Here is a 57,671-nt window from a genome sequence, read left to right as displayed (position 1 = left end):
GTCAAAGAGATGCCGGATCCGGTCGAGCGCATCCGGCGGCAACTGCCCTCCCTCGCGGGGTACACGCGCAGTGCCACGACCCAGGTGGCCGCGGGCGTGGAGCCGGAGGCGGCCGCCGAACCGGAGCTGGTCGACGAGGTCGAGGCTGAACCGGTGGCGGAGGTCGAGGTCGAGGCGGAGCTTCCGCCGCCGCTGCCGCCCGCGGCGCGCAATGGCAAGCGCAACGGTGCGCCGGGGCCGAACGGTGGGCCGGCAGCCGCTGAGCCGCGTCCGGCGCCGGAGAAGCGCCGTGCGCCAGTCGATTCCGGCAAGGTCCTCGCGGCCCTCGATACCGACCAGCCGGTTCCGGTAAAGGTGAACGGGCGGCCCGCGGCCGCGGCGTCCGCCGAAAAGCGGGTCGCGCCAGCGGTTGTCGAGACCCGGCCGGTCGTGGCCGAACCCCGTCCGGCCGCCGAGCCCCGTCCGGCCGCTGAGCCGCGTCCGGCTGCTGCTGAGGCGCGTCCGGCTGCCGCGGAGACGCGTCCGGTTGTCGCGCAACCTCGTCCGGTTGTCGCGCAGGCGCGTCCGGCCGTCGCCGAGACTCGTCCGGTCGCCGCCGAGCCGCGTCCGGCTGTCGCTGAATCCCGCCCGGCCGCGCGCGCTAGCGCACCGAAGCCGGTCGCTCCGGTGCAGGCCGCCAAGGAGCCCGCGGCGGCGAAGACCCGCAAGGTCGAAGCGCCCGCCAAGCCGGAGGTCACCGTGGTGGCCGAACGCAAGCCGGTGAGCAAGCCGAGCCCGGCCGAAAAGGCAAGCGCCACAGAGCCGGATCCGCTGTACGACACCGGTCAGTTCCGGGTTGCCGACATCCTCGAACAGGAGCTCGCCGAGCTCCAGGCCGAGCGTCGCAAGGCCCGCACGAGCAAGCAGCGGACGGCCACCCGCTGAAGTATTCCGGCACCGTGACCCCCCTTCCCCCGCGCCTGGACGAGGTGGCGGGGGAGGGGCGTTATCGCGCACCCGGGGCGCTGTCTCTATAGTTGCCCGCAGATCGCTTGTGGCGCTTGGCGCTACGGCGTGCGCATGTTCGAGATGTACCGCACGACTTTGATTTACCGCAGACCCCCTTTTCGGATGGTCGATCAGAGCTGAGGCCCCTACATGACGAACTCGACAACCACCTCGCTGTCGCACCGGCAGATCCTGACCATCCTGTCCGGTTTGTTGCTGGGTATCTTCCTGGCCGCCCTGGACCAGAACATCGTCAGCGTGGCGATCGTGCCGATCGCCAACGACCTGCACGGATTCGATGAACAGGCCTGGGCCACAACGGCTTACCTGATCACCGCGACGGTCAGCACGCCGCTGTACGGCAAGCTCGCCGACATCTACGGCCGGAAACCGTGCTACCTCATCGCGATTGGCTTGTTCGTCGCCGGCTCGATCGCCTGCACCTTCGCCACCTCCATGTACGAGCTCGCGGCCTACCGCGCCTTCCAGGGCCTGGGCGCGGGCGGCCTGATGTCGCTGGCGTTCACCATCCTCAGCGATATCGTCCCGGCTCGCGAAAGAGTGCGCTACCAGGGCTATTTCATGGTGGTCTTCGGCTCGTCGACGGTGCTGGGGCCGGTGCTGGGCGGCTTCTTCTCCGGCTACGACGAGCTCGCGCGGCTGGACGGCTGGCGCTGGGTGTTCCTGGTCAACGTGCCGATCGGCCTGCTCGCTTTCGTGGTGGTCGCGAAATTCCTGAATGTCCCGCATCAGCGGCAGAAACAGCGGATCGACTGGCTCGGCGCGGTGATGCTGACCGTCGGCGTGGTGCCGCTGCTGATCATCGCCGAGCAGGGCCGGGTGTGGGGCTGGGAATCCGAGCGGGCGCTCATCTGTTATGGCGTGGCGGCCTCGGGCATTCTGCTGTTCATCATCGTGGAATTGCTGATGAAGGACGCCGCGCTCATTCCGATGCGGCTGTTCGACAATTCCACTTTCAGCGTGTCCATTCTGGGTGGCTTCATCGTCGGCGTCGCGATGTTCGGCGCCATCGTGCTGGTGCCGCTGTATTTCCAAGTGGTGCGGGGATATTCGCCGACGAAGTCGGGTTTGCTGATGCTGCCGCTGGTGGTCGGCATCATGATCGGCGCGCAGGTCTCCGGGATGGTCACCCAGCGCACCGGCAGGTACAAGATGCTGCCCGTGGGGGGTTGTTTCCTCATCGCGATCGGCGCGGTGCTGCACGCCCAGGTGAAATTCGACAGCCCGCTGTGGCAGCCGCTGGTCTGCGGCGGCGTGATCGGCGCCGGGCTCGGCTTCTGCATGCAGACGCTGATCATCGCCGCGCAGAACGCCGGGCCGCGCCAGGACATGGGCGTCTCCACCGCCGCGGCGACCTTCTTCCGGCAGATGGGCGGCACGCTCGGCGTCGCGATATTCCTGACGATTCTGTTCAACCTGTTGCCGCACAAGATCATCGACGCGTTCGGCGGGCAGCTGCCCGCAGGCTTCGACGCCACCCAGCTCGGCGGCATCACCAGCGACGCCAGCGGCATCGCCGCCATGCCCGAGGAGCTGAGAACCCCGGTCCTGGTCGGCTTCACCGATGCCATGAACGGCGTGTTCTACACCGCGGCGGGCGTGGCCCTGGCCGCCGGCCTGATCTTGCTGCTCATGAGAGAGCTTCCGCTGCAAGATGATCCGATCGATCTGCTGATCGCGTCGGAGGCCGTGCGGGAGTCCAGACTCGACGACGAGCACGACTGGGACGGTGCGGCCCAGGCGCTGTTGTCCGAGCCCGAGCCGATGCTCGAGGTCACCGCGCCGGTGCAGGTCGACGACGTAGCGGACGAGGACGAGGCGGACGTGGCCGAACTCGAGCAAGGGCATCCGTCGCTCACCGGCCGCATCCACCACGAAGACGGCAGACCGGTCCCCGATGCCGCCCTCACCCTGATCGACAAGCGCGGACATCAAGTCACCCGCGCTACCGGCGACGGATACGGCGACTACGCCATCTACGCCCCCGAGCCCGGCACCTATGTGCTCATCGTTTCCGCGGCCGGGCATCAGCCGACCGCCATCAGCGTGGTCGCCGGCCCCTGGCCGCAGCAGCTGGATCTCACCCTCATGGGCTCGAGCGAGGTATCGGGCGTGGTCCGCTCGGCCATCAGCGGCAATCCCCTCGACGGCGCGACCGTCACCCTCACCGACCGGCACGGCGAGGTGGTCGGGGCCGCCATCAGCACCGAGGACGGTCATTTCGTCTGCCACGACGTGGTTTCCGGCAGCTACACCCTGGTCGTGATCGCCGAGCACATGCGTCCGTACGCGGCCGCGCTCACCGTGCCGCACACCGGTTTGCTGCGGCACGACATCGATATGGACCCGATGGCGGTGCTCGCCGGGATCGCGATCGCCGATGGGCGAGCCGTGCCGGACGTGCAGATCATGGTGCTGGATGTGGCGGGCGATCTGACCGCGACGGTGCGCACCGACGACGAGGGACAGTACGTTGTCCCGGATCTGCCCGAAGGCGAATACACCGTGGTGGCACGCGGATATCCACCGGTCACCAGCCGCGTCTCCGTGTCCGGCGGGGAAGTCGAGCACGATGTGCGGCTGGGCTACGGCCGCGAGATCGATGACGAACTGCTCGATCGCGCCGACGTCAACGGGTGACCGCCGCCCGGCCGTCGATCCGGACTGACGCATCGGCGGCAATGGCGCGTGGACGCCATTGTGGCGCAATGAATTCGGCTCTACCAGCGGCTCGGCCGTGCCATAGTGGGGCGATGTCGTGGCTACGCAGTATTGGTGCCATCGCGATCGCTCTGACCGCTGCCGTGGCGGTGGCCTGTGGTGATTCCGGCGAAGCGCCACCCGCAGACAAACCCGGACCGGGTGACCAGACCATCACCTTCGAACACGGCGGTGAAACCAGGGCCTATACGGTGCACGCGCCGCCGGGCTACAACGGCAAGGACATGCTGCCGCTGGTCGTCGTAATGCACTTCCGCCCTGGAACTTCCGCCGCCATCGCCCGGACCTCCGGCATGAACGCGAAAGCCGATAAGGAGAATTTCCTCGTCGTCTATCCGCAGGGCCTCGGTGACGCCTACAACGCCCTGGTGTGCTGCGGCTCCGAAGACGACGTCGGGTTCATCGAGGAGGTCGTCGACCGGATGACCGACCTGTGGAAAGCCGATCCGAAACGTGTTTACGCCACCGGTATTTCGAACGGCGCGGACATGTCGTTCAAACTCGCCGTGGAAACCGAGGGCATTTTCGCGGCCATCGCGCCGGTGAGCGGCGGATTCATCGGCGACACCGCACTCCGGGACGCGGCCTACAAACCGAAGACGCCGGTCTCGGTGATCACCTTCCTCGGCGGCGAGGACCGGGTTGCCGCGCAGCTGGGTCAGGGCATCGACACCTGGGGGCAGCGCCTTGGGTGCGCGAGCCAGCCGGTGGCGCAGACCTTGCCCAAGGGCATCACGCTGACTGCCGGGAAATGCGGTGACGGCAGCGATCTTCAGGTCTACCGGCTGCCGGAGATGAGCCACGCCTGGCCTGGCGGCGGGCCCGCGGCGATGGTCGACAGCAACGCCGGGATCAGCGCCACCGATCTGATGTGGGAATTTTTCAAGACGCACACCAGGTGAACTGGCACTCCGGCCGGGCGCACGGCAAACTCGATGGGGTGTTTCGCAAACTCCATGGAGTGGCTGAAGACAGCGGAGCGAACCGGTGACCGCGCTGGCTCGCGGTGAGAACCGGCCCGCACCCGGCGACCGGCTGACGGTCACTGTTGCCTGCACCGATCCCGTCGATGTCTCCGCGCTGCTGCTCGGTGCGAACGGCAAGGTGCGCTCCGACTCCGATTTCGTGTTCTTCAACCAGCCGGTCGGACCGGGCGTCACCTACCGGCACGGTGCGGGCGGGCCCGACGTGGTCGAGGTGCAGACCTCCGCGCTGCCCGGCGATGTCGACAAGGTCGTGGTCACCGCGAGCCTGGACCGGCCCGGCACCTTCGCCAGCGCGGGCTCGCTGCTGGCGACCATCGGATCACCCGCCGGCACACTGACGTTCCCGATGACGGGCCTCAGCACCGAGACGGCCGTGGTGTGCGTCGAGATCTACCGGCGCGGCGGGGCGTGGAAGGTGCGCGCGGTCGGGCAGGGGTACGACAACGGATTGGCCGGCATCGCAACGGCATTCGGCGTCAATATCGACGACGAACCCGCGCCTGCCGCGCAGCAACCGCCGCCTCCGGCCTACCAGCCGCCGCCCGCACCGGCGTATCAACCGCCGCCCGCACCCGCCTACCAGCCGCCGCAACCCGCCTACTCGGCCCCGCCGCAATTCCAGCAAGGAGCACTGCCGATGCAGAGCGATCTGTTCAACCCGAGTTTCGCCGAAGCCACCGGCCCCGGCATCCAGAAGCAGGGCGGCAAGATGATCAAGGTCGCCGTCTCCGGCGAGGTGATGGCGCGCACCGGCTCGATGGTCGCCTACCAGGGCGACCTGCAATTCAAGGCGCTCGGCTCGGGCGGCATCGGCCGCGCCATCCAGCAGCGCCTCACCGGTGAGGGCGTGCCGCTGATGAAGGTCACCGGCCGCGGCGACCTGTTCCTGGCCAACGCCGCCGCCGACGTGCACACCGTCGACCTGGACGGCACCGACGGGCTCACCATCAACGGCTCCAACGTGCTCGCCTTCGACTCCAGCCTGCGCTACGACGTGAAGATGGTCTCCGGCGCCGCCGGAATCGCCAGCAACGCGGGCCTTTTCAACTGTGTCTTCACCGGCCGCGGGCGGATCGCCATCACCACGCACGGTTCGCCGGTGGTGTTGCAGGTCGACCAGCCCACCTTCGCCGATCCGCAGGCCGCCGTCGCCTGGTCCTCCAGCCTGAACACCGGCATCAAACGCAACGATTCCTTCGGGCTGAGCCGCCTGATCGGCCGCAGCACCGGCGAGGGTTTGACGCTGTCGTTCTCCGGACGCGGTTTTGTCATCGTGCAGCCGTCGGAGTTGCCGCCCGGCGGCTTGCTCGGCGGCACCGGTGGTGGACAGCAGGCCGGTCAATCCGGCGGCGCGCTCGGCGGATTGTTCAGCTGACGTCGAAATAGGCTGGCTGCCACGCCGTTCCCGCTGGCATGCTGGCGAGATGAGCGCTGGGGGTATGAGGGACGTGGGGATCACCATTCGGTTCGCGCCGGAGCTGCACGTCTTCGTCGGGTCGGCCTTGCGCAACGGCGGCGCGCCGGTGCGAACCGATGGGACCTCGACCCTCGGCCATGTGGTGGAGTCCCTGGGCGTCCCCTTGACCGAGGTGGGCGAACTCCTGATCGACGGTCGCCCCGTCCCGCCCGCACATGTCCCCGCCGCCGGCGAATCCATCGAGGTCCGCGCGTTCCCACGCCCCCAACCTCAGCCCGAGCCTTTACGTTTCCTGCTCGACATCCACCTGGGCACCCTGGCCCGCCGCCTGCGCCTGCTCGGCCTGGACGCCGCCTACGAGAACCCGGACATCGGCGACGCCGCCCTCGCCACGCGCTCCGCCGCCGAACACCGCATCCTGCTCTCCCGCGACCGCGGCCTGCTCCGCCGCCGCGAAATCTTCGCGGGCGCCTACATCTACAGCCACCGCCCACCCGAACAACTCGACGACGTCCTCACCCGCTTCGCCCCACCCCTCTCCCCCTGGACCCGCTGCACCACCTGCAACGGCCTGCTCCGCCCCGCCCCCCACGCCGCCCCCGAAACCTCCCCCTCCGCAACCACTTTCGCCGAATGCACCGACTGCGGCCAAACCTACTGGAAGGGCGCCCACCACCCCCGCCTCGACGCCATCGTCACCCACGCCCTAGCCCAGGTGGCCCAAACCCCCTGAACTGACTACACCCGTCTCACCCGACACGCAGAGTGCCAGGAAGTGTCCTGTGCTCGTGAGCTCATACGGCCGGGGCGCATGGACGACGAAGTAGGACCCGAACTCGAAGGAGATCTGGCGTCGAGCAGGCGCTTCTCGGCTGGGAGCAGGTAGTGCAGGTCCGGATAACACCTTACGTAGGCAGAACCTCGACACGCCCGGCGATCTTCCGGGCTCGGAAGTTTGTGTAACGGAGCCGGGGTCGCGGACGAGTAGGGGGCAACTCATGCGGAATGGGTATGAGTTCCCGTGGTGTTGGTGCTCGGTTTCGGGGCCGGGCTCGAGGATGGGGAGATGGCGTGAGTGAAGCTCGTAGGTATGTGCGGCCGGCTCCGAATTATGAGCCGCCCCTGCGGAGCTGCGGGTGCGGGCCGCGGCGCCGGGTGGAGGTGGAGCCTGCCTGGGTGGATCCGCCGGTGGTGCGGGAGGCGCCGTGCTCGGTCGATCGCCGCGCCCTTTCGCCGCGGATGCGCAGATTGGCGGCGAGGGAGCCGTCGCCGGTGGTGGGGGAGGCGCGTTCCACCGCAAGGAAGTTCGCTGATCGAGTGTTACGGGCGGCGTTGGAGGTGCTGGATCATCGTCGGCCGGTGGCTCAGCTCCGGGGCATGGTGAGTACACAAGTGCTGGAGGCGTTGCGGACCGTGCTGGCCTGCGATTCGGCGCCGAGCCGGGAGCTCGGCGCGGCCGTGCTGGGCAATGTCGACGTGGTCATGGTCGACGCCGAGAACGCCGAGATCTGCGCGCGGTATGTGCGCGGGCAGCGCACGCTCGCCATCGCGGCGCGGGCACGGTGGGTGCGCGGGATCGGCTGGCAGCTGGCGGCCTTCCGGTTATTGGGGGTATAGGGCATGCGAGACAACGGAATTCAGTGCTCTGCCTGCCAGGACGCGCCTACTCTTGATGAGGTGCGCGGGATGATTGTGTTGCTGGCGTTGCCGCTCGTGGCTTGCGGAAGCCCCGGCGATCCGGCGCCGGCGCCGGCTCCCACGACAACCGCGTTCGCGCGCACCCCCGAGGATTGCACCGAGCTGACGGTCACCGCGCTCGAGGTGCAGCCGGGAGTCGCCAACCTCTTCGGCACCCACGCCGAGTTGCTGCCGAAGGGGCAGTTCGTACGGGTGCGGATCGCGATCGGCAATACCGGCAGCCGGGTGCACGACACTCGTTCGGAGGATTATCAGCTGGTCGATACCGCGGCGGCAGGCCATCGGCTCGGCATCGATCCGATGCGGGTCGAACGGCAACTGTTCGAGCTCCAGATCGGCGCGGGTAACCGGCTCGAGATGGATCTCTGGTACGACATTCCGGTCGGCGCGGTCCCGCATGAGCTACGAGATACGGTGTGCGCCAGCACAATTCCATTGCCGGGGCGGTGAACGGATGCCGAAGCGCTACTCGCCGCAGGTGCGCGCGGAGGCCGTGCGCTTGGCGCTCGAGCATGTCGAGGCGCACGGCTCGGCCTATGCCGCGGCGCGCGCGATCGGCCCGATGGTCGGGGTGCACTACGAGACGCTGTGGATGTGGACCAAGCAGGCGCTGTCCGAACGAGCGTGGCGCGCCCAGCGCGGGCAGTCCGGCGTGGCAACCCCGCCAGCTGGTTAACTAATGGTTTGCTCAAATTCGCATGATGGATGCGGAAGGAGCAAATCCTATGTTCCGGATTGTTTTACCGACGATTGCTGCCTTCAGCGCAGTGGTGCTGAGCGCGGCCCCCTCGGCCGCCGAGCCCGGGCGGGGCGGCCCGACTGCCGCGGAATACGCCGCCGCTCAGATTCCGCACTGCGACACCCCGGAGTGCGCCGCCGCCGTCCGGCAGGCCGGCATGACGATGGCCCTGGTCCGCGCGACGAACCGGCTGATCGCCCTGTCGATCGTGCCCGTCCATCAGTTCCCCGCCTTCGACATGGTCATCACCCGCGAGAGCGGCTGGAACCATCTGGCGCGCAATCCCAGCAGCGGCGCCTACGGCCTCGGCCAGGCTCTGCCGCCGGAGAAGATGTTCACCCACGGCCTGGACTGGATGGTCAATCCGGTCACCCAGATCCGCTGGACCTACGACTACATGAACAAGCGCTACGGCGGGCCGGACGGCGCCTGGGCCTTCTGGCAGGCCAATCACTGGTACTGACGATCAGGCCTCGACCGGACGGCGGATGCTGTCGATCGGCATCTGGTCGACCGGGGCGTAGGTGACGTCCTGGCCGGAGGCCGGGGCGTGCACGACCTGGCCGCCGCCGGCGTAGATGGCCGCGTGCGAGCCGCCGTTGTAGATCACGAGGTCGCCGGGCTGGGCGTCTTCCAGGGCGACGGGCGTGCCGACGTTCTGCTGCTGTTCGCTGGTGCGCGGCAGGTCGACGCCTTCCTGCTCGTAGGACCACTGCAACAGGCCGGAGCAGTCGAAACCGCCGGGCTGGCTGCCGCCCCACACATAGGGGGTGCCGATCTGGGATTCGGCGGCCTGGAGCGCGCGCAGGCCGATGGCGGCCGAGGGCGGCGGGGCGATCTGGTTCGCCAGATCGCGAGCCTGGTCCTGGTAGGGCTGCGGCACCTGGTTCAGCAGATCCTGCGTCTGCGGCGCGGCGATCTGGTCCTTGATGGGCTGCGGCACGTCGGGGATCTCGACGGCGCCGACGCCGGGGACCTGGATGGTCTGGGCGAGCGCCGGAACGGCGGGGAGCGCGGCGGAGCCGACGATGGCGCCCGCGATGACGGCGATACGAGCGGATCCGCGCAGCCGGGAGCCGCGGACATGATGTTTGGCCATGAGTTTCAGCAATCTCCGTACTCGTCGTGCACCCGCCGGCCTGCGCTCGGAACGCGCGAACGGCTGCCGTATCGGACCGGAGATCGGTCGGCGCCGTGGTCCTGGCCCGGTATTCAGTGCCGGGCAGGGCGGGTGACTTGCTTGATCGCAAGATTGCTTCGAGATTACTACGATTCGGTAACGGGATTCAAACCGGAGTCGTTTCAGAATCGTATAACGCCAGGTAGCAGCCGATAAATTGATCATTGCGAAGTGGACTCGCCGCAGGGCGCTGGGTGATTGCCAATCCGGACAATCTGCCCTATAAGCCGCACATGTCGGTGCCGGCTCGTAGCCTCGGGATATGTGCCGAAACATCACCGCGTTGCGCGGGCTCGAGCCTGCGGCAACTCCCGAGGAAATTCAGGCAGCGGCCCTGCAATATGTGCGCAAGGTCGGTGGCCTCTCCAGCATTTCTGCAGCAACTAAGCCAGCAGTAGAGGAGGCGGTCGCGGAGATTGCTGCGGCAACGGCTCGGCTACTGGCGCAGCTGCCGGATCGCAGGGTACCGCCGAAGACGGTCCCGCCGCTGCGTCGCCCGGAGGTCCAGGCGCGTATCCACGCGCACGGCTGAGGTGTCAGGCCATCTCTTCGAGATCGGCCAGCTGGGTATGCACATAGGCCGCTATTCGGTGTCGTGCGGCCGCTGGTAGTCGTGCGATATCGGCGGCCGTCAGCACCGGCTCGCTGGGTACCTGCACCTGATACTCGTCGGGTTCTGGCGTTTCTGTGACCACCGATAGGTGGTCCGGCCGGGGCGCCGACACGGGACGTTCAGGTTCGTCCGGGTCGGCTCCGGCTAATGCCGTGCGCACCATGTGAATCAGAATATTGCTAACACGTTGGTATTGCGGCAAGTTCGCCATCGATGCAGGAAAGTGGGGTATCCAGCAAACCCGAGGTTTGCAAAAGGAGAATTCGTTACGAGGCAATACGAGTGGGTGCGAACCAGGTGCGGTAGAAGGTGATCGCCAGGATCGCGAACAGTCCGAGCATCGCGACTCCGGCCGGGATCGGATGGTTCGCCATGGTCATCGGCAGATAGCGGACGGCGAGCAGCACCGCCGTGAACGTCGCGGCGCCCAGCGCCACCACCCGCACGCGCGCGCCGTCCCAGCCGCGCTCCGGATCGCGCAGGACGGATTCGATGGTCAGGCACAAGGCCGCGCCCACAATGAGATCCACGCCGTAGTGCGCGCCCAGGCCCAGGGTGGCGATGAGCGTGCAGACCAGCCAGAACACCCCGCCCCAGCGCAACCAGGCCGGACCGCGCCGGGAGTGGATGAACAGCGACAGCGCCCACGCGGTGTGCAGCGACGGCATGCAGTTGCGCGGCGTGATCCCGTCGAACGGCATCGCCGACAGCGTGGCGGGCACGGGCGGAACGGTATCCGGCCAGACATTCGCGAGTTCCATGCCGTGGCCCCAGGATCCGAAGGCCAGGATCGGTCCGACGACGGGGAACAGCACATAGAACAGCGGCCCGACCAGGCCGATCGTCAGGAATGTGCGCACCAGGTGATGCCGCGGCCATCGACCCGCGGTGACCCCGCGCAACTGCCAGACGGCGACCACGATCGCCGCCACCGGCAGCTCGAAATACACCCAGCGCACCAGGCTCTCGAACCACGGCGCCGCCTCCAGCACCTGCCCGGCCAGCCAGGATGGATTGCCCAGCGCCCGATCCGCCACCTGAACATAGGGATCGAGCACCATGGGCCGGGCCCAGGCCGTGATGTCCAGCCAGATCTCGCCGACCTTCGTCGCGAGGATCAGCAGCGCGCCGAGCGCGATGGTGCGCAGCGCGGTCTCGCGCTGGGCGCCGTGCCAGCGCACGGCGGCCAGAATCGCCAGCACGGTCAGCACGATGGTCGGGCCGTTGCCGACGGTGAACTTCGCGCCCTCGATCGCCCGGATCGCCACGAAGACCAGATCGAGCGCGACCGCCGACGCCAGCGCGGTCACCCGCACCCGGTTGGTGACGCCGACCAGCGCGAGCAGGAACCCCGCCCACGAGGTGCTCGCCGACTTCGGGATGCCGACATAGTCCCGCACCAGGCTGGTCAGCGGACCGAGCGCGTTGATGTGCGCCGCCATCGCCTGCCCGGCGACCAGCACGACCACCGCGGCGGCGATACCACCCCAGATCGTGATCGGACGAAAATGCCCTTCCCGCCGAACTATCCCGGCAGCGGGGGTCGAACGTTCGTGCGGGTCGAGAATGAGCATTCGGACATCGTAAACACGATGGGAATACGGCACTAATTCGTGGTTAACGGCCGAAGCCTGGACGGACCCGGGCAGCTTCCCGGTGCGCTGTGCGCGGCCGCGTCCGCCGGTAGGGTACGACGCGATCAGATCCGCGCTGTGAACGGCGGAATTTCGGGAGGGAGAATCTGGTGGAGGCTGCTGTCGGTGGGATATTCGCCGGATATGTCATCGAAGGTGTGCTCGGCCGGGGCGGGATGGGCACCGTGTACCTGGCACAGCATCCGCGACTACCTCGTTCGGTGGCGCTGAAACTGCTGAACCAGGACGTCGCCGCGGACCCGGAGCTCCGAGCCCGATTCGAACGCGAGGCCACCCTCGTCGCGCGCCTGGATCATCCGGGCATCGTCGCGGTGCAAGACCGGGGCATCCAGGACGGGCAGCCGTGGCTGGCGATGCAATACATCCAGGGCACCGACGCGTCCCGCCTGGAGCCGGGGGCGCTGTCCGTGGAGCGGGCGATACGGATCGTCGGAGAGGTCGCGGCGGCCCTCGACTACGCGCACAGTCAGGGCGTCCTGCACCGGGATGTGAAGCCCGCCAATATTCTGCTGACGACAGCCGAGGCCGGCCGGGTGGAACGCGCGGTGCTCACCGACTTCGGCATCGGTCGCCTGCTGGGCTCCGACACCCAGCTCACCTCCACCGGAACCTTCATCGCGACGTTGGCTTACGGTGCGCCCGAGCAGCTTTCCGGTGACCGGGTCGATGCGCGCTCGGATCAGTATTCCCTCGCCTGTACCTTGTACGCCCTGCTCACTGGGCAAGCGCCGTTCCCGGGCACCGACCCGGGGCAGGTGGTGACCGGGCATCTGATCAAGCCGGTGCCGCTGATCACGCGGACCGACGTACCGCCGGGATTGAACGCGGTCATCGCCCGCGCGATGGCCAAGAATCCCGCCGAAAGATTCGCCAGCGCAGGGGAGTTCGCCGCGGCCGCGACAGCGGCGCTGGCGCGTCCGGTCGGCGCGGCGGTGCCGACCATGCAGAACCACCGCTCGCCCGGCTCCGGTCCCGCCACGCTGTACACCGGCGGTTACTCGCCGCCGCCCGTTCCCGCCTACGCGGGCGGGCCGAATCCCTGGGGTGCGGTGTGTGCTCTGGTGGCCGGGTTCTTCTTGATCGGACTGAGTGCGAGCAGCTTCACCACGGCGTACCCGATGATCATGCGCGACCTGGCGGCGACCAGCGCCATGATGAGCTGGTTGAGTGCCGGCGCCGCGGTGGCGCTCACCACGCCGCTGTTGGTGGCCGGCCGGCTCGGTGATCGATTCGGCCCCAAGAACATCTATCTCGCCGGACTCGTTGTCCTGATTCTGGCGTCGGCCGTGGGAGTCGTGTCCGCCAGTATCTGGATGCTGGCCCTGGCTCACCTCGCCCAGGGACTGGCCGCTGGGCTGATGTTGCCGCAGACGCTGGCGGTGATCATCCGGGTCTTCACGCCGGACCGCCGGGGCGCGGCGCTGGGTTTGTGGGTGGGCGCCGGGGGACTGGGGAGTCTGCTCGGTCCGGCGGTGGGCGCGATGGTGGTCGAGCGGTTGGGCTGGCGCTGTATCTTCCTGATCGACATCCCGATCGGCCTGCTCGCCCTGGTGCTGGCTGCCCTGCTGCTGCCGCGGCTGCCGGGGCAACGGCTTCGACCCGACCCGATCGGCCTCCTGCTGGCCGGAGTCGCGGTGCTGCTGGTGACCACGGGTATCGCTATGGGTACCACCGACCGGATCGCGGAGCCGGTCTGGATCGGCGTGCTGGCGGCAGGTGTCGTGGTCTTCGGACTGTTCGTGCTCAGTCAGACGCGTCCCGGCGCCGATCGGCTGGTTCCGGCGGGCATGCTGCGGGACCGCACTGTGGTGCTGTCGACTGTGGCGGCTGCGTCGGCCTGCGCCGTGCTCGGCTCGACGATGGTGCTGTTGAGCTTCCATCTCCCGATAGTGCACGGCTTCTCACCGTTCAAGACGGCCTTCGTCCTGGTGCCGGGGGCGGTCATCGCCGCCGTGTGCGCGCCGCTCGCCGGCTTGCTCGCCGACCGGACTCATCCCGCGTTGATTCCCGCGATCGGGTTCGCGTCCTTCGGTGCGGCCGTCCTCGGGTTCGCGGCGCTGATGAGCTCCGGCGCACCCCTTCTCGCGCTGCTGGCAATGAGCGTGCTGGCCGGGCTCGCGATGGCCTGCACCTGGGCGCCACTGGCCGCGACCGCGACTCGTTTCCTGCCCATCCCCTGGGCGGGCGTGGGTGCCGGCATTCACCTCACCGCCCGGCAAATCGGCACGCTGATCGGAACCCTGGTGGCGGCTACCGTTTTCGCCCAGGCGATGAACTCCGGGATGGGCCGCTCGGATGCCATCGACGCGGCGGTGTGGACGGTGAGCCTGGCGACCCTGGGGTTCGTGCTGCTCGGCGGGATCGCCGCGGTCTTGCTGACCCGCCGCCCATCCGTGTCGGCTGGCCCTCCCGAGCACCTCGCTGAAACCCTGCACGGCAGCAGTTTTCGGTAACCCGCGGTGATCAGAACTGATCGGTCCCTGAAATTGCGGAATAGGTAAGGCTTACCTTAGCATCGCGGGTGACGGACTCGATCGGAAGATGGGAACCACTCGTGCCGCTCACCGATGCCTATCGTCGACTGGGAGAACTCCTTCCGGTAGTGCGCGTCGCTGTCGGCCGGGCGGAGGCGGGCCGGTGGATCCACGGCGTCTCGCTCGCAACGGATTTCGCGGTTATCGAGCGTCTGATCGAAGCCGAGGAGGCGCGCGCCGTCGAGGCGTACGGAACGACGCCGCGGCGGGATGTCGCCGCCACCTGGGTGCTGCGCCGGTACGCCTTCACCGCGTGTCTGGCGATGAGTGCGCCGTGGTTTCTGGAACGGCGTGTGCCGCGAGTGGCGCTGGATCGTGTCGCCTACGCCTGGCAGGACCGGGAACTGGTCGTCGAGGTAGCCGAAATCAGCTGTCTGCCAGGCGATTCCCTCGAGGGGCAGGCCGGGGTCCGTACTGTCGCGGACGAGACGGCGCTGCGCGCCGAGTTGCGTGACGCCGTCGCCGCGCACCTCGCTCCGGTGCTGGAGGCTTTCGGTCCGGTCCTGCGCCGCAGGCCGCGGACGATGTGGGGGTTCGCCACCGATCAGCTGGCGAACGGGATCTGGCATCTCGGTACCGCTCTGGAACAGCCGATGGCCGCCGCCTTGGCTGCCAACGCGCTGCTGCCCGGTGCGACTCCGCCCTATCTGGGTGGCGCGGGATTCCGGCTCGGACCAGACTCGCCCCGGACGCAAACGACCTGCTGTCTTTTCTATACGGTCCGGCCGGACGAGCTCTGCGCTACCTGTCCCCGCCTTGCGCAAATTAGGCATGCCTAACCTATACTTCCGCTCCATGGCATCGGTAGACACGGCCCGCGGGCCCTCGATGCGGTACCGAATACCGGTGCTGCTGATGGCGTTTGCTGCGTTGCTGCTGGTCTGTCTGCTGAGCCTGGCTTTCGGCGCGCGCTCGGTGCCGCTGGGCACCGTGGTCGACGCACTGCTGGGCGACGCGCAGGGCCGCGACGCGATGGCCGTCACCGGCATGCGGTTGCCGCGCACCATCGTCGGTCTCGTGGTCGGCGCGGCCCTCGGGCTGGCCGGAGCGGTGCTGCAGGGTGTGACGCGCAATCCGCTGGCCGCGCCGACCACGATGGGGATCAACGCGGGCGCGAGTTTCGCGGTGGTCGTGGCGATCTACGCGTTGCACCTCGCGCACCCGGTCCAATTCGTGGGGTTCGCCTTCGCCGGGGCCGCCGGCGCCGCGTTGTTCACGCTGACGCTCGGTCGCCGGGCCGGCGACCTGGATCCGACCCGGCTGGTCCTGGGCGGCACGGTGCTGCACCTGGTGCTGGTCTCCTGGACCTCGGCGGTGCTGCTGTTCAGCGAGCGCACGCTCGACGAGGCCCGGTTCTGGATGGCCGGGTCGATCGCCGGCCGCGATCTCACGGTGCTGACGCCGATGCTGCCCATGTTCGCCCTCGGCGCGGTGGCTGGGCTGGCGATCGCGCCCGCGCTCAATACGCTCGCCCTCGGCGACGAGGCGGCAGTGGCGCTCGGCCTGCCGGTGGCCCGGATTCGCTTGGCGGGCATGGTGTCGGTGGTCTTGCTGGCCGGTTCGGCCGTCGCGGTGGCCGGGCCGATCGCGTTCATCGGCCTGGCCGCGCCGCACCTGGTGCGGCTGGTGCTGGGCAACGATCAGCGCCGAATCCTGGCGGGCTGCCTGATCGCCGGGCCGCTGCTGCTGCTCGGCGCCGATATCGCGGGCCGCCTGCTCGTCCGGCCCGCGGAGCTGGAGGTCGGCATCATCAGCGCGTTCCTCGGCGCGCCGCTGCTGGCGCTGCTCGCTCGCCGCCGGGAGATCCGATGAACGAGGTAAGGGCAAGGCGGACACTGCTGGTCGGAATTCTGTGCGCGGTCGCACTTGGCGTACTCGCGACGGTCGCGCTCACCGTCGGCGAAGTCCAGATGTCGGCGGCCACCGCGCTGCGCGCGGCGTTCGGCAGCGGAGACGCCGGTGAGGTGTACATCGTCCAGGAATTCCGGGCGCCCCGGCTGATCGCGGGCGTGCTCGCCGGTGCGGGCCTGGCGGCGTCGGGCGCGGTGCTGCAACGACTTTTCCGCAATCCGCTGGCCTCGCCGGATGTGATGGGCGTGACCGGGGGCGCGTCGCTGGGCGCGGTGCTGGTGCTCGCCGCCGGGGCGAGTCAGGCGCTGATCCCGGTCGGCGCGTTGGGCGGCGGATTCCTCGCCGTGCTGCTGCTCGCGGCGATCGGCTGGCGCGCCGGGTTCCCGGTGACCCGGCTGGTGCTGGTGGGTTTGGCCGTGCAGGCGGGTCTGGCGGCCGCCGTCAACTTGATCGTGGTGCGGTTCCCCCGGGAGCTGGCGGGTGCGGCCGAGCAGTGGACCGCGGGTTCGCTCTACGGGCGCACCTGGCCCGAGGTGCAGGGCGCCGCCGTGGCCTCGATGCTGGTGCTGGGCTTGCTGTTCCTGCAGTACCGGAAGCTGGCCGTGCTGGATCTGGGCGACGAATCGGCGGGCACGCTCGGCGTCTCGGTGTCCTCGGCGCGGCTGCAACTGCTGGTGACGACGGTCGCGCTGGCGGCTTTGGCGGCGGCGCTCACCGGGCCGATCGCCTTTGTGGCACTGGCCGTGCCGCAGCTGGTGCGGCTGCTGGTCGGACCGCCCACCGCGGCCACCCTCGCGGTCACCGGCCTGGCGGGTGCGGTGCTGCTGGTCGGCTGCGATCAGGTGGTGCAGCATCTGCTGCCGGTCGAGGGGCTGCCGGTCGGCGTGCTGACCGCCACCATCGGCGCACCGTGGTTGTTGTACTTGATGCTGCGGGAGAGCAGCCCGGTCAATCGGAGAACCGCTTGAGTACCAACGAATTGGCCGCGCGCGAGCTCGGCCTGCGCTACGGCGATCGCACCGTGATCGACGGCCTGGACCTGGCGCTGCCCGGCGACGCGGTGACCGCGATCGTCGGCCCGAACGCGTGCGGGAAGTCCACCTTGCTGCGCGGGCTGACCCGGTTGCTCCGGCCCGCGGGCGGGACGGTCACCCTGGACGGCGCCGACATTCATCGCATGTCCGCGCGGGCGCTGGCGTTGCGGCTGGGCCTGCTGCCGCAACAGCCGATCACGCCGGAGGCGATCACCGTCGAGGCATTGGTGCGGCTCGGCCGGTATCCACATCAGCGGTTGCTGCGCCCGTGGTCGGCCGCCGACCAGGCCGCGGTCGAAGACGCGCTGCGCCGCACCGGCACCGCCGAACTGCGCGATCAGCAAGTGGATCAGCTGTCCGGGGGCCAGCGGCAAAGAGCCTGGATCGCCCTGGCTTTGGCGCAGGACACCGAGGTGCTGCTGCTCGACGAGCCGACCACCTTCCTGGACCTGCGCCATCAGCTCGATGTGCTCGACCTGGTCGCCGATCTGCATGCCGAGGCCGGGCGCACCGTGGTCATGGTGCTGCACGACCTCGGCCAGGCCGCCCGCTACGCCGACCATCTGGTGGTGCTGCACGACGGCCGCCTGGCCGCGGCCGGGCCACCGGCGAAGGTGCTCGACGCGGACCTGGTGCGCACCGTCTTCGGCGTCGACGCCCTGGTGATACCCGACCCGGAAACCGGGACCCCGCTGGTCGTTCCGCGTAGCAGAGCCGCCCGGCACGCCACCGCTCGCGCCTGAGCGGCTGGTCCGAACCCCAACCAGAAATGAGGACGAATCATGTCCACCCGACGATTTCGCCTGCCCGGATTCGGCCGCCTCGGCGTCGCGCTGGTCGCGGCCGGGCTCGGCCTGTCGGTCCTGACCGCGTGCGGAAGCAGTTCCACCACAACCGATTCCGGAGCTCCCACGGTCGCGCAGGGTGCGTTCCCGCGCACCCTGGACACCGTGAAGGGGCAGGTGACGATTCCCAAGGCGCCCAAGCGCGTGGTGGTGCTCGACACCGCTGAACTCGACTCGGTCACCCTGCTCGGCATCAAGCCGGTCGGTGCGGTGGTGCCGCACACCAAGACTCGCGGCGGCTTCCCGGCGTATCTCGGCGACAAGGCCGACGGGGTGACCGATGTCGGTCCGCTGCTGGAACCGAACCTGGAACGCGTCGCCGCGCTGAAGCCGGATCTGATCCTGTCCTCGAAGGTGCGCCACGACAAGATCTACGACAAGCTCAGCGGCATCGCGCCGACGGTGTTCACCGAAACCACCGGCGGCCCTTGGAAAGCCAACCTGCTGGTGCACGGCAAGGCGCTGGGGCTGGACGAGCAGGCCGCCACGGCGTTGCGGAACTACGAGGATCGGGCCCGGGCGCTGGGCGCCGCGATCAAGGCCAAGAACAACGGTGCGCTGCCGGCGGTTTCGGTGATCCGCTTCCTGGCCGGACCCACCCGGCTGTACATGAGCAACTCCTACAGCGGTGTGGTGCTGGGCGATATCGGCCTGGCGCGTCCGCAGTCCCAGATCGCCGACGGCCCGGACGCGAAGATCATGAAGGAGATCAGCGCGGAGCAGATCGATCTGGCCGACGCCGAGTTGATCTTCATCGCCACCATCGACGATCCGGACAAGACCGAGAAGAAGTCGGTCACCGCCGGTCCGATCTGGCGTGATCTGCGCGCGGTGCGCAACGGGAAGGCCATCGAGGTCGACGACGAGATCTGGATGTCGGGCATCGGCGTGCAGGCGGCCGAGGGGATGTTCGCCGATATCGCGGCGGCGACGGGAGTCGAGGTGCCCGCCAAGTAGGCGCGTCCGGATCGTGCGCCGCGGACCGGCTGTGGGCAAGGTCTCCGTTTATGGCAGGGGCGAGCGCGGTATGGCACTATCAGCCGGTTCGTAGCTCTGTGCAGGAGGCGTTGGTTTGGATGCGCGTTTGGGACCCAACAGGTTTCGAGGGGTCCGGCGCGCCGCTTCGGCACTGGTGCTCGCGGTCGGCGTGCTCGGCCTGCCGGTTCCGGCCGCGGCGAACGACGCCGCTGACTCCTATGTAGATCCGCTGGCCTCCGCGGCCTACACCCCGGTATTGGACTGGTCGGCGTGCCAGGACGGGTTCGAATGCGCCTCGGCGCCGGTCCCGTTGGACTACAACCAGCCCAACGGACCGCAGATCGACCTGGCCGTGATCAAGCTGCCCGCCGCCGATCCGGGGCGGCGCATCGGCACGCTGTTCGTGAACTTCGGCGGCCCCGGCCCGTCCGGCGTGGATCGGTTGCGCGAGCGGGCGCAGTGGCCGTGGCTGTTCTCCGAGGAGCTACGCGCGCGGTTCGATCTGGTGTCGTGGGACCCGCGCTCGGTGGCGCGCAGTTCGGCGGCACGGTGCTTCTCCAGTGTCGAGCAGCAATTGACCTTCCTCGGGTCGGTACCCGAAATGCCCACGGCCTCCGGTGACGAGACCGCCTACTACCACTGGTCCCGGGAATTCGGCGAGCGCTGCAAGCAGCAGGCCGGACCGATCCTGGACCACGCCTCCACCGCCAACACCGCCCGCGACCTGGAACTGCTGCGCCGCGCGGTGGGCGACCCGAAACTGACCTATCACGGCATCTCCTACGGCACCCAGGTCGGCGCGGTCTACGCGAACATGTTCCCGAGCCGGGTGCGGGCCCTGGCCTTCGACGGGTCGATGGATTTCGAGGGCAATGTCAACGGGCACGCGGGCCAGGGCACAGTCGTCCCGCTCGACACCAGACAGGATGTGGCCCAAGGTATCTCGGACACCTTCGAGGAGTTCCTGCGGCAGTGCTCGGCGGCCGGCCCACGCTGCGCGTTCGCCGCTGGTGAGCCGAAGCTGAAGTGGATCGCGCTGGCCGAGCGGGCCCGGCTCTCGCCGATCCGGCTGGACGGCCAAGCCTGGACCTATTCGGCGATCATCAATGCGGCAGCGGAACTTTCGCAGTCCGCCACCTATCCGGAGTTGGCGAGCCTGCTACAGAAGCTGTTCGACGCCGGAACCACGCTGCCCGGCCTGCTGCCGATCGCCAAAGCCGCGTCCTACACCGGCAACCGCACCCAGGCCTTCCATGCGATCCAGTGCGCCGACAGCACCGTCCCCACCGACCCGGAGATCTACACCCGCGCAGCGGCTTCAGAAGATCTGCGCGTCCCCTACTTCGGTCGCATCCCGGTATTCGGCAGCGCCACTTGCGCTTTCTGGCAGGCCCGCGACGCCGACCGCTACACCGGCCCGTGGAACCGCCGCACTGCCGCACCAATCCTGGTGCTCAACAGCCGATTCGACCCCGCCACCCCCTTGCACGGCGCCTACTCCGGCGCCGACCAGCTGGCCCAGGCGCGCGTGGTGGTGATCGAAGGCGCGGGCCACAGCAGTATGTACGTGCCGAGCTCCTGCGCCGAACGAATCAAACGCGAGTACCTGTTCACCGGCGAGCTACCCCCGGACGGCACCCGCTGCGGCATCGACCGATCACCGTTCGACTGAGCCGTGTGGCGGTGCAGATCACGCGGACCACAGCCAGGCCAGTGAACGCGGGCTGTCCGGGCGCGGCAGACTGATCGGCAATGAATCTGCCCGAGCTTCCCGACCTACCCGTTCGGCCGCATCTGTCTCGGATCACCGAGACGCTGGCCGCCGCGGGTACCGCTGTGCTGGTCGCGCCGCCCGGCACCGGGAAAACCACGTTGGTGCCGCTGGCGTTGGCGGCGTCGACCGGCGGCCGGATCGTGGTCGCGGAGCCGCGCAGGCTGGCTGCCCGTGCGGCGGCCGCTCGGATGGCGGCATTGCTGGGGGAGCAGGTCGGCGGGAGCGTGGGTTACTCGGTGCGCGGCGATCGGCGGGTAGGGCCGAAGACGCGGATCGAGGTCGTCACCTCGGGGCTGCTGGTCCGTCGGTTGCAGAGCGATCCGGAGCTGTCCGGCGTGGACGTGGTGGTGCTCGACGAATGCCACGAGCGCCATCTCGATGCCGATCTGCTGCTTGCCCTGTTGCTCGACGCGCGTGCGGGTCTGCGCCCGGATCTGCGGGTGCTCGCCACTTCGGCCACCGTCGCCGCCGACCGGCTGGCCGCCCTGCTGGGGCGCGGTCCGGCTCCTGACGACAACCCGCAACCAGGTCGGGCCGCTCCCGTGCTCGAGGTGCACGGTCGAGCGTTCCCCGTCGAGTTCGCCTATGTGCCGCCACTACCGCGGGAGCGGATCGAGGCGCAGGTGGCGCGCGCGACGCGCACCGCACTCGCCGAAACCGACGGTGACATCCTGGTTTTCCTCCCGGGGGCCGCGGAGATCCGCCGTACCGCTGACCTGCTGTCGGGTGTGGCGGATGTCGATGTCGTCCCGCTGCACGGCCGCCTGTCCGCCGCGCATCAGGACACCGCGATGCGCCCTGGTGCGCGCCGCCGCGTCGTTCTGGCCACGGCGGTCGCCGAATCCAGCTTGACGGTGCCCGGCGTGCGGGCGGTGGTCGACTCGGGGGTGGCGCGGGTGCCGCGCATCGATCACCGGCGCGGCTTGTCCGGACTGGCGACGGTCCGGGTGTCGGCGGCGGTGGCCGAGCAGCGCGCCGGTCGCGCCGGGCGGGAGGCGCCGGGAAAGGCCTGGCGGTGCTGGCCCGAGCACGAGCATGGGACCTTGCCCGCCTATCCGGAACCGGAGATCCGCACCGCCGACCTGACCAGGCTCGCCTTGGAGCTGGCGTGCTGGGGTACGGCCGACGGGCAGGGACTGGCGTGGTGGGACGCACCGCCCGTGGGCGGCCTGACTGCCGGGCGTGCGGTGCTGAGCGCGCTGGGGGCGGTGGAATCCGATGGGGGAGTGACGGATCGAGGCCGACGGATGGCGGCGCTCGGGCTGCATCCACGACTGGCGCGGGCGCTGCTCGACGGTGCCCCGGTGGTGGGGGCGCGGGCGGCCGCCGAGGTCGTGGTTCTGCTGGATGACGACACCTTGTCGCCCGCCACCGATCTCGTCGCGGCGATCCGCACGCTGCGCCGCGACCAGCCGGCGCGCTGGAAACGGGAAGTCGAGCGGATCTCCCGGCTGGTGCCCGGCGCTGCACCAGGCGAGGACGATCCGGCTTACGTTGCGGCACTTGCCTATCCGGAACGCCTGGCCCGCCGCCGCGCTCCGGGCTCGACGAGCTATCTGATGGCGGGCGGCACCGCCGCGACCTTGCCGCCGGGTTCGGGTCTGGCCGATTCGGAGTGGCTCGCGATCGCGGGCGCGGCGCGGGACCCCGGTCGCTCCGAGGGCCGAATTCGCCTGGCCGCCACCGCCGATGCGGAGCTGGCCCGCCGGGCCGCGCCGAATCTGCTCGGCGCCGACGACGAGGTGGACTGGATCGACGGTGACGTGGTCGCCCGCCGGGTGACCCGCTTAGGTGCGATCGTGTTGTCGGAGAAGCCTTTACGCGACCCCGATCCGGCGCTGCTGGCCGCCGCCGTGCGCCGGGGCTTCACCCTCGACCTGCCGCGCTGGGACGCCGACGCGCTCGCGCTGCGGCAACGCCTGGACTTCCTGCACCGCACGCTCGGCGCACCCTGGCCCGCCGTCGACGACGCCGCGTTGCTCGCCGGCCTGGACAGCTGGCTCGGCCCGGAACTCGGCGCCGCCCGCCGCCGCGCCGATGTGACGCGCGTCGACGCGGGGCAGGCGCTGCGCCGGCTGCTGCCGTGGCCGGAGGCCGCCCACTTCGACGAGCTCGCGCCGGAACGCCTCGAGGTCCCCTCCGGCAGCCGGATCCGGGTCGATTATTCCGCCGATCCGCCGGTGCTGGCGGTCAAAGTGCAGGAGATCTTCGGCTGGGCGGACACCCCGCGACTGGCCGGCGGCCGGGTGCCGGTGGTGCTGCATCTGCTCTCGCCGGCGCAGCGCCCGGCCGCGGTGACCGCCGATCTCGCCTCCTTCTGGCGCACCGGATGGCCGCAGGTCCGGGCCGATCTGCGGGGCCGCTACCCCAAGCACGCCTGGCCCGAGGACCCCGCCACCGTCACCGCGCATCGGGGTACCGCCCGCAACGCGTCCAAGGGCTGACACTCGCACGCTGGCTATGATCTGGCTATCAAAGCGCGGTGTTGTCGCAGATCACAGAGCTGGCGCGCCAAGACTATGCGGACTGTGGTCTGATAGGGGGCCGATCTGCCCCGAAAGCTTCGGTCTTGCGTTGTTCGTTTCGGGGATTTCGGAACAAGATCGAGCTCGGCGTGAGAGGGATGTAGTACTCGAATGGATGGGGTTCGTCGCGCTGTTCGAGGTCGAAACCGTCGCCGGTCCAGCAGTCCGCTCTTGGTTCAGTTGCTCACCGCCGCCGTGGAATCCGCGGCCGATTCGATAGCCGTTCGCTACAACCCGACCGGTGCGCCACAGGATCAGCGCGAGCTGACCTACACCGAACTCGACGAGGCGTCGTCGCGGCTAGCGCGCGAGCTGATCGAGCGCGGGGTCGGCCCGGGCGACGTCGTCGCCGTCGGTTTCACCCGGTCCCTCGAGTCCGTGCTGGCCGTCTGGGCGGTCGCCAAAACCGGCGCGGCCTACGTGCCGGTCGATCCCACGCTGCCCGCCGATCGCATCGACTACCTGCTGGCCGATTCCCGCGCGGTGCTCGGCGTGACCGCCGCGGCCCATCGCGCGCGTCTGGACGAGGCGCAGCGGGAGAGCCTGGGGACCGAATGGCTCGCGATCGACGAGCCGGGGCTGCGGGAGCGGATCGCCGCGCAGCCCGGTCATCCGGTGTCCTACCTGGACCGGGTGCGTGTCCTCAGCGATCAGCATCCGGCGTACGTCATCTACACCTCCGGGTCCACCGGCCGCCCCAAGGGCGTGGTGGTAACCCACACCGGTGTGGCCGCGCTGGTCACCGCGCAGCGGGAGCAGTACGCGGTCGGCGCGGATTCCCGTGTGCTGCACGTCTGTTCGCCGAATTTCGATGTGTCGGTGCTGGAGCTGCTGCTGGCCTTCAGCTCCGGTGCGACGCTGGTTGTCGCACCGCCCTCGGTGTTCGGCGGTGCGGATCTCGCGGATCTGCTTCGAGCGGAACGGGTTACGCACCTGCTGATTACCCCGGCCGCGCTGGAGTCGGTGGAGCCGGCCGGGCTGGACGCGTTGCGGACCGTGGTCGTCGCGGGCGACGCGTTCGGGCCGGGTCTGGTCGAGCGCTGGGCGCCCGGTCGGTCCTTCTACAACGGCTACGGGCCGACCGAGGCCACGATTCTCGCCACCGGCACCGCCGAGCTGACGCCGGGCGAGCCGATCACCGTCGGCAGCGCGCTCGCCGGAGTCGGTGCGGTGGTGCTGGATTCGCGTTTGCGGCCGGTACCGGCGGAGGTGACCGGCGAGCTGTATCTCTCCGGGCCTGCGCTCGCGCAGGGGTACCTGGGCCGGGCCGACCTGACTTCCGAACGATTCGTGGCCAACCCCTATGGCGCGCCGGGCGCGCGGATGTACCGCACCGGTGATCTGGTACGCCGTCGAGGCGATGGCACGCTGGAATACCTGGGCCGCACGGATTTCCAGGTGAAGGTGCGTGGCTTCCGCATCGAACTCGGCGAGATCGACGCCGCGCTGACCGCACATCCGGACATCGACTATGCCGCGACGCTTGGCAAGGTCGCACCGTCGGGAGCGACACTGCTGGTCTCGTATGTGCTGCCGCGCAGTGGGTTCGAGCTGGACCAGGCCGAGCTCGCCCGATTCGCCGGAGCCGCGCTGCCCAGTCACATGGTTCCGTCGGCGTTCGTCGTTCTGGACGCGATCCCCTTGACCGCCAACGGGAAACTCGACCGGCAGGCGCTGCCGGAGCCGGTGTTCGAGGCGGCGTCCTCGCGCGCGCCCGAGGGCGCACTGGAAACCCGGATCGCCGAGTTGTTCGCTCAGGTCCTCGGAGTAGAACGGATCGGGGCCGAGGATTCGTTCTTCGCCGCCGGTGGGGACAGCATTCTGTCGATCCAGCTGGTGTCACGGGCCCGAGCGGCGGGAATCGCGTTCACACCGCAGGACGTATTCGAGCAGCGCACGGTCGCCGGATTGGCGCGGATCGCCGAGGCCGGCGTGGAGTCCATCCCGGTGCTCGTCGAGTTGCCCGGCGGGGGCGTCGGGGAGATCCCGCTGACGCCGGTGCTCGCGGCTTATCTGGACCACGGCGCGTTCGACCGGTTCACCCAGCAGATGGTGCTCGAGCTGCCTGCCGGGATCGAGCGAAAAGCGTTGGTGGACACCCTGACCGCGGTGATCGACCAGCACGACATCCTGCGAGCGCAACTGCGGTCCGAATCCGGGGAGTGGCGGCTGCGGACACTGCCGCGGGGCGCGCTGGACGTCGATGCCTTGCTCACCCGCGTCGAGGTGGCCGACGGGCTGGAGCCCGCAGAGCTGGCCGTAACTGCCGACGCCGCAATGGATTCCGCGCTGGACCGGCTGGACCCCGCGGCGGGCCGCATGCTCGCCTGCACCTGGCTGGCGCGGCCCGAGGGACCCGACGCGCTGATCCTCGCCGTGCATCACTATGTGATCGACGGCGTTTCGTGGCGGATCCTGATCTCGGACCTGGTTGCCGCCTGGGCGCGAGTGCGCGACGCGCAGCCGGGCACGCTGCCCGCCGTGGGCACGTCGTTCCGGCGCTGGGCGCACGGCCTGATCGCTACCGACCGCAGCGCCGAATTGCCTTACTGGCAGCAGGTTCTGGCGGTCGACGACCCGCTCCTGGGCAGCCGGGAGTTGGACCCGGTGCTCGACACCGCGGCCACGGTGCGCCGGTTCACCGTCACGGTGCCCGCCGCCGTCACACACGCGGTGCTGACCGAACTACCCAGCCGGTACCGGGGCGGGGTCAACGACGGACTGCTCGCCGCACTGGCCCTGGCGGTGCGGACCTGGCGGGCGGACCGCGGGGTCGACGTGGCGGCCACCAGGATCCGGCTCGAAGGCCACGGCCGCGAGGAAAACGCCGTCCCCGGTGCGGATTTGACGCGCACCATCGGCTGGTTCACCTCCATGTACCCGGTGGCGATCGACCTTTCCGGCCACCCGGCCGACCGGGCCGCCGAAGGCACGGCACTGGCCGCGATCCTCAAATCGGTCAAGGAGCAACTGCTGGCGGTGCCGGACAGAGGCATCGGCTTCGGCATCCTGCGGCGGTTCGATCGGGGCGTCCGGGACCAGCTGGACGGTTCGCTCGGCCAGATCGGATTCAATTACCTCGGCCGGATTTCCACCGGCGACGAGGGCTTGGCCGGGCACGGCTGGCTCCCGACCGCCGACTGGGGCGAACCTGAGGCCGCCCAGGATCCGGCGCTGCCCGCGGCCGCCGTGGTGGACATCAACGCGATCGTCACCGACGGTGCGGAGCTGACCGCCTCCTTCGCCTACGCGTCGGGCATCCTCGGCGAATCCGCGGTGCGGGAGCTGGCCGGGCACTGGGTGACCGCGTTGACCCGGCTCGCCGAGCATGTCCAGGATCCGGCCGCCGGTGGGCTGACGCCCTCCGATGTGCCGCTGGTACGGGTCGGCCAGGACGAGCTCGATGCCTGGCAGCGGCAGCGCCCGGGGCTGGTGGACGTGCTGCCCCCGTCGCCGCTGCAAGCCGGACTGCTCTATCTCTCCCAGATTTCCGAGTCCGACCCGTACCTGTTGCAGCTCGGGGTGGAGCTGTCCGGCCTCGTCGATCTGGATCGGCTGCGGCGGGCGGCACAGACCGTGCTGGATCGGCATGCCATCCTGCGCACCGCATTCGAGTCGACCGCCGACGGCATTCCGGTTCAGCTGGTCGCGGCGGGGATTTCGGTCTCGTGGCAGGTGCGGGACACCGCCGACGCCGATCCGGACTCGTTGCTGGCGGCCGAACAGCGGGTGGGTTTCGATCCGGGCGTCGCGCCGCTGCTGCGTTTCACGGTGTACCGCACCGGCTCTGGGCGCACGCATTTGATCCTGACGGCGCATCATCTGCTGCTGGACGGCTGGTCGATGCCGCTGCTGATGAAGGAGCTGCTGCTTTCGTATGCGGCAGACGGTGATTCGGCGGTGCTGCCGCGAGTCCGGCCGTACCGCGACTACCTGGCATGGCTGGCGCGTTACGACCGGGACGCCACGCTGGGCGCCTGGAAGTCGGCGCTGGCCGGGGCGCGTCCGACGCGGCTGACCGAAGCTCTTGCGCCGCCCGCTGTTCCGGCCGGCGGTCACGGAATACGCGCTGCCGACCTGACCGCCGGGGAAACCGCAGCGCTACAGGCCTTCGCCGCAACCGTCGAGGTCACGGTGAATACGGTGATCCAGGCGGCCTGGGGCCTGGTGCTGGCCTCGTGCACCGGCGTGGACGACATCGTCTTCGGCGCGGTGGTTTCCGGCCGCCCGCCGCAACTCGACGGCGTCGACGCGATGGTTGGCCTGTTCGCGAACACTATTCCGGTGCGGGTGCGTATCGACGTCGAAGCATCAGTAGCCGAGTTGGTGAGACAACTTCAGGCCGAACAGGTTTCGCTGCTGGAAGCGCATCATCTGGGCTTGGCCGAGATCCAGCGGGTCGCCGGCGCGGGTGAGCTGTTCGACTCGCTGCTGGCCTACGAGTCGTATCCGGTCGACGCCGACGGTCTGCGCGATGCCTACGGCTCGATCGACGGGCTGGAGATCGTGGGCCTGCACGGCGGCAACCTCACCCACTACCCGGTCGCGGTGCAGGTGGAGCTGGGCACCGAACTGCGGATCGGCGTGCAGCACCGCCACGACCTGGTCGACACCGCGACCGCGGAAGCGCTCGCGCACCGATTGCGCGCCGTGCTCGCCGAATTCGTCGCCGCTCCCGAGCGCACGCCCGCCGACCTGGAGCGGCACTTCTGTGAACGCAACGACCTGATCGCGCAGACGCGGTATTGGCGTGCCACGCTGGCGGACCTCCCGCGGGAACTGAACCTGCCGGTGGATCGTCCGAGAACAACGGCGGTAGTCGCCGCGGACGAGCGGGTGGTCGTCGACATCGCGGCGGATCTGCACCATCGCTTGCACCAGTTCGCGCGCGGCCGCGACACCACGGTCTTCACCGTCGTCCACGCGACCCTCGCACTGCTGCTCGCGCGACTATCGGGCGCCGACGACATCCCCATCGGAACCTCGGTTCGCTCCGTGGTCGCGGGCCGCGACGACTGGGCCGACGGCGTGATCCTCCGGACGCGGGTAGCCGGGCAGATGTCCTTCGATTATCTGCTGGCGGAGGCGAAAGAGGTCGCACTGCAAGCCCTTACGCGCACCGACCTGTCCTTCGGCGCGCTGGCCGCGCTGGTGGCCGCCGAGCGGTCCGCCACGGGCGAGGACGCGGGCGGCGCTCTCGTTCAGGTCATCTTGTCCGGCGGTGAATGCCCCCGCCCGGTCGAATCCGCGACCGCGCCGCACCATGAACTCGCCCTGCACATTCGGGAAGAACACAACGCGGCGGGAATCGTCGCGGACTTCGGGTTCGCCACCGAACTGTTCGACCGGCACACAGTCGAGGTCCTGGCCGAGCGATTCGTCCGCCTGCTGGCCGCCGTGGTGCGGCAGCCGGAGACGCCGGTGGGTGACCTGCCGCTGCTCGGCGCCGCTGAGCTGGCCCGGCTGACGCACGTGACCGCCGACGACGTGATGGCCACCGGTCTGCTGCCCGACCTGTTGACCAGGGGCGTGGCGCTGGGCCGGGACCGGGTCGCGGTGCGCGATCGCGGCCGGTCGATCACCTACGGCGAACTCGACGACCGCAGTTCGCGTTTGGCGCGGGTCCTGATCGAGCGTGGTGTGGGGCCCGAAACTCTGGTCGCGGTGAGCCTGCCGCGCTCCGCGGAGCTGGTGATCGCTGTGCTGGCGATCGCCAAGGCCGGCGGCGCGCACGTGCCCGTCGACCCGGGCTACCCGGCCGATCGAGTCCGGCACATGATCGCCGATTCCGCTGCGGTGCTGGGTATTACCAGTGCCGAGTACGTGGACCAACTACCCGGCGGAGTCGACTGGCTCGTGCTCGACCAGCCGGTGACCGCGGAGCTGTGCGCCGCGCGCTCGGGGGCCCCGGTCGCCGACGCGGATCGCCTTGCGCCGCTGCGCCTCCGGCATCCCGCCTACGTCATCTACACCTCCGGCTCCACCGGACTGCCCAAGGGCGTCACCGTCACCCACACCGGACTCGGCGGCCTGCTCGACGCGTCGGTCCGCGGGTATCAGCTGGAACCGCACCATCGGTTCCTGCACATCTGCTCGCCCAGCTTCGATCCCTCCGTGCTGGAATGGTTGTGCGCGCTGGCGGTCGGGGCGACGCTGGTCGTGGTACCGCCGTCGATCGCCGGCGGCGCGGAACTCGGCGAGCTGCTGCGGGCCGAGGCGGTCACGCACACGATCATCACCCCGGCGGTGCTGGGCACCGTAGATCCGGCCGGACTCGACCACTTCGAGGTGGCGTTCGTCGGCGGCGACGTGCTGACCCCCGAGCTGCTGGCGAAATGGCAGCCCGGCCGCCGCTTCCTCAACGCCTACGGTCCGACCGAGGCGACCATCATGTGCTCGTTCATGGAATTGGTCGCGGGACAGCGGATTACGATCGGCGCTCCGCTGCACGGCATGTCCGCCCTGGTACTCGACGCGCGGCTGAACCCGGTTCCGCCGGGGGTCACGGGTGAGCTGTATCTGGCGGGCGGCGGGCTGGCGCGCGGCTACCGCAACCGGGCCGGGCTGACCGCCGAGCGTTTCGTCCCGAATCCCTGGGGTGCGCCCGGTGCGCGCATGTATCGCACCGGTGACCTCGTTCGCTGGTACGCCGCGAACGACACCGACTGGCAGATGGAATATGCCGGGCGTTCCGACGCGCAGGTGAAGGTCCGTGGCTTCCGCGTCGAACTCGGCGAGATCGACGCGGTGCTGAGCGGGCGCCCGGAGGTCGAGTTCGCCGTCACGCTCGGGCGGACCATGCCCTCCGGCGCCACCGCGCTGGTGTCGTATCTGCTTGCGGCGCCAGGCGCTACGGTCGACACGGCGGCGCTCAGCGCCCATGCCGCGACGATTCTGCCCGCGCATATGGTGCCCGCCGCGCTCGTCGTTCTGGACGAGCTCCCGCTGACCGGCAACGGCAAGCTGGATCGAAAAGCGCTGCCGCAGCCGGTCTTCGAGACAGCGGCGGCGCGGGCCCCGCTGGGTCCCGTCGAAGCCCAACTGGCGCACCTGTTCACCCAGGTGCTCGGCGTGCCCGACGTGGGCGCGGACGATTCGTTCTTCGCGATCGGCGGCGACAGCATCATGTCGATCCAGCTGGTGTCGCGGGCCAAAGCGGCCGGGATCGTCTTCACCGCCCGGGATGTGTTCGAGCAGCGGACCGTCGCCGGGCTGGCCCGGATCGCGGCCGTGGGCGGCGCGGCGCCGGTCGTGCTGGCGGAGCTGCCCGGTGGCGGCATCGGCGACATTCCGCTGACGCCGATCCTCGCCGAGTATCTGTCCACCAGTTCCTCGGACCGGTTCGCGCAGACGATGGTGCTGGCGCTGCCCGCAGGGATCGACCGGGCGGGGCTGATCGCCACCCTCGGCGCGGTGTTCGACCGGCACGAGATCCTGCGTTCCCGGGTCTGGTTCGAGGACGAGCGCTGGCGGTTCGAGACCTTGCCTACCGCGGTGGACATCCCGGCACTGCTCTCCGAGGTCGTCGTGGACAGCGATGTCGATGGTGCGGAACTCACGCGAATCGGCAGCGCCGCCATGGCTTCCGCGCTGGACGCGCTGGCGCCCGCCGCCGCCCGGATGCTGGCCTGCACCTGGATCCGCCGCGCGGGCGCCGCGGACGTGCTGGCGATCGCGGCGCACCACTACGTGATCGACGGCGTCTCCTGGCGAATTCTGATCCCCGATCTGGCGCTGGCCTGGGCGCAGTACGCGGCCGGTCAGCAGATCACGCTGCCCGCGGTGGGCACCTCCGTGCGGCGCTGGGCGCACGGGCTGGCCGACGCGGCGGTCGCGCCCAGCCGCGTGTCCGAGGCCGGTTTCTGGCAGCGCGTGCTGGCCACTCCGGATCCCTTGCTGGGCGCGCGGGCCATCGACGGCGCCGTCGACACTTCGGCCACCATCCGGTCGTTCACGGTGCCGGTGCCGCCCGAGGTCACCGAGGCGGTGCTGACGACGCTGCCGGCGCTGTACCGCGCGGGCGTCAATGACGCGCTGCTCGCGGCGCTCGCGCTCGCGGTGCGGACCTGGCGCAGGCGGCGCGGTATCGACGCGCCGGTCACGCGGATTCGACTCGAAGGCCACGGTCGCGAGGAAACCGTCGTTCCCGGAGCCGATCTCACCCGAACCCTGGGCTGGTTCACCAGCCTCTACCCCGTGGCGATCGACCTGTCCGAAGTCGAAGACGCCGAGGGCGCGGGGCTCGCGGCAGTGCTCGGGTCGGTCAAGGAACAACTGATCGCGGTGCCGGACAAAGGCATCGGGTTCGGGCTGCTGCGGCACCTGAACCGGGAGACCGCGGAGCTGCTCGGCGGCGACCCCGGGCAGATCGGCTTCAACTATCTCGGCCGTGCGTCGGCGGGCGCGCCCGCGGACCTCGCCGACTGGATGCCGACCGGTGTGCTCGGCGAGCTGGATATCGAGCACGATCTGCCGGTCGGCGCGGTCGTCGACATCAACGCGATCGTCGCCGACACCGCGGACGGCCCGCGGATGGAGGCGAGCTTCCGATACGCCGCGCGGATTCTGGACGAGGCGGCGGTGCGGGAACTCGCCGACGAATGGTCGGACGCGCTCGCCGCGTTCGCCGAACACGCGAAACAGCCAGGGGCGGGCGGGCTTACACCGTCGGATGTGCCCCTGGTGCGAGTCTCCCAGCCCGAGCTGAACCGGTGGCGGGCCGACTACACCGGGCTGACCGACGTGCTGCCGCTCTCGCCGTTGCAGGGCGCGCTGCGGGTGCTGATGGAACTCCTGGACGATTCGGTCGAGGCGTACATCATCCAGTTGGCGGCGCAGCTGGGCGGCGAGCTGGATATGGGCCGGTTGCGGCGGTCCGCGCAGGCCATCCTGGATCGGCACGCGAACCTGCGGACGGCATTCGTCGCGGCGGCCGACGGGACGCCGGTGCAATTGGTGCTCGACGCCGTCGAGGTGCCGTGGCAGGTGGTCGACGGCGTCACGGCGGCGGAGCTGCCGGAGTTGCTGGCCGGCGAGCGCCGGCGCGGATTCGACCCCGCTACCGCGCCGTTGCTGCGATTCACCGTGTACCGCAACGACTCCGGGCCCAGCCACCTGGTCCTGACCGGGCACCACATCCTGCTCGACGGCTGGTCCATGCCGTTGTTGATGAAGGAACTTCTGGTGCTGTACGCCGCCGGCGGCGACGCGGACCTGCTGCCCACGGTCCGGCCCTACCGGGACTATCTGCGCTGGCTCGCCCAGCAGGATCGCGATGCGGCGGAACGTGCGTGGGCGGAAGTCCTGACGGACGTCACGCCGACCATGCTCGGTCCCGAGCTCCCCGCGTCCGCACGCCCGGGCAGCGGCTACGGTCTGTGCGAATTCACCTTGTCCGCCACGGAAACCGCGGCGCTCACCGCCTACGCGTCGGCTGCCGAGGTCACCGCGAACACGGTGCTCCAGGCCGCCTGGGGGCTGGTCGTCGCGGGCAGCACCGGGCGCGACGACATCGTCTTCGGCGCCACCATCTCGGGCCGCCCGGCGCAGCTCGACGGAATCGGCGACATGATCGGCCTTTTCGTCGACGCCATCCCGGTGCGGATCCGGTTCGCCACCGACACCACGGTGGATGCGCTGGTGGAATCCGTACAGGCCGAACAGGTCGCACTGCTGGACCACCATCACCTCGGGTTGAGCGCGATCCAGCGCATCGCCGGGCAGGGTGAATTGTTCGACACCATGCTGGTTTTCGAGTCCTACCCGGTCGATGTCGAGGGGCTGCGGAAAGCCGGCGGCGCGCTGGACGGGCTCCGGGTGGAAGGCTTGCAGGGCGCGGACTACACGCACTATCCGATCACCGTGCTGGTCTTCCTCGGCGCGCAGACGCTGGTGCAGGTGAAGTACCGGCGGGATATGATCGCCGACGCGACCGCCAAGGACGTGGCCGACCGGCTGCGCCGGGTACTCGCCGGCATGGTGGAGCGGCCCCGGGCGCGGGTGATCGATGTGCCGTTGCTGGCCGGGAACGAGTACCAGCGGCTCACCCGTATGGGTGGCGGCACTCCTGCCGACAGCGGGTCGCTGCCCGAAATCCTCACCCGTGGACTCAGTTTCGGCCGGGCCCGGGTCGCGGTACGCGAGGACGGGCGTTCCTATACCTACGGTGAGCTCGACGCGCGGTCGTCGCGTCTGGCGCGGGTGCTCATCGCGCGCGGCGTCGCACCGGAAACGGTTGTGGCGCTGGCATTGCGGCGCTCCTACGAGATGGTGGTCGCGGTGTGGGCGGTCGCGAAGACCGGTGGCGCGTACCTGCCGATCGATCCGGGCTACCCGGCTGACCGGGTTCGATACATGCTCGCCGATTCCGGTGCGGTCGTGGGGATCACGACCGGCGCGCTGCGGGCGGACCGGCCCGATGCCGTGGATTGGCTGCTGCTCGACGACGAGTCGACCGAGCGGTTGTGCGCGGTGCAGTCCGCCGCTCCGGTGGTGGACGCCGATCGTGCCGCGCCCCTGCGGCTTTCGAATCCGGCCTATGTGATCTACACATCGGGTTCGACGGGCCTGCCCAAGGGCGTCACCGTGACGCATGCCGGTCTCGGCGGACTGGTGGGCTACTCGACGAGTCTGCTGCGGCTCGGGCCGGACCATCGCATGCTGCACGTGTGCTCGCCGAGCTTCGACCAGTCGGTGGAAGAGCTGTGCACCGCCTTTTACAGCGGCGCGACGCTGGTCGTCTCGCCGCCGGACATCGTCGGCGGCGCGGAATTGCACGATCTGCTGCGCGATGAGCGGATCACGCACACCATCATCACACCGGCTCTGCTCGGCACCCTCGATCCGGCGGGTCTGGACGACCTCGAGGTCGTCTCCGCCGGTGGCGAGGCGACCACGCCGGAACTTCTCGCACGCTGGCAGCCCGGTCGCCGTTTCATCAACGGCTACGGGCCGACCGAGGCGACGATCGGGGCCGCCTACACCGGTCTGATCGCCGGACAGCGGGTTACGCTCGGACAGCCCGTGCCCGGAGTGCGGGCGGCCGTGCTCGACGCCCGGCTGCGGCCGGTGCCCGCCGGCGCCACCGGCGAGCTGTACCTGGCGGGTCCCGCGCTCGCACGCGGCTATCACGGGCGGGCGGGCGTGACATCCGAGCGTTTCGTGGCCGATCCCTGGGGTGTGCCCGGAGAGCGGATCTACCGCACCGGCGACCTGGTCCGCTGGGTCGGCACCGAAGCTGCGGGCTGGGAACTGGAGTTCGTGGGCCGCACCGACTTCCAGGTGAAGATCCGCGGTTTCCGGATCGAACTCGCCGAGATCGACGCGGTGCTCACCACGCATCCGGCCGTCGACTACGCGGTCACCGTCGGCTGCGAGAACACCTGCGGTGCCACCGTTCTCGTGGGTTATGTGACGGGCGAGGGGATCGACCCCGATGCTTTGCTGCGCTTCGCGGCCCGAACGCTGCCGCCGCACATGGTGCCCGCGGCGATCGTCGTGCTCGGCGAAGTGCCGCTGACAGCAGTCGGCAAACTGGACCGGAAAGCCCTGCCCGCACCGGAATTCGCGCCCAGCACCTACCGGGAGCCGGCGACGGCAGGGGAGCGGGCCGTCGCCGCGGTGTTCGCCGATGTGCTCGGCATCGAACGGGCCGGAGCCGACGACAACTTCTTCGCCCTCGGCGGCAACTCGCTGCTCGCCACCCGCGTGACCGCGCGACTCGGCGAAGCGGTGCACGCCCGAATCCCGGTGCGGCTGCTCTTCACCGCGCCCACCGTGGCCGAACTCGCGCGCAGGCTCGCGGACACCACCGGTACCCGCGACCGCCGCGCGCTGGTGGCACGCCCACGGCCACAACATATTCCGGTGTCCCCGGCGCAGCAGCGCATGTGGTTCCTCAACCGTTTCGATACCCAGTCGGCCGCCTACAACATCCCGCTCGCCCTGCGCCTCACCGGCGCCCTGAACGTCAGCGCGCTGCGCCAAGCCTTCACCGACCTCGTCGAACGCCACGAGATCCTGCGCACCGTCTACCCGCAGACCGCCGACGGACCCGTGCAGGTCATCCTGCCGCCCACCCATCCGGACGTCCCGCAGCTCGAACTACGCGCCGGCCCGGCCGATGCGGAATTGGCCGTAGCGGAGCTGCTCTCGACGGTCTTCGACGTCACCACCGAGGTGCCGCTGCGCGCCGTCCTGTTCGAGCTCGCTGATCAGGACTACGTCCTCGCCCTGGTCGTCCACCACATCAGCGGTGACGGCTTCTCCGGCGGCCCGCTCATCCGCGACCTGGTCACCGCCTACGCCGCGTGCGCGAAGGGCGAAGCCCCGCACTGGAACCCCCTTCCGGTCCAGTACGCCGACTACACCCTGTGGCAGCGCGAACTCCTCGGCAGCGAGGACCAGCCCGGCTCGATCGCCGCCGAACAGATCGCCTACTGGCGTGAAGCCCTCTCCGGACTCCCCGACCAGCTGGACCTACCCCGTGACCGCCCCCGCCCCGCAGTCCAGTCCTACGCAGGCGACCGCGTGGACCTGCGTATCGATGCCACTACACACGCCGCTCTGATGGACTTGGCCCGCGCTGAGGGCGCGACTCTGTTCATGGTTGTGCACACCGCGCTCGCGGTCCTGCTGGCTCGGCTGTCGGGCACCGACGACATCGCCATCGGCACCCCCATGGCGGGCCGCGGCGAAGCCGCCCTCGACGATCTCATCGGCATGTTCGTCAACACCCTCGTCTTCCGCACCCACTACGACGCGACCGCCGGCTTCACCAATCTGCTCGCCCGCCAACGCGACACCGACCTCCAGGCCTTCGCCAACGCGGACGTCCCCTTCGAGCGTCTGGTCGAAGTCCTCAACCCGCAACGCAGCACGGCCCGCCACCCGCTGTTCCAGGTCGGTTTGTCCTTCCAAAACCTCGCCCAATCAGCCTTGGAACTACCTGGATTGACCGTCTCGGGCCTGCCAGCCGACCGTCAACTCTCCCAGTTCGACCTGCACCTGATCGTCGCCGACACCTACGACGCCGATGGCGCACCAACAGGTCTCGGTGGTTTCCTCACCTACGCCACCGACCTGTTCGACCGTTCGACCGTGCAGAGTTTCGCGGACCGTTTCGTGCGGTTGCTGACCGAGATCGTGGCCGCCCCACGGACAGCGGTGAGTGACCTCGAACTGCTCGACGCGACCGAGCAGGCGGCGCTGCTGGCCCGAAATGCGACCGCGCAGCACCTGGATTCGTCGGCGACATTGGCGTCTTTGCTGGCGGCCACGGTCGCGACCGATCCGAAGGCGACCGCGCTGGTCACCGACGACGGCACCCAGCTGACCTACGCGGAGCTGGCTGCACGGGTGAATCGCCTTGCCCGGCACCTGATCTCGTTGGGTGTGGGCCCGGAGTCGCGGGTCGGCTTGGCGATCCGGCGTTCGGTCGATCTGGTTGTGGCGATGTATGCGGTCACGACCGCTGGTGGCGCCTATGTTCCGGTCGATCCGGACCAGGCCGCTGAGCGCACCGACTACATCCTCGAAACCGCGTCCCCGGTCTGCGTTCTGACCAACGCTGATACGGACTTCGCCACGGGTATCGCGCCGGTGGTGCGACTCGACGAGCTGGATCTGTCGGCCTACCCGACCACTGTGATCTCTGATCCCGCGCGGTTGCGTCCGTCCAACACGGCCTATGTCCTCTTCACGTCCGGTTCGACGGGTCGGCCGAAGGGTGTCGCGGTCTCACATGGTGCGATCGCGAATCAGTTGTTGTGGAAGACCGCGGAGTTCGGGCTCGATGCCGCGGATGCGGTGTTGTTGAAGACGGCGGCGACCTTCGATTTGTCGGTGTGGGAGTTCTGGTCGGCGGCGGTGTGTGGTGGTCGTTTGGTCATCGCTTCCCCGGACGGGCATCGTGATCCCGTCTATCTGAATGAGTTGATCGCCCAGGAGTGGGTGACCACCCTGCATGTGGTGCCCTCGACGCTGGATGCGCTGTTGGCTGCCGGTGATCTGCCGGATTCGCTGTGGCGGGTGCTGGCGATCGGTGAAGCCCTGCCGGGTGCGCTCGCGCAGCGGTTGCGGCGGGAGTTGCCGCGGGTGGAGTTGTTCAACCTTTACGGTCCGACAGAGGCTGCGGTGTCGATCACCACTCATCGGGTCACCGAGGCTGATGTGTTGTCGGTGCCGATCGGTGTGCCGCAGTGGAACAGTCAGGCCTATGTGCTGGACGGGCGGTTGCGTCCGGTCCCGGCAGGGGTGTCCGGCGAGTTGTATTTGGCGGGTGCGCAGCTGGCGCGCGGGTATCACGGGCGTGCGGATCTGACCGCGGATCGGTTCGTGGCCAACCCGTTCCAGCCTGGCGCACGCATGTACCGCACTGGTGACCTGGTCGCCTGGAACACCGGTGGTGAACTGGACTATCGGGGTCGTACCGATTTCCAGGTCAAGATCCGTGGTTTCCGTATCGAACTCGGTGAGATCGAATCGGCCCTGTTGGGGTTGCCGGAGGTCGCGCAGACGGCGGTGATCGCCAAGTCTGATGCGCGCACCGGCGACTGCCTCGTCGCCTACGTTGTGCCTCCGACCCCGTCCCGGCACGCGCTCGGTGCCGACCCAGGTGCCAACCACTATGTGGCGCAACTGAAGTCCGAGCTCGTCGCGGCCCTGCCCTCCTACATGGTCCCGTCGGCCTTCGTGGTCCTCGACGCTCTCCCACTCAATTCCAACGGCAAGCTCGATCGAAACGCCCTCCCGGACCCGGCTTTCGAACCCCGCACCTACCGCGCCCCCGCCAGCACCCTCGAGTCCACGATCTGCGAAACCTTCGCCGAGGTCCTCGCCCTGCCTCGAATCGGCCTGGACGACAATTTCTTCGAACTGGGCGGCAACTCCCTGCTGGCCACCGAGCTGACGGCCCGCCTGAGCGAAGCCGTAGCCACCTCCGTTCCGGTGCTCTGGATGTTCACCACCCCCACCCCGGCGGGCATCGCCACACAATTGCAGACTGCCGCCGAATCCCACAGCACCGAAGCGGCTTTCGACATCTTGCTGCCGATTCGCCCCACCGGTTCCGCGGATCCGCTCTTCTGCGTCCACCCGATCGGCGGCATCGCCTGGTCCTTCGCCGGTCTGGCCGCCCACCTGGACCCCGACCGCCCCATTTACGGCCTGCAATCCCCGGCCCTGAGTTCCGCTGCCCCCCTACCGGATTCGATCGAATCCTGGGCGGCCCGCTATGTCGACCAGATCCGCACCGTCCAGCCCGAGGGCCCCTACCACCTCCTCGGCTGGTCCCTCGGCGGCGTCCTCGCCCACGCCATGGCCGTCCAACTCCAGGAACAGGGCGAAAAAGTCGCCCTCCTCGCGATGCTCGACACCCACCACCCCCACGCCGCCCTCGCACCCACCGAGGTCTCCCTCCCCGACCTCCTCGGCGGCCTCCTCGGCACGGACCCCGCCGACCTCGAAACGCCCCTCGACCTACCCCACCTGGCCGACTACTTGAGCACCCTCCCCGAACCCTTCGCCTCGATCGGCGCTCCCCGAATCCAACGCGCCCTCACCGCCGCCGAATCCTCCGCAACCCTCCTGGCCGCCCACCACCCCGCCCGCTTCGACGGCGACCTCGTCTACTTCACCGCCACCGACAACGCCAATTCCACCGCCGCCACCTGGACCCCCGCCATAACCGGCTCGGTCCACAATCACCCTGTCCCCGCAACCCATTGGCGCATGACCACCGACCCGGCCCTCCGCCACATCGCCAAGGTCCTGGACGAGTGGTGGTAGCGCCACCGTCAAGCGGTAGGTCCCGGTGGTTTCGGGAGGCCGCGGACCGCGGCTGATTCGGGGCCGAGGGAGAGGTCGGGGATGTGGTCGACGATGGTGAGGATGTCGGCCAGGTGGTCGGCGGTGGCGCGGAGTTGGGATTCGGTGTGTTCGCTGGTGAGGAAGAACCGGAGGCGTTCGGTGCCGGCGGGGACGACGGGGGAGAGGATGGCGCCGGCGTTGTAGCCGCGTTGCAGCATCGCGGCGGCGGCGTAGCCGGCGCGGACCTCGCCGGGGACGATGACCGGGACGATGGGGGTCGATTGGGAGTCGGCGAGGTCGAGGCCGTGGGCGCGCAGGGCGTCGCAGAAGACGCGGGCGTTGGACCACAGGCGGGTCAGGCGGTCGGGTTCGCCGGCGAGGACGTCCAAGCCCGCGAGGACGGCGGCCACGTTCGAGGGGGAGGGGCCCGCGGTGTACAGGGCCATGCCGGGGGCGGCGTATTTGATCGCCCGGATCAGGTCGGCGTCGCCGGCGATGAAGCCGCCGGTGCTGCCCATCGCCTTGGACAGACTGCCGGCCCAGAGGTCGACGAGATCGCCGGGGATATCGAAGTGTTCGCGGCTGCCCAGCCCGTTCGGGCCCAGCACGCCGAGGGCGTGCGCCTCGTCGACCAGGACGGCGCAGTCGTATCGCCGTGCGATCTCCGCGATTTCGGCGACCGGACCGAGGTCGCCGTCCATGCTGTAGTGGCCTTCGATGATCACCAGGGCGCGGTCGAAGTGATGCCGGGAGGTGCGCAGCAGCGCGGCCAGCGCTTCGGGGTCGTTGTGCCGGAACGTGACCCTTCGACAGCCCGACCACTGGGCGCCCGCCACCAGGCTGGCGTGCGCGAGCGAATCGCACACCGCCACATCGCCTTCACCGAGCAGGAAGCCGATGACGGCGGCGTTGCTCAGGAAGCCACTGGAGGTGACCAGAGCGTCACCGACGTCGTAGATGCCGGCGAGCCGTCGCTCCAGCTGGGCGTAGAGCGGGATCTCGCCGGTGACGATGCGGGTCGCCGACGCGGACGTACCGTACTGTTCGGCGGCCGCGTTGGCGGCGGCGATCACGCGTGGATGCTGTGCCAGCTCGAGGTAGTTGTACGAGCTGTAGTTCACCAATTCCCTGCCACCGGAACGGATCACCGCACCATTGGGCCCGTCCGGGGAGAGGTACAGCGGATGCGGCAGCCCGGTGGTGTCGACCAGATGCTGGATGGCGGCCTGCTTTTGCAACGCCGCCAGCACGCCGGGATGATCCGCGAACTGCCGTCCGGCCCCGCGGCGCGGCCGCGCCGACCGCACCGGAACCGGTTGCCGCCGTGTCGTTCCCGAGGGCGTCGGGATGCTGCCATTGGTCAGCAGCCGGCGAGCGATCTCGCGTTCCGACTCGCTCATCCGAGCACCTCCTGCCGGTCCGCGCCGTCCACGACGAGGTCGGCGATCCGCGCGCCTGCCTGCGCCAGGCTGAACGAGCGCCCCAACTGCATGCTGTTGATCTCCACGCCGAGCGTCTTGGTCACCAGCGCACCCCATTCCACGGCCATCAGCGAATCCAGGCCGAGTTCGGGCAGCGGCACGTCCAGCGCGATCGAGTCGGCGGCCACCCCCATCACCTCGGCGAGTTGCTCGGCCAGCACGTAACCGACCACCCCGGCCCGCTGCCCCTCGTCCAAGGCACTGATCTGCGCCCGCAGTCGCGCCGACGCCGAATTGTCCTGCGCGGCAGCGGCGATCAGATCCGCTACCCGCGCGGTGTAGGCCGCTTGCGGTGCGGCGAGCACCACCTTGCTCCAATCGACCGGAATGATGGCGGCCTGGCGGATCCCGAGTCGCAAGGCCTCGCCGAGATATTCGGTGCCCTGATCCATATCGATGGCATCGAAGCCCGCGATGCGCAGATAACGCTGCACCGTCTCGTCGGCATCGACCATGCCGCCGCCCGACATCGCGCCCCACCCGATGCACAGCACGCGCTGCCCGCGCCGCGCCAGCTGCTCGGCGAAGGACTGCAACGCCAAATTGGCCGCAGTATAGGAGTATTGGCCGATCCCGCCCATGATCGCGCTTCCGGAGGAGAACAGCACGAACAGGTCGAGCCGAACGCCGGCGGTACTGAGCGCGTCCGACACCGTGCGCGCACCGTCGAGCTTGGGCCGGAACACTGTGCTGAGGCTGTCCCGATCCATCGTGGTGATGCGCTGATCGTCGAGCACACCGGCGGCATGGAAGACGCCGCGCAGCGGATTGGCGGTGGTATGAACCCGGTCTACCACGGCCCCAACGGATTCCGGATCGGTGATATCGGCACGCTCGGCGAGCACCTCGATCCCCTCGGCGCGCCACAACTCCAGTTGCCGCAGCGCCAGCTCGGTCCCGGCCCCACCCCGCCCGACCAGCACCAGATGTCGTGCGCCCCGGCCGATCAGCCAGCGCCCGGTCGCCAACCCGAACGCCCCGTACCCGCCGGTGATGAGATAGCGGCCGTCCGGATCGATCCGCACCTCGGCGGGTCGCGGTCGCACCGAAGGGTTTTCAGCGCCGAGGTGCAGGGCGATCCGGGCCAGCCGCGTCGAACGCAACGCCTCCTCGAAGGCGCTCACCACCTCGCCGGTACCGAAGGACTCGACCGCCACCGGCCGGTAGACCCCGCTCGCGAGCTTGCCGAACACCTCCGAGACCCGCGCCATCACCTCGGCGGTCCGCAGGCCGAGCATGCGGTCCAGATCGAAGGAGTAGTAGCGGACGTTCTTGTCGAAGTTGCGCAGATCCAGCACTCCGCCGGAATAGATGTCCGCCTTCCCGATCTCGACGATCCGCCCGAATTCGGCGACCGCTGCGAAGTTCTGGTGAATGACCTCTCCGGGCGCGGTACTGAGGACGATGTCCGCGCCCCGCCCGCCGGTGAGCCCGAGCACGTCGTCGACGAAATTCAGCGACCGCGAATCCAGCACCGCGTCCGCCCCCTGATCCAGCACCCAGGCCCGGCGTTCGTCGGTCCCCGCGGCGCCGATCACGGTGGCGCCGTGTAGTTTCGCGACCTGGATCGCGCAACTGCCCACGCCGCCGGCGGCGCCGTGCACGAGCACGACATCGCCCGCCCGCACCCGGGCCAGGTCGAGCAGCGCGTATTCGGCGGTCACCATGGACACCATCGAGGTGCACAGTTCGGGCCGGATGCTGTCGGCGACCGCGCCGATCAGCGCGGCATCGGCGACGTGATAACGCTCGACCATGCCCGGCGAGGCCAGCCCGACTCGGTCACCGACCTGAAAGCCCTCGACGTCCGCCCCGACTCGCACCACGGTGCCCGCGCCCTCCATGCCGGGTGCGACCCCGAAATGTGTCGCACCGAGCTCGTCCGCACCGAGCACGCCGAGGATCTTGAGCGGATCCTTGAATCCGAGACCGATGGCCTCCATCCGCACTTCCACCTCGCCGGATCCGGGGCTCCGGCGAGCGGCGCGCCGCCACCCGAGCTGGGACAGCAGCCGGGAGCGGGGGATGTCGAGCGCGAAGTTGGCTTCCGGGTCGTCCAGCGGCTCGGGTTCGTCCAGGGCCGCCAGCCGGTCCGCCAAGGCCCGCGTGACGACGATGGACCAGCGTAATCCGTTGCGCAGGAACACTTCATCGGTCTCACCGGGAGCGAAGGCCCCCGGCACCGCCAGCTCATCGAGCAGTTCGGTGACGGTGGTGCCGGGATCGATGTCCACCAAGCGCCAGCGCACGGGCGGCTGTTCGTTGAGCAGCACGCGCCGGGCTCCGGCGAGCGCGGCGTGCTCGGGGTCGGGTTCGGCCGGGTCCTCCGGGTGCACGATGGCGCGCTCGGTCACCAGCGTGGCGTAGAGCGAGCCGTCGCCGGTCAGGGGTAGCGGTTCCGGGTTGACGCTGTCGACGAATTCTTCGACGGCCAAGGCGAGCCGGCAGAGCGTCCACAGCCGCCCGACGATGTCGCCGGCGCCCGCCACCACGCACAGGTGGACCCGGTCGACGCCGGGCGCGGCGTGTGCCGCACGCAACGCCTCGAGCACCCGGATCTGGAAACCCGGAGCGCCGGAATCGATCTCGACGAGTTCGGCGTGCGGCAGCATCCGGGTGATCTGCTCGGCGCGGCCCCCGTGCGCCGCGCCGAGCTCGACCACAACCGTCGCCGTCGTCTCGACCGGCGCCGTCGCGGCCCGGTCGAACGGCGCCCGGAGGATCCATTTCTCCTCGTAGTAGATCTGTTCGAGCCGGCGCTGTAACCCGCCGCCGAACGGCACCGCCTGGAAACGCGCGTCCACGATCCGCAGCACCGGATTGTGATCGGTGTCGAGGATGTCGATATCGGCGTGCAGTGCCTGGGTCAGCCGCGCCACGACCAGCACCTCACCGGGCAAGGCGGCGAAGCGCCGCACCGATTCCGCCCCGATGGGGATGATCGCACCGTCGCGGGCGGGACCGCCCGCGGCGCCGAGCGAGACGACCTGCCAGGCCGCGTCGAGCACACAGGGGTGCGCCAGATGCCCGGAGCCCGCGGCGATGCTCGCGTCGATCCGCGCGACCACTGTCTCGCCGTCCACCCACGCCTGCCGCACCAGCTGGAACGACGGACCGTGCGCGACCCCGGTGCCCGCGAGCTCCGCGTACAGCACGGCCGGCGACACCTCGGTCATCGCATCGATGGCGGGCACCTCGGTCTTGCCGGGGTGATAACTGCCGTCGACCAGCCGCCCGGTGGCGTGCACGGTCCAGCTGCTGCCGGTGGCGGTGCGGGACCGGATCGTGAACCGCCGGGTGGACTCCTCGACGCTCAGCTCCATGACAGGCACGTCGCCGGACTCGATGACCAGCGGCGCGACGAAACGCACGTGTTCCACGGAAGTGCCGGGCCGCGAGGCGAATTCGAGGGAGGCGGCGCTGAGCGCGGCGTCCAGATAGGCGGCGCCGGGCAGGACGCGGGCGCCGTCGACCACGTGATCCTCGATCCAGGGCAGAGTGCCCGTCGCGATCTCGACGGTCCACCGGCGCGGCTGCTCCAGATCCGGATCGCCGAGCATGGCGGGGACCTCGGGGCTGCCGTAGCGATGCCGGCTGAATTCCGGAATTTCGGACCGCAGGCGAACGCGCTGCCACGGATAGCGCGGCAGCTCCAGGTGCGGGCAGGTGGCCGGGAACAGCGCCGCGATATCCAGTGCACCCGCGGCGTACAGCCCCGCGAAGCACTTCCGCATGCTTTCGTCGTCCGGCTGTTTACGGTGCAAAGTCGCTATCGTGGCGCCTTTTTCGCCTGCGGCGATGAGCAGTTCGCGAATATTCGCGCCCAGCACCGGATGCGGGCCGACCTCCACGAAAACCCGTGCGCCCGCGCTGATGAGCGTGCCGATGGCATCAGCGAACCGGACCGGCTGACGCACATTGGCGCACCAGTATTCGGCGTCCCACTGCCCGTCGGTCAGCGCGCCGGTGACGGTGGAGTACAGCGGAATCGAGGCCGGCCGGGGCGCGAGCCCGGCCAAGACGGTGCGCAACTCGTCGAGAATCGGGTCCATCAACGCGCTGTGATACGGCACCTCGACCTGCAACAGTTTCGCGAAGATCCCTTGAGCGGTGAGGTATTCGGCGATCTCGGCAAGCCGTGCCGGATCGCCGGAGAGAGTGCACGCGTTCGGGCTGTTGACCGCCGCCAGGTCGACGCCGGCGTGCAGCCAGACGGCGGCCTCGGCAGCGGACAGACCTACCGCGAGCATCCCGCCGGTGCCCGCGGTGCGCGCCTGTAATCGCGCGCGCTGGTAGGCCACGGTCAGCGCTTCGCGCAGCGTGAGAACGCCGCTGACATAGGCGGCGGAGACCTCGCCGACACTGTGCCCGACGATCGCCGACGGCGTAATGCCCAGCGCGGTGAGCTTTTCGTACAGCGCCACCTGGATCAGGAAGTTCGCGGGCTGAGCGACCTCCGTTATGGTCACGCGGGACAATTCCTCGGGCCGTTGCAGCTCGTCGAGGATCGACCAGCCCGCGATCTCGAGGAACACCTCGTCGATGCGCCGGGCCGCAGCCCCGAATTCTGGATCGGTCGCCAGCAACTCGCGTCCCATGCCGAACCACTGCGGCCCCATACCGGTGCAGACGAATACCGGGCCAGCCGTCGGGCCGCCGACCGTCCGCTGCGCTTCCCGCCCTGCACCCGCCGCGAATTCGCGCAGCGCACCCAGCAATTCACCGGGGAAGTCGAAGGGGATACCGATCCGGAACTGGTGGTGACTGCGCCGAGTCCAGGCGGCCGCGGCGAGCTGATCCGCGTCCACCCCACCCGCCAGCAACGCGGCGTACTCCGCCGCCAGCTCCCGTACCGCCCGCTCGCTGCGCGCGGACAGCGGCAGCACCCCGAAATGCGGTACCCACGTGGTGGTTTCCGGCGGACCGGGCTGGTACTCCTGCACGATCGCGTGCGCGTTGGTCCCGCCGTATCCGAAACCGTTGACCGCCACCGTCATCGGCGCACCGGGTGCGAGCACTCGAGCCTCGCTCTGGATCGCCAGGCCCAACTCGTCTAGTCCCAGTTCCGGATTCGGCTCCTCGTCCAGCCAGCCCTGCGGCGGCAGCGTCCGGTGGTACACCGCCAGCGCCGATTTGATGACACCGGCGATGCCCGCGGCGGCCTCGGTGTGACCGAGCGTCGACTTGAGCGATCCGACGCCGACCGGATCCGCACGCCCGGTCTCCGCGCCGTACGCCCGTCCGATCGCCCTGAGCTCCAATGGATCTCCGACCGGGGTCCCGGTGCCGTGCGCTTCCACATACGTCACCTGCCGGGGATCGATGCCCGCCCGCCGGGCGACCGTCTTGGCCAGGCGCTCCTGCGCGTCGGCATTGGGCACGGTGATCGCCGTGGTCCGCCCGTCCTGATTCGATCCGGTCGCCTTGATCACCGCGTATACCCGGTCACCGTCCCGCTCGGCGTCGGCGAGCCGTTTGAGCAGCACCATGCCCGCGCCCTCGCCGCGCCCGTACCCGTCCGCGGACGCGCCGAAGGACTTGCTGCGGCCGTCTTTCGCCAGGAAGCCGCCCTTGCACATGGAAATGAACGTGCCCGGTTGCAGCATGAGGTTCACCCCACCCGCCAGCGCCGTCTCGCAGTCCCCGTTGTCCAGGGCCGAGCACGCCAGGTGCAGCGCCACCAGCGAGGAGGAACACGCCGTGTCGACGGTATAGCTGGGCCCGGCGAGGTTGAGCGCGTAGGAGATCCGGTTCGACAGCATCGTGTACGACGTGCCCGCCGACGAGTGCATATCGATGTGCGCCAGCGCCGCCCCGGTGAATCCGACCGCGAGTTGATCGAGCGTGAACGCGCCGACGTACACGCCGATCGGCGCACCGGCGCTGCGGCCCGCGAGTCCCGCGTCGTCCAGCGCTTCCCACGCGACCTCGAGAATAAGGCGCTGCTGTGGATCCATTGCCGTCGCCTCGCGTGGCGAGATGCCGAAGAAGTCCGGGTCGAAGGCCCACGGGTCCGAGGTCAGGAACGCGGCCCGGGTGGTGTACATGCGTCCGGGCGTGCGCGGGTCCGGGTCGTAGAAGCGTTTGTAATCCCAACGGTCCGAGGGGATCTCGGTGACCGCGTCCCGCTTGTCGAGAACGAAATTCCAGAAGGACGCCGGTGTATCGATGCCACCGGCGTACCGGCATCCGATGCCTACGATCGCGATGTCGGACAAGGAGGTACTCCTTTGAGTTTTGAAAGTCTCGAAATGCCCCCCGGCAGTGGATAATTCAGCCGATACGCAAGCTGGTCGGCAGCCACATCATGACGTTCACCGCCGGCCCCGACCGCCCGATCCGGATCTTCCCGAGCCGCTGCCCCCCGAAATCGGCGTAGAACCCCAGATTCCCGTCCTTACACAGCCCCAGCAGGGGTACGCAGGCGCGCTCGACCTCGCCGAGAATGAACAGCGACAACGCTTTCCCCACGCCCGCGCCCTGGAACCCCGGATCGACGCCCAGGGTGATTCCCAAGTAGTGCGGCAGTCCGGGCGCGAGCTTGGCCAGCGCGGAGTCCGTCGAAAGCACCCGGGGCCCAGCCGAACCCATCGCCCAGGTGAACTCGGGTATGGAGGCCAGGTAGCGCAGCGGCCCGAATCGGTAGCCCGGCGGCTGCCACAGCATCGCCCCGGCCACCTGCCCGTCGACGACCGCGACCTGCGCGCCGCCCGCCGGTAGATACTGGTGCCGGATCATCGCGCGGTACAGCCGCGGCTGTGCGCGCTTGCGCCGCTCCGGATTCGGGAACCAGTACTCCCCGAACGGATCATCGACGCCGAAGGCCCGATCCAGGACCGCGGTCATTCCCGGGATATCCGCTTTCGTGGCCGCGCGGACCTGCGCTGCTGTCCCGATCTCAGTCACGGGCACTGATCCGCAGGTGCAACGGCCGCTCCGGCGAACCGATGAACGACATCTGGCGGCGGATCGGCGCGTCGGAGGTGACCTCGAGCCGGAACCGCTGCGCGATGGTCGCCAGCGACAGCACCACCTCCATGGTGGCGAAGCCCTGCGCGACGCAGATCCGTTTGCCCGCACTGAAAGCCAGGGAGGCGTGGCGGCGCTCGGTGGTCATGTTCTCCGGGAGGTACCGGGCCGGATCGAACTGCTCCGCCTGCTCCCACACTCGCCGGTTGTAGTGCACGCCGTGCACGCTGACCACCACGGTGGTGCCCGCCCGCACCCGATATCCCGCCAGCACGTCGTCGGATTTGGCGACCCTGGTCAGCCCGATCACCGGCGGATAGATCCGCATCGCCTCGAGGAAGACCGCCTTGCACCACACCAGCTTGTCGACGTCGTCGGCGGTGGGTATGCGCCCGGCCAGCACGGAATCCAGTTCCGCATCCAGCTTTTCGCGCACCTCGGGGTGCTGCGCGAGCAGCGCCCACATCCAGGTCATCGCGGTCGCGGAGGTTTCCATGCCCGCGCCGATGAAGGTCATCAGCTCGTCGCGGATCTCGAGATCGCTGTAGCGGTGTCCCGTTTCCGGATCGCGCGCTCGCATCAACAACCCGAGCAGGTTGTCCTTGCTGGATATCCGGCCGCTGCGATGATCGGCGATCAGCGAATCCACCGCGCGTTCCATGCCGCGCAGCTCGAACATCAGATGCGGGGCCGAGGCCCAGGTCAGCGCGCGCATGGCCCGGATCGACAAGCGCGAGCCGGCCCGCCGCTCCGGCGGCTGCGTGCGCTTGACCACCCAGGTGGACAGCGCACGCAACGGCCGGCTCAGCCCGGAACTGAACCCCACTCCGTAGAACTGCAGCAGCCGCGTCAGGCTGATCTTCGAGATCGGTCCCGACAGGTCGGTGCCGAACATGGTGCGCGCCACGATATCCAGCATCAACCGGTTCATCGCGGGACCGATGTTCACCGTCTGCCCGGTGTCGGCGAGCTGCTGGATCCGGGCCGCGGCGTCCTGCGCGGCGTCGGTGATCGGGCCCGCGAACTGATCGATGGCGGTGCGCGAGAAGATCGGCCGCACCAGCCGCTGATTGCGCTGATAGCGCTGCTCGTCCATATCGGTGACCAGGCCCTGCCCGAAAGTCACCGCCATCATGTCGTACTCGGCGCTCTTGGCCCAGTTGTCCTGATTGGTCACCAGGATGTGGCGGGCCAGTTCCGGGCTGCGCACCACCAGGTACTTCAGCAGCGGCAGCCGGGTGACCATGACGTCGTCCTGACCCGGCAGTTCCGCGGCGAGGTAGTGCACCAGCGTGCGATCCCGGTAGCGCGGCACCAGCCCCGCCGCCAGTCGCCAGGACTGCCCCCAGGACACCCGGGTCCGGTGCCACCGCATCGGCGCGGGCAACCATTTGGGCGGAAACAGCTCCGTTCCGCCGTCGGCAGACGCGGTCATCTGCCACCTCCACATTCCCGAAAAGCCCTGACCCAGAGAGGGTTCTCGGCGATGCTACCGCACAGTAGTCAGTTCCACAGCATAGTTCAGGCCCGGTCAGAGCTGATTTTTCCAGAATTTCGTGCCTTCTAGACTTGAATGAGTCATAATTCGGACTGTGTCCACCAATTCGGAGTTCGAGCGAATGCTGCGTGCGGCCGGACTGCGTGTCACGGCCCCGCGGCTGGCCGTGCTGAATGTGGTGCACAACCATCCGCACGCCGACACCGACTCGATTCTCGGGCTCGTGCGCGAGTCCCTCGGCGCGGTGTCCCACCAGGCGGTCTACGACGTTCTGCGCGCATTGACCGCCGCGAACCTGCTGCGGCGCATCCAGCCCATGGGCTCCGTAGCTCGCTATGAGACCCGGGTGGGGGACAACCACCACCATGTCGTCTGCCGCTCCTGCGGCGCCATCGCCGATGTCGACTGCGCGGTCGGCGACGCGCCGTGCTTGACCGCCTCCAACAACAGCGGTTTCGTCTTGGATGAAGCCGAGGTCATCTACTGGGGCATCTGCCCCGACTGCGCGGCCGTCCAGTCGCGCACTCTCGCTTAAGACACAGCCCGACCCCCATCGAAAGGAAAGTTGCTGTGGCACAAGAACACCCGCCGATCGCCGAAGCCAACACCGAGCCCGCGGAGAGTGGCTGCCCGGTCGGAGCCGGTCGGCTCAAGTACCCGACCGAGGGCGGCAGCAACCGTGACTGGTGGCCCAACCAGCTCAACCTGAAGATCCTGCAGAAGAACCCCGCCGTCGCCAACCCGATGGACGCGGACTACGACTACGCCGCCGAGTTCCAGACCCTGGACCTGGCCGCGGTCAAGCAGGACATCGTCGAGGTGATGACCACCTCGCAGGACTGGTGGCCCGCTGACTTCGGCCACTACGGCCCGTTCTTCATCCGGATGTCCTGGCACGCGGCCGGTACCTACCGCGTCAACGACGGCCGTGGTGGAGCGGGCGCGGGTATGCAGCGCTTCGCGCCGCTGAACAGCTGGCCCGACAACGCCAGCCTGGACAAGGCTCGCCGCCTGCTGTGGCCGGTCAAGAAGAAGTACGGCAAGAAGCTGTCCTGGGCCGACCTCATCGTGTTCGCCGGTAACGTCGCGATCGAGGACATGGGCCTGCCCACCTTCGGTTTCGGCGGCGGCCGCGTCGACCAGTGGGAGCCCGAGGAGGACGTGTACTGGGGTCCCGAGAACGAATGGCTCGGCGACGAACGCTACACCGGCAAGCGCGATCTGGAGAAGCCGCTCGGCGCGGTCCAGATGGGCCTGATCTACGTCAATCCGGAAGGCCCCAACGCCAACCCGGACCCGCTGCTCGCCGCCACCGACATCCGCGAGACCTTCGCGCGGATGGCGATGAACGACGAGGAGACGGCGGCGCTGATCGTCGGCGGTCACACCTTCGGTAAGACCCACGGCGCCGGCCCGGCCGACCACGTCGGCCCCGAGCCCGAGGCCGCCCCGCTCGAGGAGCAGGGCCTGGGCTGGAAGAGCTCGTTCGGCACCGGTGTCGGCAAGGACGCGATCACCAGCGGTCTCGAGGTCACCTGGACCCCGACCCCGACCAAGTGGGACAACACCTTCCTCGAGGTGCTCTACGGCAACGAGTGGGAGCTCACCAAGAGCCCCGCCGGCGCGCACCAGTGGGTCGCCAAGGACGCCGAGGCGATCATCCCCGACGCGTTCGACGGCCCGAAGAAGCTGCCGACCATGCTGACCACCGACCTGTCGATGCGCGTGGACCCGATCTACGAGCAGATCACCCGGCGCTGGCTCGAGCACCCGGAAGAGCTGTCCGAGGCGTTCTCCAAGGCCTGGTACAAGCTCACCCACCGCGACATGGGCCCCAAGGTCCGCTACCTCGGCGCGCTGGTACCCGAGGAGACCCTGCTGTGGCAGGACCCGATCCCGGCCCGCGACTACGAGCTCATCGACGCCGCCGACGCGGCCGAGCTCAAGCGGCGCATCCTGGACTCGGGTCTGACTGTGGCGCAGCTGGTTTCGACCGCGTGGGCGGCGGCTTCGTCGTTCCGCGGCAGCGACAAGCGCGGCGGCGTCAACGGCGGCCGCCTGCGTCTGCAGCCGCAGCGCGGCTGGGAGGTCAACGAGCCCGATCAGCTGACCCTGGTCATCCCGGCGCTGGAGTCGATCCAGGAGGCGTTCAACGCCGAGCAGACCGGCGGCAAGCGGGTCTCCTTCGCCGACGTGGTGGTGCTGGCCGGCAACGCGGCGGTCGAAAAGGCCGCCAAGGACGCCGGTTACGCCGTCGAGGTGCCGTTCACCGCGGGGCGTACCGACGCCACCCAGGAGCAGACCGATGTGGATTCCTTCGCGGCGATGGAGCCCAGCGCCGACGGTTTCCGCAACTTCCTCGGCAAGGGCAACCGCCTCTCCGCCGAGTACCTGCTGATCGACAAGGCGAACCTGCTGACCCTGTCCGCCCCGGAGATGACCGTCCTCGTCGGCGGCCTGCGCGTCCTCGGTGCGAACCACAAGCAGTCCGCGCACGGCGTCCTCACTGCCGCCCCCGGCACGTTGACCAACGACTTCTTCGTCAACCTGCTCGACATGGCGACCGAGTGGAAGCCTTCACCGGCCGATGACGGCGTCTACTTCGGTACCGACCGCGTCACCGGCAAGGAGAACTGGAGCGGCACCCGTGTCGATCTGGTCTTCGGTTCGAACTCCCAGCTGCGCGCGCTGGCCGAGGTCTACGCCGAGGACGACTCCAAGCAGAAGTTCGTCGACGACTTCGTCGCGGCCTGGACCAAGGTGATGGACCTGGACCGCTTCGACGTCTGAAGCAATTAGCACAAAGGCGCCCCGCCAACCGCTCCGGTTGGCGGGGTGCCTTTTGCGTACGCGCTTGCGGCGCAAACCTTTACGCGGCGAAGCCCAGGCCCATCGCCACTGCGACCGGAATCAGGTACAGCATCGGGAAGGCCACGGTCTTGTACGAACGAGCCCGCAGCACGGTGATCACGGCCCCGGCGAAGTACAGGATCAACGCGATCGCCGCGGCCACCCCGATCGCGGGCACGAACAGCCCCGCGATCAGCCCGATCGACCCCAGAGCCTTGGCGACTCCCAGTGGGGTCCACCAGGTTTCGGGGACGCCGTACTCGACAAGCGGTTCGACCACGAAGGCGGCGCGGCGCAGCAGCGAGACGGCCGAGAATCCGACCCACAGGGCGGCGACAACGGTGACGACTAGGTAGGCGGTATTCATCGGGATTCTCCTCTTCGGGCGGGTTCGTCAGGTAGACGACGCAGCCCGCCCGGGTGTGACATCCGGTCAGGACTCGTCCAGGATTTCCTCTGTTTGCCCAGGTGGCTGTGCTCGCCGCTACCCGTTGCCGCGCAACTCGCCGGTTCGCTCCACATCCGCTTTCAGTTTGGCGAGTGCGCGGTGCTGGGCTACTCGAATCGCACCTGCTGTGCTCCCCACCGCGACAGCGGTTTCCTCCGCGGACAAACCCATGGCAAGGCGCAGGATCAGGACTTCCTGATGCTTCTCGGGGAGCGTCGCGAGTAGCTGGTTCAGCCGCCGGTGCGCTTCGGGTTCGAGAGCTCGTTGTTCCGCGCCGGCAGGTACGGGCAACAGCGTCTCCGGGGGTTCGGAGACTGCTTCGGCTTTCGTGTGGGCGGCGTAGCGGTGGGCGTCGGCGACCTTGTGCGAGGCGATGCCGTAGACGAAGGCCATGAATGGGCGGCCCTGGTCTTGATACCTCGGCAGGGCTGTCAGTACAGCCAGGCATACCTCTTGTGCGACATCGTCGGCGGAGATTCGGCCGCGTGCGACGCCGATGCGCGCCCGGCAGTAGCGGACCACGAGCGGGCGGATCAGTTCGAGCACCTGGGCCAGCGCCCACCGGTCGCCTTGTGCGGCGGCGGCAACGGCGCGGTCCAGCTCTTCGCCCGCGGTGTGGAAGATCTCCTGAACCCGGGGCGGGAGCGCGGGTTCGGCGTGCGTCTCGGTCTCGGCCGCGGGGAGTTGCGTCTCCGCGTCGGCCGCGGGGAGTTGGGTCTCCGCGCCCGCCATATGTTTCGGCAGTCGCACGCCGAGCAACTCGGCCGCGACGCGACGAGGCAACGGCAATTCGACGGCCGTGGTGCCGGGGGCCGCGATGGCACGCCTGCGGTCGACGCTGAAAAGGCTGGCGAGGACCCGCTGTGGCAACGAATCAGCTGTCACGGGGAACCTCCGCCGGAACGCCAGGGGCGTCGGTACTTCCCGCGCGGGCGGCCGCGCCGTTCCCGATGGGCGATTGCGGTTCGGGCGCGACGCCGGTGATCGCCGTGGCGACCTGCGGCACCGCGCCGAGCTGAGCCAGCACCGAAGGCGCGGCGAAACCCAGTGCAATCGCGACGAATACGCCGTTGATCTGACCGGTCACACCGAAGATCGCCGCGGCGGTCGCGCCGAGGCCCATCCGGATGGGGAGCATGCAGGAGTGCACCGGGACATCGATGAAGGTGCGCGCTTTGGGCGGGCGCCCTTTCACCCGGCCGGTCCCGGTTCTGCGCGCCGCTTGCCAGCCTGCCAGGCAGTTGAAGATCGCGAGCACTTCGAAAAGAGCGCCACCGCCGCCTCCCAGCAGCGCGAACTCCCACCACCGCAATGCCTGGCCTCCTAGTGTTCCGGCTTGGTGGGTCACATCATTGCGCAGGCCGGATGTCCAAGATGGATAGAAGGCAAAACTTCTAATGGAATGAATCATTCCGTTCTGATAGAGTCTTGGCAGACGGACCGCGAGGGCGTGGTTCGAAGCGAGAGGTAAGACTGATGAGCGAGAACACCGCGACCGACTGGGCCGTCCTGACCACCGCGCACGACGCGCTGCGCACCGTGGTGCGGGGCTTGGCCGCCGATGATCTGGCGAAGCCGACGCCGTGCGCGGAATGGACTGTCGCGCAGGTGATTCAGCACGCGGCGGGGGATCAGATCGGTTACGCCGCGTTCATCACCGGCGGGCCCGGACCGGAGGAAAACCCCTTCGCGCCCTCGGGAATCCTCGGTGCACCGGCCGACGTGCTCGTCGATCGGGCGATGAGCGCGGCCGCCGCCGCGTTCGCCACGGTCCCGGCCGACGCGGCCGAGGTCGCGGTGCCGATCCCGCCGAACAAGCTGACCGCGGAGCTGGCGGCCGGTGCGTGCGCGCTCGATGCCGCTGTGCACGCTTGGGATCTCGCGGTCGCGTCCGGTCAGCCGTCGCCGCTCACGTCCGAGCTGGCTCGGCAGCTGTTGCCGGTCGCGCAGGCTCTCGTCGAGCCGCTGCGCGGATTCGCCTTCGCGGATGCCTTGGCCGGCAACGATTCCGAGGCCGTCGGTGTGCTGCTGCGCTACCTCGGCCGGAATCCGCAGTGGCAGGCCTGATCGGAGCGCACGGCAAGTCGGGGCAGCGGAAGCGAATGTTTGCTACATAATTGCCAACATGACGCTTCCGCTCAGTAGACGTGGGCTTTTCGGTCACGCCGGGGCCGTTTTGGGGCTCGGACTCCTCGCCAGCTCTGGTCGGGCGATCGCGCAGCCAGGTTTGCTGGCAATGCCGCTGGACGCCGGGCAGACGGTCACCATGAGCCTCAACGGATTCGGCAGCACACTGGTCGTGACGCTGCCGCCGCCGCTCCCGGCGCTCAATTTCCTCGGCTCACGGGTGGCCAAAGTGCTGGTCGGCGGAACGGATTTCGTGCAGTTGCAGGTCCTGAACTTCAGTGCCGAAGCCGCACATCCGATGTTCGGGAAAGTCACCCTCAGACAGCCCGAGCGAGATGTCAGCCCGAACAGCATTCTCGCGCTCTCGCCCAGCGGCCGCAGTCTCATCGAAACCTGGCGGCAGAGCATCGATGTCACCTTCGAACGCTGCGGTGACTGCCCGGGCCCCTTCCGCTTCAGCACCCTCGAGCCCGCGGAGTGGACCGCCGAACTTCCCGACTTCCCGCCCATGGCGCAGCGCACGAACCCGGACGGTTCGCCCTCCGGCGGCTCGCGCTACCGAATGACCCGCCCCATCCGGCTCTTCGCCGACTCGAACACCCCCCGCGCCGCCCACACCCCCGCGCTGCCCGCCTCCGGCGGCGCGCCAGGCGAAGACGAACGCGTCCGGCGGAGCGACCACCGCGCCGAGCGCGACAACGCCGGCACCTGCCGCTGCGCCCTCGGCTCGGCCCTGCCCAGCAGTGACCTGCCGCCCGGCACCGAATTCGCGCGCATCGAAAGCCTCCACTTCAACCAGGGGCAGCTCATCGGATAGCGCCGGTTTCAAGAATCCCAAAGCAGCTCATGGGAATGCGCCGGTCTTCAAGATCCACGGCGGCTGGCTGGTTGGTGCTTGTCCGGTGTGGATTCCTGGGTGGCTGGCTGGTTGGTGCTTGTCCGGTGTGGATTCCTGGGTGGCTGGCTGGTTGGTGCTTGTCCAGTTTGGATTCCCGGGGCGCCGGACTGGGTAAGCGCCGGCTTCGTGAATCCATGGGCAGCTCATCGGTTCGCGCCGGCGTCAAAGCTGAGGTCGGCTCATCGGACAGCACCTGTCTGGGGCCGTAGCGGCGTGATACCTGAGAGGTACTTCGCAGACCATCCTCGCGTTGGATGTGGCTGGGGCGCATAGTTTCTAGGGTGGGTGGGGCCTGGTGTCACACCAGTGACGGTGTGAGTACCCGGGAATGGGGCTTTGGTGCGCCTGCCGAAAGGCTCGCTGGCAGGTGACGGCCAGGCGGGGTGTTCGAGAGCAGGGATGGATGAAGCGGTTCGGCGAAGTCTTGACCGGTGCTCGGCCGGTCGGTGGAGTGGCGGTGCTCGCGGCCACGGCTGTTGTCGCGGCCGGGGTGTGCACCGTCGTGCTGCACACGCTGCGATCGGATACCGCGTTGACGGATCGGCAGGCGATCGCGCTGTCCCTGGCGCAGGGGCTGGCGTTACTGCTGGTGGCGCGTGCGCCGCACCTCGCGTGGGCGCTCTCGCTCGGAGTGGTGGCGTTGTCCGCGCTCTGGGTCGGGGAAGGACTGTGGGTCGACGCGACGCTCAACAGTTACCTAGTGGTGCTGGGTTTGGCCTCGCTGCTGGTCACGCCGCGGGCCGCGGCGGGGCAGTGGCTCGGGATCGTGGCGCTGAGCGCCGTCCTGGCAGCCGTTCTGCGCCCGTCGGATTGGCTGTCCGCGGCGATCACCGTGGCGCTGCTGGCCGGGGTCGTGCAGATCGCGGGCGTGTCGCTGGGCGGATTGATCGCCACCCAGGCCAGCCTGCGCGAACAGCGCGCCGCCACGCGCCGGGAACGCGAACGCACCGCGCTGCTCGAGGAACGGGCCCGCATCGCCCGGGAACTGCACGACGTGGTGGCGCACCACATGTCGATCATCGCCATCCAGGCCGAAGCCGCCCGCCACCGCGAACCGGACACCATGCCGGATACCTTGGCGTCCATCCGCTCCAGTGCGGTGACCGCGATGGGAGAGATGCGCCGCATCCTCGAGGTGCTGCGATCGGGAGACACCGGGGTCAGCCCGCAACCAGGGATCGACGACCTCACCGCGTTGGTGGAAGCGGTGCGCGCCACCGGAACCCGGGTCGAGATCGAGTTACCGAGTTCCGCGCCCCAGCTATCCCCAGCCGTCGGCTTGACCGTGTACCGCCTGGTGCAGGAGGCGCTGAGCAATGCCGTGCGGCACGCCCCCGGAGCGCCGGTCTGCATCCGAATCACACGTAACGGCACCGATCTCGGAGTAACGGTCGACAACCCGTCTGGGAGGGGCGCGGTCGATAACCTGTCCGGTAGGGGTGCGGTCGATATCCCGTCCGGTAAGGGTGCGGTCGATATCCCGTCCGATTGCGACTTGGTCGATAACCCGTCCAACAGCGGTTCGGTCGATAACCCGGTCCACAGGGGCGCAGTCGAACCCGGTCACGGACTGACCGGAATGCGGGAGCGCGCAATGGCTCTCGGCGGGACCTTCGATGCCGGCCTGACCGGTGACGGCTCGTTCCGCGTCACCGCCACTCTCCCGGTCGAGGTCGGGCGATGACCATCCGTGTCGTAATCGCCGACGATCAGCATCTGGTCCGCGAAGGTCTGGCCGTGCTGCTCGAGAGTCAGCCCGACATCACCGTTGTCGGCCACGCCGCCGACGGCCAGCAGGCCGTCGACGCGGTGGCGCGGCTGCGACCCGACATCGTTCTGATGGATGTCCGCATGCCCGGTCTCGATGGCTTGGCGGCTACCCGCCGGATCACCGCGACGGGTAGTCCGGCCCGCATCATCATGCTCACCACCTTCGATCTGGACGAATATGTCTACACCGCACTGACTTTCGGAGCCAGCGGGTTCCTGCTCAAAGACGCCTCGACGCAGACCTTGGGTGATGCCGTCCGCGCGG

35 protein-coding genes (2 of these 35 only partly in view) are annotated in these 57,671 nt (G+C 69.1%); 25 read left to right on the top strand and 10 right to left on the bottom strand.

What is annotated here, in order from left to right; translation table 11 throughout:
• The 9 genes from AB0M14_RS08890 to AB0M14_RS08850 all read left to right on the top strand — a co-directional run.
• A protein-coding gene (locus AB0M14_RS08890) for a hypothetical protein (protein ID WP_364990748.1) crosses the window boundary here: on the top strand, positions 1 to 924 show its 3' portion. Its footprint begins 750 nt before the window's first position; only the last 924 of its 1,674 coding nucleotides appear in the window; the start codon falls outside the window, past its left edge; its stop codon occupies positions 922 to 924.
• Positions 925 to 1,137: 213 nt separating this feature from the next.
• Positions 1,138 to 3,648 carry an MFS transporter gene (locus AB0M14_RS08885; protein WP_364990745.1) on the top strand — a complete coding sequence of 837 codons (2,511 nt, stop codon included), beginning with the start codon at positions 1,138 to 1,140 and terminating at the stop codon, positions 3,646 to 3,648.
• On the top strand, positions 3,645 to 4,631 hold the full coding sequence (locus AB0M14_RS08880; protein ID WP_364990743.1) for a PHB depolymerase family esterase: 987 nt from the start codon (positions 3,645 to 3,647) through the stop codon (positions 4,629 to 4,631). Before AB0M14_RS08885 ends, AB0M14_RS08880 begins: the two co-directional genes overlap by 4 nt.
• Before the next feature lie 85 nt (positions 4,632 to 4,716).
• Positions 4,717 to 6,090 (top strand): AIM24 family protein, encoded by a 1,374-nt coding sequence (locus AB0M14_RS08875; RefSeq protein WP_364990740.1) that lies wholly within the window; start codon positions 4,717 to 4,719, stop codon positions 6,088 to 6,090.
• Between the two features lie 73 nt (positions 6,091 to 6,163).
• On the top strand, positions 6,164 to 6,865 hold the full coding sequence (locus AB0M14_RS08870; protein ID WP_364990738.1) for a Mut7-C RNAse domain-containing protein: 702 nt from the start codon (positions 6,164 to 6,166) through the stop codon (positions 6,863 to 6,865).
• Between the two features lie 272 nt (positions 6,866 to 7,137).
• Positions 7,138 to 7,749 carry an Rv3235 family protein gene (locus AB0M14_RS08865; protein ID WP_364990735.1) on the top strand — a complete coding sequence of 204 codons (612 nt, stop codon included), beginning with the start codon at positions 7,138 to 7,140 and terminating at the stop codon, positions 7,747 to 7,749.
• Between the two features lie 69 nt (positions 7,750 to 7,818).
• Positions 7,819 to 8,280 (top strand): hypothetical protein, encoded by a 462-nt coding sequence (locus AB0M14_RS08860; RefSeq protein WP_364990733.1) that lies wholly within the window; start codon positions 7,819 to 7,821, stop codon positions 8,278 to 8,280.
• A gap of 4 nt (positions 8,281 to 8,284) precedes the next feature.
• Positions 8,285 to 8,506 carry a hypothetical protein gene (locus AB0M14_RS08855; protein ID WP_364990730.1) on the top strand — a complete coding sequence of 74 codons (222 nt, stop codon included), beginning with the start codon at positions 8,285 to 8,287 and terminating at the stop codon, positions 8,504 to 8,506.
• Between the two features lie 49 nt (positions 8,507 to 8,555).
• Positions 8,556 to 9,032, top strand: a complete 477-nt coding sequence (locus AB0M14_RS08850) for a lytic transglycosylase domain-containing protein (protein ID WP_364990727.1) — start codon at positions 8,556 to 8,558, stop codon at positions 9,030 to 9,032.
• A 3-nt stretch (positions 9,033 to 9,035) separates the two neighbouring features.
• Here AB0M14_RS08850 and AB0M14_RS08845 read toward each other — a convergent pair whose 3' ends face one another.
• Complete coding sequence (locus AB0M14_RS08845; RefSeq protein ID WP_364990724.1) at positions 9,036 to 9,668, bottom strand: NlpC/P60 family protein; 633 nt, start codon at positions 9,666 to 9,668, stop codon at positions 9,036 to 9,038.
• Between the two features lie 343 nt (positions 9,669 to 10,011).
• On the opposite strand from AB0M14_RS08845, the gene AB0M14_RS08840 reads away from it, so the two are divergent.
• Complete coding sequence (locus tag AB0M14_RS08840; RefSeq protein WP_364990721.1) at positions 10,012 to 10,281, top strand: DUF2277 domain-containing protein; 270 nt, start codon at positions 10,012 to 10,014, stop codon at positions 10,279 to 10,281.
• A gap of 4 nt (positions 10,282 to 10,285) precedes the next feature.
• Here the strand turns inward: AB0M14_RS08840 and AB0M14_RS08835 are convergent, their stop codons facing one another.
• On the bottom strand, positions 10,286 to 10,573 hold the full coding sequence (locus AB0M14_RS08835) for a hypothetical protein (protein ID WP_364990718.1): 288 nt from the start codon (positions 10,571 to 10,573) through the stop codon (positions 10,286 to 10,288).
• 55 nt (positions 10,574 to 10,628) lie between these two features.
• Positions 10,629 to 11,936, bottom strand: coding sequence for a phosphatase PAP2 family protein (locus tag AB0M14_RS08830; protein WP_364990715.1), 1,308 nt, complete (start codon positions 11,934 to 11,936; stop codon positions 10,629 to 10,631).
• A gap of 170 nt (positions 11,937 to 12,106) precedes the next feature.
• On the opposite strand from AB0M14_RS08830, the gene AB0M14_RS08825 reads away from it, so the two are divergent.
• The 9 genes from AB0M14_RS08825 (at position 12,107) to AB0M14_RS08785 (ending at position 39,344) form a co-directional block, all read left to right on the top strand.
• A complete protein-coding gene (locus AB0M14_RS08825) occupies positions 12,107 to 14,470 on the top strand; it encodes an MDR family MFS transporter (RefSeq protein WP_364990711.1) in 2,364 nt (787 codons plus the stop codon).
• Between the two features lie 101 nt (positions 14,471 to 14,571).
• Entirely contained in the window at positions 14,572 to 15,330 is a 759-nt protein-coding gene (locus AB0M14_RS08820; RefSeq protein WP_364990708.1) for a (2Fe-2S)-binding protein, read from the top strand.
• Between the two features lie 16 nt (positions 15,331 to 15,346).
• Entirely contained in the window at positions 15,347 to 16,363 is a 1,017-nt protein-coding gene (locus tag AB0M14_RS08815) for an iron ABC transporter permease (RefSeq protein ID WP_364990705.1), read from the top strand.
• The gene (locus tag AB0M14_RS08810; protein WP_364990702.1) at positions 16,360 to 17,370 is read left to right on the top strand and encodes an iron ABC transporter permease; all 1,011 of its coding nucleotides are present in this window, start codon (positions 16,360 to 16,362) and stop codon (positions 17,368 to 17,370) included. Before AB0M14_RS08815 ends, AB0M14_RS08810 begins: the two co-directional genes overlap by 4 nt.
• On the top strand, positions 17,367 to 18,179 hold the full coding sequence (locus AB0M14_RS08805) for an ABC transporter ATP-binding protein (protein WP_364990699.1): 813 nt from the start codon (positions 17,367 to 17,369) through the stop codon (positions 18,177 to 18,179). Before AB0M14_RS08810 ends, AB0M14_RS08805 begins: the two co-directional genes overlap by 4 nt.
• 39 nt (positions 18,180 to 18,218) lie before the next feature.
• Positions 18,219 to 19,238: an iron-siderophore ABC transporter substrate-binding protein gene (locus tag AB0M14_RS08800; protein ID WP_364990697.1), complete on the top strand. Its 1,020-nt coding sequence runs from the start codon at positions 18,219 to 18,221 to the stop codon at positions 19,236 to 19,238.
• Positions 19,239 to 19,365: 127 nt separating this feature from the next.
• Positions 19,366 to 20,931, top strand: coding sequence for an alpha/beta hydrolase (locus AB0M14_RS08795; RefSeq protein ID WP_364990694.1), 1,566 nt, complete (start codon positions 19,366 to 19,368; stop codon positions 20,929 to 20,931).
• Between the two features lie 80 nt (positions 20,932 to 21,011).
• On the top strand, positions 21,012 to 23,477 hold the full coding sequence (gene hrpB, locus AB0M14_RS08790) for an ATP-dependent helicase HrpB (protein WP_364990690.1): 2,466 nt from the start codon (positions 21,012 to 21,014) through the stop codon (positions 23,475 to 23,477).
• A gap of 252 nt (positions 23,478 to 23,729) precedes the next feature.
• On the top strand, positions 23,730 to 39,344 hold the full coding sequence (locus AB0M14_RS08785) for an amino acid adenylation domain-containing protein (RefSeq protein WP_364990687.1): 15,615 nt from the start codon (positions 23,730 to 23,732) through the stop codon (positions 39,342 to 39,344).
• An 8-nt stretch (positions 39,345 to 39,352) separates the two neighbouring features.
• Here AB0M14_RS08785 and AB0M14_RS08780 read toward each other — a convergent pair whose 3' ends face one another.
• Genes AB0M14_RS08780 through AB0M14_RS08765 form a run of 4 tightly spaced genes read right to left on the bottom strand, consistent with a single transcriptional unit; the run spans position 39,353 to position 49,250 of the window.
• Positions 39,353 to 40,765, bottom strand: coding sequence for an aminotransferase class I/II-fold pyridoxal phosphate-dependent enzyme (locus AB0M14_RS08780; protein ID WP_364990684.1), 1,413 nt, complete (start codon positions 40,763 to 40,765; stop codon positions 39,353 to 39,355).
• The gene (locus AB0M14_RS08775) at positions 40,762 to 47,064 is read right to left on the bottom strand and encodes an SDR family NAD(P)-dependent oxidoreductase (protein ID WP_364990681.1); all 6,303 of its coding nucleotides are present in this window, start codon (positions 47,062 to 47,064) and stop codon (positions 40,762 to 40,764) included. Before AB0M14_RS08775 ends, AB0M14_RS08780 begins: the two co-directional genes overlap by 4 nt.
• A 55-nt stretch (positions 47,065 to 47,119) precedes the next feature.
• Complete coding sequence (locus AB0M14_RS08770; protein WP_364990679.1) at positions 47,120 to 47,752, bottom strand: GNAT family N-acetyltransferase; 633 nt, start codon at positions 47,750 to 47,752, stop codon at positions 47,120 to 47,122.
• The gene (locus tag AB0M14_RS08765; RefSeq protein ID WP_364990677.1) at positions 47,745 to 49,250 is read right to left on the bottom strand and encodes a cytochrome P450; all 1,506 of its coding nucleotides are present in this window, start codon (positions 49,248 to 49,250) and stop codon (positions 47,745 to 47,747) included. Before AB0M14_RS08765 ends, AB0M14_RS08770 begins: the two co-directional genes overlap by 8 nt.
• A 157-nt stretch (positions 49,251 to 49,407) precedes the next feature.
• On the opposite strand from AB0M14_RS08765, the gene AB0M14_RS08760 reads away from it, so the two are divergent.
• Both AB0M14_RS08760 and katG read left to right on the top strand, forming a co-directional pair.
• Positions 49,408 to 49,848, top strand: coding sequence for a Fur family transcriptional regulator (locus AB0M14_RS08760; protein ID WP_364990674.1), 441 nt, complete (start codon positions 49,408 to 49,410; stop codon positions 49,846 to 49,848).
• Positions 49,849 to 49,883: 35 nt separating this feature from the next.
• Positions 49,884 to 52,103, top strand: a complete 2,220-nt coding sequence (gene katG / locus AB0M14_RS08755; protein WP_364990671.1) for a catalase/peroxidase HPI — start codon at positions 49,884 to 49,886, stop codon at positions 52,101 to 52,103.
• A gap of 79 nt (positions 52,104 to 52,182) precedes the next feature.
• Here katG and AB0M14_RS08750 read toward each other — a convergent pair whose 3' ends face one another.
• The 3 genes from AB0M14_RS08750 to AB0M14_RS08740 all read right to left on the bottom strand — a co-directional run bounded on the left by AB0M14_RS08750 (position 52,183) and on the right by AB0M14_RS08740 (position 53,923).
• On the bottom strand, positions 52,183 to 52,530 hold the full coding sequence (locus AB0M14_RS08750) for a DoxX family protein (protein WP_364990668.1): 348 nt from the start codon (positions 52,528 to 52,530) through the stop codon (positions 52,183 to 52,185).
• A 117-nt stretch (positions 52,531 to 52,647) separates the two neighbouring features.
• Positions 52,648 to 53,235 carry a sigma-70 family RNA polymerase sigma factor gene (locus tag AB0M14_RS08745; protein WP_364991423.1) on the bottom strand — a complete coding sequence of 196 codons (588 nt, stop codon included), beginning with the start codon at positions 53,233 to 53,235 and terminating at the stop codon, positions 52,648 to 52,650.
• A 250-nt stretch (positions 53,236 to 53,485) separates the two neighbouring features.
• Positions 53,486 to 53,923 (bottom strand): hypothetical protein, encoded by a 438-nt coding sequence (locus tag AB0M14_RS08740; RefSeq protein ID WP_364990665.1) that lies wholly within the window; start codon positions 53,921 to 53,923, stop codon positions 53,486 to 53,488.
• 164 nt (positions 53,924 to 54,087) lie between these two features.
• Here AB0M14_RS08740 and AB0M14_RS08735 point away from each other — a divergent pair, with 164 nt between their 5' ends.
• The 4 genes from AB0M14_RS08735 to AB0M14_RS08720 all read left to right on the top strand — a co-directional run.
• Entirely contained in the window at positions 54,088 to 54,678 is a 591-nt protein-coding gene (locus AB0M14_RS08735; RefSeq protein WP_364990661.1) for a TIGR03086 family metal-binding protein, read from the top strand.
• A gap of 58 nt (positions 54,679 to 54,736) precedes the next feature.
• On the top strand, positions 54,737 to 55,555 hold the full coding sequence (locus AB0M14_RS08730) for a hypothetical protein (protein ID WP_364990658.1): 819 nt from the start codon (positions 54,737 to 54,739) through the stop codon (positions 55,553 to 55,555).
• Positions 55,556 to 56,039: 484 nt separating this feature from the next.
• Positions 56,040 to 57,320, top strand: a complete 1,281-nt coding sequence (locus AB0M14_RS08725; RefSeq protein WP_364990656.1) for a histidine kinase — start codon at positions 56,040 to 56,042, stop codon at positions 57,318 to 57,320.
• Positions 57,317 to 57,671, top strand: the 5' portion of a protein-coding gene (locus tag AB0M14_RS08720; protein ID WP_364990653.1) for a response regulator transcription factor. 296 nt of this gene lie beyond the right edge of the window; the window shows 355 of its 651 coding nt (coding positions 1-355); its start codon is at positions 57,317 to 57,319; its stop codon lies beyond the right edge, outside the window. Before AB0M14_RS08725 ends, AB0M14_RS08720 begins: the two co-directional genes overlap by 4 nt.

Source organism: Nocardia sp. NPDC051832, assembly GCF_040681285.1.
Lineage (GTDB): Bacteria > Actinomycetota > Actinomycetes > Mycobacteriales > Mycobacteriaceae > Nocardia.
Note: the sequence above shows the minus strand (reverse complement) of the source record. Positions and strands in the feature narration are given on the sequence as shown.

Bases quoted from the DNA above. Each gene is read 5' to 3' on its own strand.
- AB0M14_RS08860 (WP_364990733.1), top strand. From the start codon at position 7,819: ATGATTGTGTTGCTGGCGTTGCCGCTCGTGGCTTGCGGAAGCCCCGGC.
- hrpB (WP_364990690.1), top strand. From the start codon at position 21,012: ATGAATCTGCCCGAGCTTCCCGACCTACCCGTTCGGCCGCATCTGTCT.
- AB0M14_RS08855 (WP_364990730.1), top strand. From the start codon at position 8,285: ATGCCGAAGCGCTACTCGCCGCAGGTGCGCGCGGAGGCCGTGCGCTTG.
- AB0M14_RS08810 (WP_364990702.1), top strand. From the start codon at position 16,360: ATGAACGAGGTAAGGGCAAGGCGGACACTGCTGGTCGGAATTCTGTGC.
- AB0M14_RS08780 (WP_364990684.1), bottom strand. From the start codon at position 40,765: ATGAGCGAGTCGGAACGCGAGATCGCTCGCCGGCTGCTGACCAATGGC.
- AB0M14_RS08885 (WP_364990745.1), top strand. From the start codon at position 1,138: ATGACGAACTCGACAACCACCTCGCTGTCGCACCGGCAGATCCTGACC.
- AB0M14_RS08800 (WP_364990697.1), top strand. From the start codon at position 18,219: ATGTCCACCCGACGATTTCGCCTGCCCGGATTCGGCCGCCTCGGCGTC.
- AB0M14_RS08840 (WP_364990721.1), top strand. From the start codon at position 10,012: ATGTGCCGAAACATCACCGCGTTGCGCGGGCTCGAGCCTGCGGCAACT.
- AB0M14_RS08835 (WP_364990718.1), bottom strand. From the start codon at position 10,573: ATGGCGAACTTGCCGCAATACCAACGTGTTAGCAATATTCTGATTCAC.
- AB0M14_RS08750 (WP_364990668.1), bottom strand. From the start codon at position 52,530: ATGAATACCGCCTACCTAGTCGTCACCGTTGTCGCCGCCCTGTGGGTC.
- AB0M14_RS08850 (WP_364990727.1), top strand. From the start codon at position 8,556: ATGTTCCGGATTGTTTTACCGACGATTGCTGCCTTCAGCGCAGTGGTG.
- AB0M14_RS08765 (WP_364990677.1), bottom strand. From the start codon at position 49,250: ATGACCGCGTCTGCCGACGGCGGAACGGAGCTGTTTCCGCCCAAATGG.
- AB0M14_RS08845 (WP_364990724.1), bottom strand. From the start codon at position 9,668: ATGGCCAAACATCATGTCCGCGGCTCCCGGCTGCGCGGATCCGCTCGT.
- AB0M14_RS08735 (WP_364990661.1), top strand. From the start codon at position 54,088: ATGAGCGAGAACACCGCGACCGACTGGGCCGTCCTGACCACCGCGCAC.
- AB0M14_RS08725 (WP_364990656.1), top strand. From the start codon at position 56,040: ATGAAGCGGTTCGGCGAAGTCTTGACCGGTGCTCGGCCGGTCGGTGGA.
- AB0M14_RS08865 (WP_364990735.1), top strand. From the start codon at position 7,138: ATGGGTATGAGTTCCCGTGGTGTTGGTGCTCGGTTTCGGGGCCGGGCT.
- AB0M14_RS08830 (WP_364990715.1), bottom strand. From the start codon at position 11,936: ATGCTCATTCTCGACCCGCACGAACGTTCGACCCCCGCTGCCGGGATA.
- AB0M14_RS08730 (WP_364990658.1), top strand. From the start codon at position 54,737: ATGACGCTTCCGCTCAGTAGACGTGGGCTTTTCGGTCACGCCGGGGCC.
- AB0M14_RS08815 (WP_364990705.1), top strand. From the start codon at position 15,347: ATGGCATCGGTAGACACGGCCCGCGGGCCCTCGATGCGGTACCGAATA.